The 57,221-nt window shown below is 43.8% G+C and carries 61 protein-coding genes, 2 pseudogenes and 1 other annotated feature (1 of these 64 cut by a window edge); of the genes and pseudogenes, 11 read left to right on the forward strand and 52 right to left on the reverse strand.

Features of this window, described 5'->3' with window-relative positions; translation table 11 throughout:
- Window positions 1-359: the 3' portion of a CBO0543 family protein gene (locus AC58U0_RS22870; protein WP_497381258.1), read on the forward strand. It extends 127 nt beyond the left edge of the window; 359 of the gene's 486 nt are visible here — the last part of the coding sequence; the start codon falls outside the window, past its left edge; its stop codon occupies window positions 357-359.
- Between the two features lie 89 nt (window positions 360-448).
- Here the strand turns inward: AC58U0_RS22870 and AC58U0_RS22875 are convergent, their stop codons facing one another.
- The 5 genes from AC58U0_RS22875 to AC58U0_RS22895 all read right to left on the reverse strand — a co-directional run bounded on the left by AC58U0_RS22875 (window position 449) and on the right by AC58U0_RS22895 (window position 5,160).
- The gene (locus AC58U0_RS22875; protein WP_497381259.1) at window positions 449-1,693 is read right to left on the reverse strand and encodes an MFS transporter; all 1,245 of its coding nucleotides are present in this window, start codon (window positions 1,691-1,693) and stop codon (window positions 449-451) included.
- A gap of 454 nt (window positions 1,694-2,147) precedes the next feature.
- Window positions 2,148-2,540 (reverse strand): DoxX family protein, encoded by a 393-nt coding sequence (locus AC58U0_RS22880; RefSeq protein WP_497381260.1) that lies wholly within the window; start codon window positions 2,538-2,540, stop codon window positions 2,148-2,150.
- Window positions 2,541-2,694: 154 nt separating this feature from the next.
- Entirely contained in the window at window positions 2,695-3,165 is a 471-nt protein-coding gene (locus tag AC58U0_RS22885; protein ID WP_497381261.1) for a DinB family protein, read from the reverse strand.
- 97 nt (window positions 3,166-3,262) lie between these two features.
- Complete coding sequence (locus AC58U0_RS22890) at window positions 3,263-4,057, reverse strand: SDR family NAD(P)-dependent oxidoreductase (RefSeq protein ID WP_497381262.1); 795 nt, start codon at window positions 4,055-4,057, stop codon at window positions 3,263-3,265.
- Window positions 4,058-4,155: 98 nt separating this feature from the next.
- Window positions 4,156-5,160 (reverse strand): AraC family transcriptional regulator ligand-binding domain-containing protein, encoded by a 1,005-nt coding sequence (locus AC58U0_RS22895; RefSeq protein WP_497381263.1) that lies wholly within the window; start codon window positions 5,158-5,160, stop codon window positions 4,156-4,158.
- 163 nt (window positions 5,161-5,323) lie between these two features.
- On the opposite strand from AC58U0_RS22895, the gene AC58U0_RS22900 reads away from it, so the two are divergent.
- Window positions 5,324-5,533 carry an alpha/beta-type small acid-soluble spore protein gene (locus tag AC58U0_RS22900; protein WP_057302207.1) on the forward strand — a complete coding sequence of 70 codons (210 nt, stop codon included), beginning with the start codon at window positions 5,324-5,326 and terminating at the stop codon, window positions 5,531-5,533.
- A 193-nt stretch (window positions 5,534-5,726) separates the two neighbouring features.
- Here the strand turns inward: AC58U0_RS22900 and tsaA are convergent, their stop codons facing one another.
- Window positions 5,727-6,185: a tRNA (N6-threonylcarbamoyladenosine(37)-N6)-methyltransferase TrmO gene (gene tsaA / locus AC58U0_RS22905; protein ID WP_497381264.1), complete on the reverse strand. Its 459-nt coding sequence runs from the start codon at window positions 6,183-6,185 to the stop codon at window positions 5,727-5,729.
- A 159-nt stretch (window positions 6,186-6,344) separates the two neighbouring features.
- Window positions 6,345-7,010 carry a stalk domain-containing protein gene (locus AC58U0_RS22910; protein ID WP_497381265.1) on the reverse strand — a complete coding sequence of 222 codons (666 nt, stop codon included), beginning with the start codon at window positions 7,008-7,010 and terminating at the stop codon, window positions 6,345-6,347.
- Between the two features lie 381 nt (window positions 7,011-7,391).
- Between AC58U0_RS22910 and AC58U0_RS22915 the strand changes: the two genes are divergently transcribed.
- Together AC58U0_RS22915 and AC58U0_RS22920 are read left to right on the forward strand one after the other, a co-directional pair.
- A complete protein-coding gene (locus tag AC58U0_RS22915; RefSeq protein ID WP_497381266.1) occupies window positions 7,392-10,982 on the forward strand; it encodes a family 10 glycosylhydrolase in 3,591 nt (1,196 codons plus the stop codon).
- A gap of 123 nt (window positions 10,983-11,105) precedes the next feature.
- Window positions 11,106-11,615, forward strand: coding sequence for a tetratricopeptide repeat protein (locus tag AC58U0_RS22920; RefSeq protein ID WP_497381267.1), 510 nt, complete (start codon window positions 11,106-11,108; stop codon window positions 11,613-11,615).
- A 117-nt stretch (window positions 11,616-11,732) separates the two neighbouring features.
- Here AC58U0_RS22920 and AC58U0_RS22925 read toward each other — a convergent pair whose 3' ends face one another.
- The 5 genes from AC58U0_RS22925 to AC58U0_RS22945 form a co-directional block, all read right to left on the reverse strand.
- Window positions 11,733-12,860, reverse strand: coding sequence for a phosphotransferase (locus AC58U0_RS22925; RefSeq protein WP_497381268.1), 1,128 nt, complete (start codon window positions 12,858-12,860; stop codon window positions 11,733-11,735).
- A gap of 158 nt (window positions 12,861-13,018) precedes the next feature.
- On the reverse strand, window positions 13,019-13,228 hold the full coding sequence (locus AC58U0_RS22930; protein ID WP_497381269.1) for a hypothetical protein: 210 nt from the start codon (window positions 13,226-13,228) through the stop codon (window positions 13,019-13,021).
- 1,359 nt (window positions 13,229-14,587) lie between these two features.
- Window positions 14,588-15,577 carry a quinone oxidoreductase family protein gene (locus AC58U0_RS22935; protein WP_497381270.1) on the reverse strand — a complete coding sequence of 330 codons (990 nt, stop codon included), beginning with the start codon at window positions 15,575-15,577 and terminating at the stop codon, window positions 14,588-14,590.
- A gap of 95 nt (window positions 15,578-15,672) precedes the next feature.
- The gene (locus AC58U0_RS22940) at window positions 15,673-16,506 is read right to left on the reverse strand and encodes a helix-turn-helix transcriptional regulator (protein ID WP_497381271.1); all 834 of its coding nucleotides are present in this window, start codon (window positions 16,504-16,506) and stop codon (window positions 15,673-15,675) included.
- A gap of 146 nt (window positions 16,507-16,652) precedes the next feature.
- Entirely contained in the window at window positions 16,653-17,051 is a 399-nt protein-coding gene (locus AC58U0_RS22945) for an RrF2 family transcriptional regulator (protein ID WP_497381272.1), read from the reverse strand.
- Window positions 17,052-17,392: 341 nt separating this feature from the next.
- Between AC58U0_RS22945 and AC58U0_RS22950 the strand changes: the two genes are divergently transcribed.
- Window positions 17,393-18,298, forward strand: coding sequence for an SDR family oxidoreductase (locus tag AC58U0_RS22950; protein ID WP_497381273.1), 906 nt, complete (start codon window positions 17,393-17,395; stop codon window positions 18,296-18,298).
- Window positions 18,299-18,407: 109 nt separating this feature from the next.
- On the opposite strand, the gene AC58U0_RS22955 is transcribed toward AC58U0_RS22950, so the two are convergent.
- The gene (locus AC58U0_RS22955; protein ID WP_497381274.1) at window positions 18,408-18,860 is read right to left on the reverse strand and encodes a GNAT family N-acetyltransferase; all 453 of its coding nucleotides are present in this window, start codon (window positions 18,858-18,860) and stop codon (window positions 18,408-18,410) included.
- Between the two features lie 332 nt (window positions 18,861-19,192).
- Between AC58U0_RS22955 and AC58U0_RS22960 the strand changes: the two genes are divergently transcribed.
- Window positions 19,193-19,999: a hypothetical protein gene (locus tag AC58U0_RS22960; protein WP_497381275.1), complete on the forward strand. Its 807-nt coding sequence runs from the start codon at window positions 19,193-19,195 to the stop codon at window positions 19,997-19,999.
- 231 nt (window positions 20,000-20,230) lie between these two features.
- On the opposite strand, the gene metH is transcribed toward AC58U0_RS22960, so the two are convergent.
- The 4 genes and pseudogenes from metH to AC58U0_RS22980 form a co-directional block, all read right to left on the reverse strand.
- Window positions 20,231-23,674 (reverse strand): methionine synthase, encoded by a 3,444-nt coding sequence (metH, locus tag AC58U0_RS22965; protein ID WP_497381276.1) that lies wholly within the window; start codon window positions 23,672-23,674, stop codon window positions 20,231-20,233.
- 104 nt (window positions 23,675-23,778) lie between these two features.
- The gene (locus AC58U0_RS22970) at window positions 23,779-24,723 is read right to left on the reverse strand and encodes a spermidine synthase (protein ID WP_497381277.1); all 945 of its coding nucleotides are present in this window, start codon (window positions 24,721-24,723) and stop codon (window positions 23,779-23,781) included.
- A 14-nt stretch (window positions 24,724-24,737) separates the two neighbouring features.
- The gene (locus tag AC58U0_RS22975) at window positions 24,738-26,027 is read right to left on the reverse strand and encodes an adenylosuccinate synthase (RefSeq protein ID WP_497381278.1); all 1,290 of its coding nucleotides are present in this window, start codon (window positions 26,025-26,027) and stop codon (window positions 24,738-24,740) included.
- A pseudogene (locus AC58U0_RS22980) lies at window positions 26,006-26,941 on the reverse strand (methylenetetrahydrofolate reductase); the annotation flags it as partial. The pseudogene AC58U0_RS22980 and the gene AC58U0_RS22975, both read right to left, overlap by 22 nt.
- Window positions 26,942-27,143: 202 nt before the next feature.
- Here AC58U0_RS22980 and AC58U0_RS22985 point away from each other — a divergent pair.
- Entirely contained in the window at window positions 27,144-28,097 is a 954-nt protein-coding gene (locus AC58U0_RS22985) for a carbohydrate kinase family protein (RefSeq protein WP_497381279.1), read from the forward strand.
- A 51-nt stretch (window positions 28,098-28,148) separates the two neighbouring features.
- Here AC58U0_RS22985 and AC58U0_RS22990 read toward each other — a convergent pair whose 3' ends face one another.
- The 5 genes from AC58U0_RS22990 to AC58U0_RS23010 form a co-directional block, all read right to left on the reverse strand.
- A complete protein-coding gene (locus tag AC58U0_RS22990; protein WP_497381280.1) occupies window positions 28,149-29,102 on the reverse strand; it encodes a fused MFS/spermidine synthase in 954 nt (317 codons plus the stop codon).
- Window positions 29,103-29,318: 216 nt separating this feature from the next.
- A complete protein-coding gene (locus AC58U0_RS22995; protein WP_497381281.1) occupies window positions 29,319-29,897 on the reverse strand; it encodes a TMEM175 family protein in 579 nt (192 codons plus the stop codon).
- A complete protein-coding gene (locus AC58U0_RS23000) occupies window positions 29,897-30,193 on the reverse strand; it encodes an antibiotic biosynthesis monooxygenase family protein (RefSeq protein ID WP_497381282.1) in 297 nt (98 codons plus the stop codon). Before AC58U0_RS23000 ends, AC58U0_RS22995 begins: the two co-directional genes overlap by 1 nt.
- A gap of 122 nt (window positions 30,194-30,315) precedes the next feature.
- A complete protein-coding gene (locus AC58U0_RS23005) occupies window positions 30,316-30,666 on the reverse strand; it encodes a winged helix-turn-helix transcriptional regulator (protein WP_497381283.1) in 351 nt (116 codons plus the stop codon).
- 141 nt (window positions 30,667-30,807) lie between these two features.
- Complete coding sequence (locus tag AC58U0_RS23010; RefSeq protein ID WP_497381284.1) at window positions 30,808-30,903, reverse strand: YjcZ family sporulation protein; 96 nt, start codon at window positions 30,901-30,903, stop codon at window positions 30,808-30,810.
- A 213-nt stretch (window positions 30,904-31,116) separates the two neighbouring features.
- Between AC58U0_RS23010 and AC58U0_RS23015 the strand changes: the two genes are divergently transcribed.
- Window positions 31,117-31,338 carry a hypothetical protein gene (locus tag AC58U0_RS23015; protein WP_497381285.1) on the forward strand — a complete coding sequence of 74 codons (222 nt, stop codon included), beginning with the start codon at window positions 31,117-31,119 and terminating at the stop codon, window positions 31,336-31,338.
- 138 nt (window positions 31,339-31,476) lie between these two features.
- Here AC58U0_RS23015 and AC58U0_RS23020 read toward each other — a convergent pair whose 3' ends face one another.
- From AC58U0_RS23020 to AC58U0_RS23050, 7 genes are all read right to left on the reverse strand, one after another.
- Window positions 31,477-31,584: a YjcZ family sporulation protein gene (locus AC58U0_RS23020; protein WP_497381286.1), complete on the reverse strand. Its 108-nt coding sequence runs from the start codon at window positions 31,582-31,584 to the stop codon at window positions 31,477-31,479.
- Between the two features lie 185 nt (window positions 31,585-31,769).
- Window positions 31,770-31,889 (reverse strand): YjcZ family sporulation protein, encoded by a 120-nt coding sequence (locus tag AC58U0_RS23025; protein WP_497381287.1) that lies wholly within the window; start codon window positions 31,887-31,889, stop codon window positions 31,770-31,772.
- A gap of 202 nt (window positions 31,890-32,091) precedes the next feature.
- Window positions 32,092-32,346 carry a DUF5662 family protein gene (locus AC58U0_RS23030; protein ID WP_497381288.1) on the reverse strand — a complete coding sequence of 85 codons (255 nt, stop codon included), beginning with the start codon at window positions 32,344-32,346 and terminating at the stop codon, window positions 32,092-32,094.
- A 397-nt stretch (window positions 32,347-32,743) separates the two neighbouring features.
- Window positions 32,744-33,163, reverse strand: coding sequence for a GTP pyrophosphokinase (locus AC58U0_RS23035; protein WP_497381289.1), 420 nt, complete (start codon window positions 33,161-33,163; stop codon window positions 32,744-32,746).
- Window positions 33,164-33,238: 75 nt separating this feature from the next.
- Window positions 33,239-33,778 carry a GNAT family N-acetyltransferase gene (locus AC58U0_RS23040; protein ID WP_497381290.1) on the reverse strand — a complete coding sequence of 180 codons (540 nt, stop codon included), beginning with the start codon at window positions 33,776-33,778 and terminating at the stop codon, window positions 33,239-33,241.
- 298 nt (window positions 33,779-34,076) lie between these two features.
- The gene (locus tag AC58U0_RS23045) at window positions 34,077-34,586 is read right to left on the reverse strand and encodes a GyrI-like domain-containing protein (protein WP_497381291.1); all 510 of its coding nucleotides are present in this window, start codon (window positions 34,584-34,586) and stop codon (window positions 34,077-34,079) included.
- Between the two features lie 227 nt (window positions 34,587-34,813).
- Window positions 34,814-35,560, reverse strand: coding sequence for an MBL fold metallo-hydrolase (locus AC58U0_RS23050; RefSeq protein WP_497381292.1), 747 nt, complete (start codon window positions 35,558-35,560; stop codon window positions 34,814-34,816).
- Between the two features lie 125 nt (window positions 35,561-35,685).
- Between AC58U0_RS23050 and AC58U0_RS23055 the strand changes: the two genes are divergently transcribed.
- Both AC58U0_RS23055 and AC58U0_RS23060 read left to right on the forward strand, forming a co-directional pair.
- Window positions 35,686-36,117 (forward strand): Lrp/AsnC family transcriptional regulator, encoded by a 432-nt coding sequence (locus tag AC58U0_RS23055; protein WP_497381293.1) that lies wholly within the window; start codon window positions 35,686-35,688, stop codon window positions 36,115-36,117.
- A 246-nt stretch (window positions 36,118-36,363) separates the two neighbouring features.
- Window positions 36,364-37,548 carry an MFS transporter gene (locus AC58U0_RS23060; protein WP_497381294.1) on the forward strand — a complete coding sequence of 395 codons (1,185 nt, stop codon included), beginning with the start codon at window positions 36,364-36,366 and terminating at the stop codon, window positions 37,546-37,548.
- Between the two features lie 128 nt (window positions 37,549-37,676).
- Here the strand turns inward: AC58U0_RS23060 and AC58U0_RS23065 are convergent, their stop codons facing one another.
- The 21 genes and pseudogenes from AC58U0_RS23065 to AC58U0_RS23165 all read right to left on the reverse strand — a co-directional run bounded on the left by AC58U0_RS23065 (window position 37,677) and on the right by AC58U0_RS23165 (window position 54,288).
- Window positions 37,677-38,564 (reverse strand): ROK family protein, encoded by an 888-nt coding sequence (locus AC58U0_RS23065; protein WP_497381295.1) that lies wholly within the window; start codon window positions 38,562-38,564, stop codon window positions 37,677-37,679.
- A 5-nt stretch (window positions 38,565-38,569) separates the two neighbouring features.
- A complete protein-coding gene (locus tag AC58U0_RS23070) occupies window positions 38,570-39,268 on the reverse strand; it encodes an N-acetylmannosamine-6-phosphate 2-epimerase (protein WP_497381296.1) in 699 nt (232 codons plus the stop codon).
- 95 nt (window positions 39,269-39,363) lie between these two features.
- Window positions 39,364-41,037: a response regulator transcription factor gene (locus AC58U0_RS23075; protein ID WP_497381297.1), complete on the reverse strand. Its 1,674-nt coding sequence runs from the start codon at window positions 41,035-41,037 to the stop codon at window positions 39,364-39,366.
- 36 nt (window positions 41,038-41,073) lie between these two features.
- The gene (locus AC58U0_RS23080) at window positions 41,074-42,807 is read right to left on the reverse strand and encodes a sensor histidine kinase (RefSeq protein WP_497381333.1); all 1,734 of its coding nucleotides are present in this window, start codon (window positions 42,805-42,807) and stop codon (window positions 41,074-41,076) included.
- A gap of 42 nt (window positions 42,808-42,849) precedes the next feature.
- On the reverse strand, window positions 42,850-43,734 hold the full coding sequence (locus AC58U0_RS23085) for a carbohydrate ABC transporter permease (protein WP_497381298.1): 885 nt from the start codon (window positions 43,732-43,734) through the stop codon (window positions 42,850-42,852).
- A gap of 30 nt (window positions 43,735-43,764) precedes the next feature.
- Complete coding sequence (locus tag AC58U0_RS23090) at window positions 43,765-44,670, reverse strand: ABC transporter permease (RefSeq protein WP_497381334.1); 906 nt, start codon at window positions 44,668-44,670, stop codon at window positions 43,765-43,767.
- A gap of 82 nt (window positions 44,671-44,752) precedes the next feature.
- The gene (locus tag AC58U0_RS23095; RefSeq protein ID WP_497381299.1) at window positions 44,753-46,423 is read right to left on the reverse strand and encodes an extracellular solute-binding protein; all 1,671 of its coding nucleotides are present in this window, start codon (window positions 46,421-46,423) and stop codon (window positions 44,753-44,755) included.
- Between the two features lie 237 nt (window positions 46,424-46,660).
- Window positions 46,661-47,005: a hypothetical protein gene (locus AC58U0_RS23100; RefSeq protein WP_497381300.1), complete on the reverse strand. Its 345-nt coding sequence runs from the start codon at window positions 47,003-47,005 to the stop codon at window positions 46,661-46,663.
- Window positions 47,006-47,235: 230 nt separating this feature from the next.
- Window positions 47,236-47,331, reverse strand: a complete 96-nt coding sequence (locus tag AC58U0_RS23105; RefSeq protein ID WP_497381301.1) for a YjcZ family sporulation protein — start codon at window positions 47,329-47,331, stop codon at window positions 47,236-47,238.
- A 230-nt stretch (window positions 47,332-47,561) separates the two neighbouring features.
- Entirely contained in the window at window positions 47,562-47,681 is a 120-nt protein-coding gene (locus AC58U0_RS23110) for a YjcZ family sporulation protein (RefSeq protein WP_497381302.1), read from the reverse strand.
- A 109-nt stretch (window positions 47,682-47,790) separates the two neighbouring features.
- Entirely contained in the window at window positions 47,791-48,477 is a 687-nt protein-coding gene (locus AC58U0_RS23115) for a DUF4386 domain-containing protein (protein ID WP_497381303.1), read from the reverse strand.
- Between the two features lie 96 nt (window positions 48,478-48,573).
- Window positions 48,574-48,975, reverse strand: a complete 402-nt coding sequence (locus AC58U0_RS23120; protein ID WP_497381304.1) for a hypothetical protein — start codon at window positions 48,973-48,975, stop codon at window positions 48,574-48,576.
- A 45-nt stretch (window positions 48,976-49,020) separates the two neighbouring features.
- Entirely contained in the window at window positions 49,021-49,710 is a 690-nt protein-coding gene (locus tag AC58U0_RS23125) for an ABC transporter ATP-binding protein (RefSeq protein WP_497381305.1), read from the reverse strand.
- Window position 49,711: 1 nt separating this feature from the next.
- Complete coding sequence (locus AC58U0_RS23130) at window positions 49,712-50,089, reverse strand: GntR family transcriptional regulator (RefSeq protein WP_060646394.1); 378 nt, start codon at window positions 50,087-50,089, stop codon at window positions 49,712-49,714.
- A gap of 2 nt (window positions 50,090-50,091) precedes the next feature.
- The gene (locus tag AC58U0_RS23135) at window positions 50,092-50,832 is read right to left on the reverse strand and encodes a hypothetical protein (RefSeq protein WP_497381306.1); all 741 of its coding nucleotides are present in this window, start codon (window positions 50,830-50,832) and stop codon (window positions 50,092-50,094) included.
- A gap of 218 nt (window positions 50,833-51,050) precedes the next feature.
- On the reverse strand, window positions 51,051-52,070 hold the full coding sequence (gene moaA / locus AC58U0_RS23140) for a GTP 3',8-cyclase MoaA (RefSeq protein WP_497381307.1): 1,020 nt from the start codon (window positions 52,068-52,070) through the stop codon (window positions 51,051-51,053).
- Between the two features lie 22 nt (window positions 52,071-52,092).
- On the reverse strand, window positions 52,093-52,887 hold the full coding sequence (fdhD, locus tag AC58U0_RS23145) for a formate dehydrogenase accessory sulfurtransferase FdhD (RefSeq protein ID WP_497381308.1): 795 nt from the start codon (window positions 52,885-52,887) through the stop codon (window positions 52,093-52,095).
- Window positions 52,888-52,921: 34 nt separating this feature from the next.
- Window positions 52,922-52,996 (reverse strand): annotated as a pseudogene (locus AC58U0_RS23150) (Na-translocating system protein MpsC family protein); the annotation flags it as partial.
- A 79-nt stretch (window positions 52,997-53,075) separates the two neighbouring features.
- Entirely contained in the window at window positions 53,076-53,252 is a 177-nt protein-coding gene (rpmF, locus tag AC58U0_RS23155; RefSeq protein ID WP_056837598.1) for a 50S ribosomal protein L32, read from the reverse strand.
- A 128-nt stretch (window positions 53,253-53,380) separates the two neighbouring features.
- On the reverse strand, window positions 53,381-53,827 hold the full coding sequence (locus AC58U0_RS23160) for a DUF2269 family protein (RefSeq protein WP_497381309.1): 447 nt from the start codon (window positions 53,825-53,827) through the stop codon (window positions 53,381-53,383).
- Between the two features lie 47 nt (window positions 53,828-53,874).
- Entirely contained in the window at window positions 53,875-54,288 is a 414-nt protein-coding gene (locus AC58U0_RS23165; protein WP_497381310.1) for a DUF4267 domain-containing protein, read from the reverse strand.
- A 116-nt stretch (window positions 54,289-54,404) separates the two neighbouring features.
- On the opposite strand from AC58U0_RS23165, the gene AC58U0_RS23170 reads away from it, so the two are divergent.
- Window positions 54,405-54,737 (forward strand): winged helix-turn-helix transcriptional regulator, encoded by a 333-nt coding sequence (locus AC58U0_RS23170; RefSeq protein WP_057302248.1) that lies wholly within the window; start codon window positions 54,405-54,407, stop codon window positions 54,735-54,737.
- Between the two features lie 669 nt (window positions 54,738-55,406).
- On the opposite strand, the gene AC58U0_RS23175 is transcribed toward AC58U0_RS23170, so the two are convergent.
- On the reverse strand, window positions 55,407-55,535 hold the full coding sequence (locus AC58U0_RS23175; protein ID WP_268795871.1) for a hypothetical protein: 129 nt from the start codon (window positions 55,533-55,535) through the stop codon (window positions 55,407-55,409).
- A 113-nt stretch (window positions 55,536-55,648) separates the two neighbouring features.
- Window positions 55,649-56,734 (reverse strand): aspartate-semialdehyde dehydrogenase, encoded by a 1,086-nt coding sequence (asd, locus tag AC58U0_RS23180; RefSeq protein ID WP_497381311.1) that lies wholly within the window; start codon window positions 56,732-56,734, stop codon window positions 55,649-55,651.
- Window positions 56,735-56,884: 150 nt separating this feature from the next.
- Window positions 56,885-57,151: a binding site (T-box leader), on the reverse strand.
- Between the last annotated feature and the right edge of the window lie 70 nt (window positions 57,152-57,221).

The following is a 57,221-nucleotide window of genomic DNA, read 5'->3' on the forward strand; positions in this document are numbered from 1 at the left end:
TTATTCCCGTAATTCTAATTGAACAGCATTATTATGAACATCCCGTCCGATTTCTCAGTCAATACTTCTCATCAGCAGTTTTGTTCGATTATCTTGCATTCCCAACGTTAAATGTTTTATTCAACCTAACAACGAAACATTCGAAGCTTGTCGGGGTATTGGCACAGGCTGTTTTGTATAGTGCTCTAATGACAACAGTGGAATTCATTTTAGAAAGGTATACCGAATTAATTAAATACTACACTTGGACCTGGATGCACTCTTTTGTAACCTTAATTGCATTTTTTTTGTTCGTGAGACTGTTAATCTCCCTTATCCGAACAGCAGACGAAAGAGAAAGGAGCAGAGGAGTGGGTTGAATCTGAGGTGTTGACACAGAAAAAGCAGCCAAATGAAATGACTGCCGTTCTTAGTATTATCTATTGAGCTATCGTTCTTTAAGATGAAGTCACCCATTATGAACTTCTAAATGATCAACCAATGTTTTGGCTTCCCTACGCATTAACATGATCATCAAAATGATGCTTACGATGGAAGATATGATGATCAAGATGAAAGGCAGCCTAGGATCGATGGTATACGTCCATCCCCCGATTACGCCAGATGGAGAAATGCATAGTAAGACAAGAACTTGCAGAATCGAAAACATTTTGGCGCGTTGTTCGTCATCGATGGAATTTGCTACAACCGCCTCCAGATAGGGACTCGAAATAATACTGCCTGCAGCGGCAAGCATTGTACTGATTATCACCAGAGTAATTTGCCCCGGGGCAACGGCAATTAATATAATTTTTGACACGATTGCAAGTGAAAATCCCCATATCATGTAACCTTGTGCCTTATTCTCCTTTAAGCGCGGGACAACGAAGAACATTAATGCGAGCATTGCTAAGGAGGATACCGCTGGAAATATTGAAATGAGTGCGTCGCTAATATTCAAAGCTTCAACAAGATAAATCGAGAGATATGTATTTTGTAAAGTCACTTGAAAATTAAAGGAAATGTACACACCAAAGACAATCATCAATGCCCGGTTTGACAGGATGGTCTTAACTGTATCGATATACGCTTGAAAGGTGTCTTTCAGATTATAAGATGCGCTCTCTTTTCTTTTTCGGATTCCAATCTCCGTCTCATGAGTGGCAAAGTTTCGGGCGAAGAACATCACCGTTAAGCTAACGCAGAAAATGGCGTACATCATGCGCATTGCAGGGATAAGTGTGAAGTGATTAACCAGCAGTCCACCCAGCGGAGCGAACAATCCCCCGATCACCCCGATGAGTTGTAGAATTCTAAATACATTAGACCGATCATTTTGAGCGGTATCTTCCACCAACAAACAGTACCATGCTGTATTGGGTACCCTAAGGAAACTGTTAAATACCGCGGCAATTAGAAAATACCAGAAATTTTGCGATGCAGCCCAGATCAGTGCGGCGGCACTCCAACTTATAAGATCGTAATAGAGAAGCGCCCGGCGCCTACCCATCCGGTCCGTAAGGTATCCGCTGATGAAAGAAGTAAAGATCTGCATAATCAGTCCCACCGAAGTAATTAAACCGATTTGTCTCTCACTGACTCCCAATTGAAACATATATACTGTCGCATACGTTGTAAGCATACTGTACGGTAAAATAAACATCGGTTCATATATTAAGCAGCCTCTAGCGTTCCCTTGAATTTTCTTAAACACATGAATCCTCCTAAACATTGCCTAAAATAGACGCTCTGTATAAACTACAAGCTCCCTGGTAAACCATGCAAACATATGTATACAATCTGTATTCTGTTTTAATGCATGAATTGTTTTAGGGTTTGGAAGTTTATATATTTCCGAATAATCAACTTCGTGGTATTCTTCCCTCACCGAAAAAGCAAAGTCACATGAACTCACTCAATTGTTAATTTCATTTTCCTCCCTCCGGTAATTTCGAAATTATTATTTTCATAAAACGATACAGCTCTATCGAACTCTGGAAGAGGTGGAGTAGCAACCTCCAATCGTTTCCAATATTCATAAACTTGGTGAGTTGTTGGTCCTTAAACAAATTTCTTAATTCACTTATTATTATACAAGCACTTTCACCTTTCCCACAAAAATAATAAACGTTCACCCCATAGAGTGAACGTCTACTAAAGTCTCTCAACTATTTTTGCAAAGAAAACAATTTGCGCACTTGCTCGTTCCTCAACCAAAGGCCTCCCCAAACCAACACTGCAAGATAAACGGGAAAAAGGATCGTAGAAAAAAGTGGGGCATCTAGTCGAACCTGTGTCGCAATCACGCCGCCAAAATAACCGGTCAACATCACTGCACCTAAGATCGTTGTACGAGATAATGCATAAAGAATAGTAGAAAGCAGTCCGAGTATGCCAATCAAAAAAATATGATGTTCCTGGTAACCAAGTGATACGGTAGAATCAACAACAAACGCAGGTTTAAATAATTTCATAATACTGTCAAGCAGCATAAACAAAATCGCTATTCCGCTCATCACTCTTGCCGTCCATAGTCGGCCTTTAGAAATTGTTCTTGTCATCGTCCATCTCTCCTTTTAACTGACTCACTATTGATTACAAAACTATAGAAACACAAAATTGTCCTTCTATGAATACAACGAGTGAAAAATGGTGAAATCGACAAAGGAAGAAAATATTTTTTTATATTGTTTTTTAGCTTGTAAGGCAGATAACCTAGTCCCACACCTTTGGACGTTCAATTCCGGCTGTTCTCATATAATCCAATAGTTGACCAGTGTGAACAGATTCGTGATAAGCAATTCTCATCAACATATCTCCTAAAGTTCGAACATACCCCACATCGCTTCGATTAATCTCTACATTGGATAGATCTTCTTCAGTAAACGATTTAACCGTATTAATAAATTGGTTTCTATATGTTTGAGCAAAAGCTAGCTCATCTTTAACTGTTGTAAATATCCGCTTTTCAAATGGCGAATCGTAAGAACTCAAGCTTCCTTTATTAAGCAATGCAAGGTGATAATAATGCTCACTGTCCAAAACATGACGGATCATATCTTTAATACTCAAAGCGTTGAGGTCTGGTTTCCATTCTAGACTTTTCTCAGGAATACTTTCCCACACTTTTATACTTCTACGGCGAACTTCTTCAAAATTCAATACTATTACTGCTATAGCGTTCATGAATATCGTTCCTTTCTGATTTCAGTGACTTTATCATTCTATCAGAACGTACGTTCTAAATATAGCCCCTTTTTTGGTACTAGCCCACTAAACACGTTTAAAAAATAGTAGGTACCATTCCCCCATCCATACGGATTGGAGAACCTTTAAATGCGGATGCATAAGGACTACATACAAATGCAGTTAGTCTACCTATTTCAATAGGCTTGATAAATCGCTGTATTTGAGATTGAGGTAAGTTTGTAGTCATAAATTCTTTCTCTTTCTCTGAAAAAGTCATATCTTCATTAGGGTACATACCCGCAATTATTTGATGCACATTTTCAGAAAGCGTTGGTCCTGGCATGATCGTATTGACTGTAACTTCTGTTCCTATTGTTAATTTAGATAAGCTTTTGGACAATGATAATAGCATTGATTTTGTCATACAATACTGAGGCATTAGTCCTGAAGGCATAATTGCTTCTTCACTCGCAATAAAGATAATGCGGCCATAATCATTTTTCAACATTTTAGGTAAATAAAATTTAGATAATCCATTTGCAGAAAGAACATTAGTACGGAAGTATTTTTCCCATACTTCATCGTCAACGTCCTCATATTGCATAATTTCATAAATACCCATATTGTTAACTAAAATATCGATATTGGGGTATTTATCAAATAAAGCTTCTCTTTGCCCAATATCCACAATATCGGCTGTAGCATTTTGAGGAGAGGTAGCCGGGAAATCTGACTTAATTTCATTTACAGTTCGTTCTACCTCTTCATAATTTCGTCCATTAATTAGTACATGAACACCTTCTTTGGCAAGTTCAATGGCAATTGCTTTACCTATCCCTTTCGTTGATCCTGTAACTAAGGCTGTTTTATTGTTTAATCCCATATCCATCATAAATTTCTCCTTTTAATTTACTTATAATGATGTCTTGTACACTGGATAGGGATTATATTACCTTGTCTGGGTTGTTCAGTAACTAGCATATTGCGTCAAAGTTCTTGTTTAACACGCCAATTTGAAGGAGTATCACCTTCCCAAAGACGGAAGGCGCGGTAGAACGAGTTCTGGTCTTCATATCCAATCATGAAAGCCACTTCTTTAATATCGAGCGAGGGGTCTGCCAAGTACTCTCGTGCTTGCTCATGTCTAGCTTGTGTCAACAGATACTTGAAGCTCGTATTTTCGTCAGTAAGCCGGCGCTGCAAGGTACGATCGCTCATACTGAGCTCCTTCGCGACAGCCTGAATGTCGGGGCGCCCTCCTGTGAGGCTGCGTTTCATGATCCACTTGACCATCTCGGGTAATGAGCGGCTGCGCTGCTGTTCATCGAGCGATCGGTCCAGAACGGGAGTCAGGATCTCCAGCAACTCTTCATTGTACGTGACAAAGGGGCGGTCCAAATCGCTTCGATGCAGCGTCAACCGGTTACAATTTGCACCAATCCGGACACGGCAGCCGAAGTAAGCTTCAAGGGCATGTACATCTCCCATTGCGTGCGAAAATTCGACGAACCGCGCCGTCAAAGGTTGACCTGTTCCCCGGCGGCCAAGCTCCAGAAGAAATGCCAGTGTGATACCAACAAGCAACGATGGAACGGGTTGCTCGGTATTCAGCCACTCCAGTTCGATTGTACAGTGCTCCCCCTCCTCGGTGATACGTAAGCTTTCGGGGGGACACAGTTGTTTGTACCGAGCCATTCGGTTTAGAGCGTCGCGGTAGTCACGAGCGTGGTAAGTCGCTAAGACGGTCGGTGGGTACTTCGCTGTTTCAAAGACGGTCGCAAGCTTGATGATTCCTTTGGCAGTATCACCAATGAGTTCGGAATAAGCCTGCCAGATCGCGAAATATTGAGCAGAGGTGACTACTGTTTCCGTAATAATGGTGAGCGGCAGTCGTGCTTTGCGAGCTACGTCGTGGGCGGCAATCCCTATTTGACGCAATCCTGCCCAAAATCCTGGCGGGATTTTAATACGGTCAGATGTATGAGACTTCATACATACAGGCCTCCTTTAGCTACTTACATATTCATGTATTCTCCATTAGCTCAACAAAATTCGTTTCTGTACATGTTTTCACAACCGCAGTAAATGTGAATGTATAATAGTTCCTTCCACTCCACATTATAAGAGTACACCAAAAAAAGGAGTGATTTTTTCCATGGCAAACAATAACACATTAGTTGTTCCTCAAGCAAGAGCGGCTTTAAATCAAATGAAATTTGAAGTAGCTCAACAATTAGGAATACCTCTACAACCAGATGGTTACAATGGAAATCTCGCTACACGCGACGCAGGCTCTATCGGTGGCGGTATTACGAAAAGATTGGTACAAATGGCTGAACAACAACTGCAAGGCTTTCAACGTTAATTCTTTGATGTAGGATTAAGTGCAAAAAGACTCCAATCACCTTTCCTCCTACTGGTGAATGTAGTCTTTTTTATGTTGATCTACGTAGTTATAGGATGAATGTCCTGAAGTACAAAATTCGTTCATCATAATGCACGGTAGGACGTTCAAATGGCATCCGTTTCATCATTGTCATCCTTATGCAATTCGTTGATTATTCCCAGTATTCTTTCATAAGGTCTGATACCCAGTATGGTTGCTTGATCTCTCCTTTCGGGGCAAATTCCTTCATTACAGGCTTCAAGTCCAACACGGGTGTCCCGTTTATTGCATCAAGACCTTTTATGTAAATCATTTTTCCCTCGCGCTTTAACACCTCTACTGTAGTTAACCCCAGTTTGTTCGGCCTATTTTTAGCCCGCTGTGCAAAAATCCCTACTTTAGGGTACTCTTTATTATTCCTAGGGTGTCTGGCATCGAATTGAATATTATCATCTTTCACTTGATTAAAATAGAAAATGACTTCTAGATGGGAAAAATCCTCGATCCCCTTTACGCTTTCTTCGCTAAATTCGCTTGTGAGTTCAATAATGGATACAATATTGCCCCAATAATCATCTTCAATTGCTTCTCTACTGTTTCTGATATATGCGATGGGTTTAACGCTGAACATTAGTTTCCTCCTAATATACTGGTTAATTTCATTTTGATTATTAAAGCTTAATAGTTTTATACCTGTAAAACAACTCCAATGTTAATCTTTCTTTTTACACTAAGAAATAGCTTTAGAAACAATAAACGCCTCGTTTTAAGAGGCGTTCTTATTCTTTCATTACTTATAATATGAGGTTGTTAGTGGTATAAAAACACCAGTTTCTGCTGTATCCTTATCGGTTGCATAGAGCACAGTAACTTCATCTAGTCCTGCGATATTAGCTTCTATTACTTTTAAACCATCATTAACCGTTACAGTATCTTGTTTTAATAATCTTGAGTTTCTATCTATAATTTTAATATCGACATCCGTTCCAATAGCAGCTACTTGCAAATAAAGGGTTTGGAACTTTTTCTTAGGTTTTAATGTGAAGTTAGAATCTGATGTGCCTATCTGTCTAATAACTTCGACATAATCCTTGCTTTTGTATAGTGTTAATTTAGGATCTTTGACAGCTTGATAAAAGACTTGATCGGCGTTAATAGGAGTGCCCTCAACTTTTTCACCAAATAAAACGCTGCTTGTTGCAGCATCATAATCGACAGCGACATTTAAAGAATTTGCAATGACTCTGGCTGGCAAGTATGTGTTTCCGTTAAAGGTAATAGGAGTAACTACATTTCCATCTGCATCTAACAATTGTACCTGTTTCCCATTTACTTTTACTTTTAGGTCATTGTTTAAATAAGCTTGGATTTCCTCCAAATTTGCACCTGCATAAACACCTGCGCTAGTACTGAGTAGAAGGGAAGCTCCAATAAGAGTTATGATCGATTTTTTCAAGTTGATTTCAATCCTCCTTAATTTTCAACATATTGAAGACACTTTTTGATAATACCACAATTTTCCATAAACATGAACGATAGCTTTAGCTTGCTCATAAAGATATTTCCTAACGCTCATAACTGCCCTCCCACACCCCGTTGATCTTGACGTTGCTTCTGAAGATGCCTTCTTTGTGGAAGCCGGATTAAATTCGCCGAAAAAAACTTTTGTTCAATAAAATAAAATTTCACATATATTATTGAATATTGAAATATTATTTTGTATGCTAAAAGCAGCCGAAATTTTATATAACATTTGCCAAGAGAAAGGAAGAAAGGAGGCCAACGTTTATTCGCCTTTCTTGTAAGCGAATACATTCCGAGAAGGAAGTGAATCCCATTGAAGAAATCTTTTCAAAGTCGCACAGTATTAATCCCTATTACCATGGCCTTATTATTGTTCTTGAGCACAATCATGTTTAGTGTACCTATTGCTAGCGCGGACACGGAAGCTGCTTTGAGCGCAGATGTGCAGGCGTTAGCCGGTGTTCAGGCTGCCGTCGGTGTGGAAGGATTTGAGCAAACGGCTAATCTCTTCTCTTCCTCGGCGAGAGCGACGGCAAGCATCGGTCTTATCAGCCGACCGGAAACGATTTATTACGGCTATCATGCTGTAAAATTGTCCTACGATTTTACAGGCACGACCGGAACGTCGGCAGCTTATGTCAACTTCAAGGATCTGGACGGCACTACGGGTAGAACGCTGCAGGGACTTCCGAAGAAACTCGGCCTCTGGGTGTACGGCGACGGCAACAACCATTGGCTGCGCGTTCAAGTCAAAGATTCGGCGGGAACTGTCTCCGCGCTTGACTTCACCACCAGCAATGGGCTGAACTGGACCGGCTGGAAGTACATCACAGTATCCGTTCCGAGCTCGCTGAGAGCTCCGATTAAGCTGAATCAAATCTATGTCGCGGAGACAAAAGATAACAACAAAAACAAAGGTGCGCTTTATTTGGACCAGTTGACCGCGTTTTACACAGATTCGACTGTTTATGGGCTTGATTTGGCGGATCTGCCTCTGCTTCAGGTTGGGGAATCGAAGAAGGCGCAAGTATTCGCGACTTATCAGAACGCAGCGGAGCCGGTCAATGTTACAAGTGGGCTATCCTTCCGCAGTAGCAATGAGCAGGTCGCAACAGTCGACACAAATGGCACTGTCCGAGCACTGCAGCCAGGCACAGCCACGATCTATGCCTCCTATGGGACGGCTCCTGAAGCATCATACGTGCTGAACGTCTCAACGAGCGCAGCCGTGCCTTCTAGATTAGAGCAATCTTCCTTGGAGAAGCTGGAATCGGGCTCTACGAACAAAATACGCCTGTACGCAGTGTACACGGACATGACCGAACCCGTTACCGTACTGAGCGGAGCAACGTTTGAAAGCAGCGCTCCTGATGTTGCAACCGTCGATGCCGATGGCGTGGTGAAAGCCGTAAAACCTGGAACGACAACGATTACAATGTCCTATAAAGGCGTCTCAGCGGCTTATACGCTGAATGTAAACGCCCCTGTACCGGTATTGCAGAGCATCAAGCTTACCGAGCTCCATACGATGACGGTTAGCGATACCTTACAGGCGAAGGTGTTTGGCACCTACACATGGCTTCCGGAGCAAGTCGAACTGATTAGCGGCGTTACGTATACGAGCAGCAACCCTACGGTCGCTGCGGTGAGTGCAAGCGGTGTTGTCACGGCGCTGAATTTCGGCACTTCCCGGATTACCGCAATTTATGGCGGGAAAACGAGCGATTTCTACTTAGCGGTGAACAAAGTGGCCGCCATTCCAAAGTCCGAGCTCAGAGCGGCATGGATCGCTACAGTCGATAATATAGACTGGCCAGACAAAGGTGTAACGGACCCGGAGCAGCAAAAGCGCGATTTCACAAAGCTGCTGGAGCCCCTGCAAACTACGGGGATCAACGCGGTCATCGTGCAGGTAAAGCCGACTGCGGATTCCTTTTACCCTTCCCAATTCGGGCCTTGGTCGGAATGGCTGACGGGCGTGCAAGGGAAAGATCCCGGCTATAACCCGCTTGCGTTCATGCTGGAGGAAGTGCATAAGCGAAATATGGAGTTCCACGCTTGGTTCAACCCGTACCGGATCAGCCTGCAGGATCGTCTAGACAATCTGGTGCCGGATCACCCTGCGCGCCAGCATCCGGACTGGGTCGTTTCGTATGGCGGGAAGTTATATTTTAACCCGGGAATTCCGGAAGCGAAGCAGTTCATCATGGACGGCATTATGGAAGTCGTGAAAAATTACGATATCGACGCGGTTCATTTTGACGATTATTTCTATCCGTACCCGGTCAGCGGTGTCGACTTCCCCGACCAGGATGCTTTCCAGAAATATGGCGCGGGCTTTACAAGCAAGGCGGACTGGAGACGCAACAACGTCAATTCGTTCGTACAGGAGATAGGTGCCAGAATCAAGCAGGAGAAAAGCTACGTCAAATTCGGTATCAGTCCGTTCGGCATCTGGAAAAACAAAGGGGAAGATCCGGCAGGTTCCGATACGAACGGTCTCAGCAGCTACGACGCCATCTATGCGGACTCCAAAAAATGGGTTGACCAGCAGTGGATCGATTACATCGCACCGCAAATCTATTGGTACATGGGCTATTCGCCGGCCGCTTACGACAAGCTGATCGAATGGTGGAACGGCACGGTTGCTGGTAAAAACGTTCACCTCTACAGCGGCCAGGCCGCCTACCGCATCGGCTCAAATGATCCGGGTTGGCTGAACCCGAACGAAATGCCGGACCAAGTAAGCTATAATCGCAATTTCGGCAACGTCAAAGGAAGTATCTTCTTCAGTGCCAAATGGCTGCCGGCGAATCCGCTGGGCTTTACCGACCGGTTAAAAACCGATCTCTACCGCTACCCGGCACTTGTACCTGCGATGCCTTGGCTCGATCATCAAGCGCCGAACCCCCCTGTTCTCGCTTCTGCCATCAGCAAACCATCCGGTGTTGAGCTGACTTGGGCGAATGGTTCAGCAGATTCAGCCTACTATGTCGTTTACCGTTTCGAGGGCGATACGGCCGGAAGCTTACAGGATGCGTCGAAGATCGTCGCTACCGTCCGCAAGCAGGAGGGCTCGAAGGGATCATTCGTCGACCGGACTGCTGTTGACGGCGCTCGGTATACTTATGTTATTACCGCTGTGGACCGAATCCACAACGAAAGTGCGGCGAGCAACGCGATTGCGATAACGAATGTACTTGATGTGACAGCACCTGTGACGACGGCAACCGTTGAAGGAACGATGCATAACGGCTGGTACGTTTCGGAGGCGTCGGTGAAGCTTACGGCGACGGACGACCTGACCGGCGTCAGTTCAACACAATTCAGCACCGACAACGGCGCAAGCTGGCAGCCGTACGGCGGGCCAGTTACCGTTGAGGCCGACGGCGTGACCACCCTACTTTACCGTTCTGAGGATGCCACCGGCAACGTGGAAATAGCGAAAAACATGGAAATTCGCATCGACCGTTCAGCCCCAGTGATTCAAATGGGCGGCGGGACCACTTTCTCCGTAGACCAAACCGTTCAAATAAAATGTACCGCATCCGATACGGTTTCGGGCCTAGTCTATAATCCGTGCACCGCACTCCTTGTCGATGCTCCAGCCTATGAGCTCGGTCTTGGCTCGCACGTCGTAACCATCGACGTTCAGGATGCCGCCGGCAACGCAGCATCTGCATCGTTTACATACACGGTGCAGACGACCGTTAGTTCCCTTGCGAACGTAACCCGTGTATTTGTGACAGGACCGGGAGCAGATGGTGTTACGAACTCGCTTGTGAAAAAGCTTGAGCACGGTAATTACGATGCTTTTATCAATGAAGTGCAGGCACAAACCGGCAAAAGGTTAACGTCGCACCAGGCTGACGTCTTGATCCGTTTGGCTGCGTCTCTGCAATAAATCGTAATATAGTTAAAAATCCCTTGTTCCGTCCGGAACAAGGGATTTAATATTCGAGGTTGTTTGTTTATGTTAAGATAGTCTCATCCTAAAAATTCTGCCAAACTTGGGAATGGTGAAAATATGACAAGAAACGAATTGAGCAAAATAATTGAACGGCGTGAAGAAGGGCGAGCCAAGCAAGATCAAGCGATCTTATGTGAGGTTCGCGAGCAGTTATTAGCATTGGTTTCCTATTACCCGGATGATGCGGAAATCAACTACCAAACCGGGATCGTGCATGACAATTCCGGCCTTGGACGTGAGGCTATTCCATACTATGAGCGGGCTCTTAAGTTAGGCCTATCTGGTCCTGACCTAGAAAGATGCCTAATGGGTCTGGGGAGTACATACCGCTACTGGGGGTACTACAAAGAAGCAGTTGAGACGTTGCGCAGAGGCGTGAGGGAATTTCCAGAAAATCGGGCAATTCAAGTATTTCTGGCCATGGCTTTGTACAATAGCCAAAACTACAAAGAAAGTGTTGAACTGCTGATCACCAATTTAATGGAAACTACCTCAGACGAAAAACTTCATTATTTTAAACGCGGGATTATGGCTTATAACGAAGACCTTGATGAAACTGCCAGATAAACATAACGTAATTGTATAGAGTTATAGACCAATGAATATTGCCATACAAATAAGCAGCTTCTTCAAAGAGGCTGCTTTTAATTTTAGAACCGGAGAAATCGCTTCACTTGGTCGCTCTCATGCACCGCTCAGGTGATCGGTGAGAACTTCATCGATTATACGCCTTGCGACGCCAGCGAACACTGGGTTGGTGTCCTTGTAGTAAGGGAGAGCAATCAATCCCATTGACAGCGCATAACCGCGACCACGAGCCCAGGTTGCGTCATCTGGCTGCAGCTCTCTACGGAATATTACCCGTGTTTCTTTGTTGAGGATGCTCCATGCGAACAGCATGTCCCATGCGGGATCACCTAAACCCATACATCCAAAGTCGATAACGGTACTTATCCGCCCTTGTTCGATCAACAAGTTTCCTGCATGGATGTCTCCGTGAATCCAGACTGCCGGCCCATGCCACTCTGGCGCTTTCAGGGCTGCTTCCCACGCTAAGGTTGCCGTACCTTGATCAATTAAGTCTTGCAGTTCTGCGATTGATTTGCGAACGCCGGTATCTCTCGTTTCCAGCGACATGCCTCGGGAAGATGCTGGGGGCGTAACGTCGGCGAGATCGATCCGCTGCATGGCGGCTACGAATTGAGCCATCACGGTCGCTGCTTGGCCTAGATCGTCGATGCGCCCGACGATCGCGTCCTCGCCTTTGAACCAACGATACACAGCCCATTGCCAAGGATAGCCCTCGGCGGGCACTCCTATCGCGAGAGGGGAAGGAATGGCAAGAGGTAGATGTGGGGCAAGCTTTGGCAGCCACAACTGTTCTCTCTTAGCCTGTCCAGTGGCCCCTTCGATGCGAGGCATTCGTACGGCCAAATCCTCACCTAGCCGAAAAATCGTGTTATCCGTCCCGCTTGAATTAACCCGTTTGAGCGGTAGCTCTGCCCATTGCGGAAATTGCGCAGCGAGTAACCGCTTAACGAGTAATGCGTCAATCTCCAACTCGTTGTCATGCATCCTGTTAGTATAGTTAGTATTTATCTGCGAAGTGGATATGTCTAAATCCGTTTCAGCATTTATTTCGTCCAATGTGATTCCTATTACCCGTGCGATTTGAACCATTTGCTCCGGCAACAAGTCATGTTCTCCTTTAAGAATTTTCCCCATCAATGAATTGGTCGCTCCAATCTCGTTAGCAAGCCATTGAATCGACTTTTTATTTTGCTCTAACCACGTCTTCACTTGATTCATCATTAGAATAGTACCTCCCATAATTATGTATATCATCATTGTATGTACAATCTCTTTAATGTTTTCATATCATTCACTCGTTCTCATATAGGATAAGTTAATTGTATGGGTTTGTTTTACTTTCGACAAGGCAAGTTTCGTTAAATTCCTATAGCTGATCGCTAAGCTTTCGAACGGATCTCGGCGGCTTTGATCCTGCTCCACGACAAGCCACTGAGTCCCAATTCCGCTACCTTCGAATTCTTCGTGAAATCAAGAATATCTTCGCCGATCTCCGCAAAAAATTGCTCCTCGCCCGCTTCCATGTCTTTAAAATGGAGCAGCGGACATCGATTTTCAAGCTTGCATAAGTAGTCAGCTGGATCTTCCACGCCGCGTTTGACCCAGTAGTATCAATCTCCATCTTAACGAGCTCAGGATCCGTTTCACGTAGCAGAATGTCCATAGTCGCTTCGCCTTCGATGCGTTTGAACTCGCAATCATGAATATGATAGAGGAACTGCTCTCTCCATCTACGACAAGCCTCACCGCTTCGATTCCTCTGTTGCGCTTGCCTTCAAATAATTAGGAAGCTGGGTTACCATATCGCAAAAATCAAGTAATGTAATAATGGTTGTATTGAACCTTTTTCCATGGACGGCGTGAATCGCAGCATCTTCGAAAACAACAAAGTGCCGTGCTATGGGCTCCTCCGGTTGTTCCCTCTCCTCTCTCAATGATTTATCTACCAACAGTCGGGAAACTATAAAAGTTTCGATAAATATAAAAAGCCGCGACAGCGCGGCTTGTATGAGGATATCCCCCTAAAATTTCATCGGAATAACCAGGTTTTTATCCAATGTGAAAACTAAGAGGTGCACTTCATTCAGTAGAAGGCTTTTTTTATAGAACGTCTTAGGTAAACACAGGAAACATGGCAACATCATCGAGGTTTAATATCGAACCTCTTGCTCCGCCAATTACCCGGAACTCTAAAACATAGGAACGATTTGTTGGCAATCCCGGACCACCAAAAAATTCACTACCAAAAAAAGCTGTGAATTCCAGGTAACGACTTGCGGGAATGATTCTGAGAGGGACTCTGAAAACCTGCTGGGGCCTTGGGTTACCTCTCAGTCTAACCTCGAGTAATCCAGTAGAACTTGGTGATTGCACAAAAAATGTGACATTCACGTTTGGACTACGCGGAGCAACCGTTTGAAATAAAGTTGCAGTTTGACCTGACGGAACAGTAAATCGTGCATGTGCTCGTCCACTACGAGGGAATCTAAACGAACGTACAACATTGCCTGTTTTGTTCCAAGGAAAGGTAGAAACGTTTTCAAAACCACCATTTCTTACCAATATAACGTTTTGCATATTTTGAGTGTATTTCCGAAGTCTAACTCTTTTACTAGTCGTTTCTCTATCAACCCTCTCAATTAGAGCTACTATAAAATATATGTATGACTCCTTTGAGAAGTGTTAATTAATGCATCCATTTTTGGCTTTTTCTCTCCATTGTTTACATAATAACTGCTTTTTTTGTATTTTATATATTTTTTTTGCAAAATAACATCCCCAATCAATTAGTTTGATTGAGGGTGAATTTTCGTCATTCATTTTTTTTATATCGGGGATCGAGCTCCTGACTTCATCGCTTCCGGCGATGCGCTCTCCCGGTTGAACTGATTAAATATTTAGACCAGTTTTCTCGACCAGCACGCCTCTCAATGAGACAGCGGTCAGGTTTATATTTGCAAAACCAGTTTTCCAACCGTGTTCTTTTCTTCCAAAAGAGCAAGTGCTTCTGCGGCATTTTCCAAAGGATACACGCCTTGAATCTCCGCATGTATTTCTTTTCTTGCCAGCATGCCTAACGCTTCTCGGGCCGCTTTTCCAGTCTCCACAGGATTACTGTCGCTGTATCCGCCTAATGTAAAACCAGCAAACTGTTTGTTGGAAAACCAAATTTGATTATAAGAATGTATAACATCCTCTTCTCCGCTTGCGTTTCCAACTACAACCAGTTGCCCTAACGGACGAAGCACCTCTAAGCTTTGTTTGCGCATATTCCCTCCGACAGGATCAAAGACGGCATGAACACCTTTTCGTCCGGTTGCTCGTAGGGTTTGCTCCACAAAATCGGAACGGACAAATAATTCGTCGTATCCGAGGGATTCGGCCAACTTTACTTTCTCGGCGCTTCCGACGGTTCCGAGTACCTTGCCTGCTCCCAGACGTTTCGCCATTTGCCCCAGAAAACTGCCTAGCCCGCCAACAGCTGCATGAACGAGGATGTTGTCACCCGTTTTCATTCGGTAAACATCTTTTATAGCCAAATAAGCGGTTGTCAGATTTACAATGGAGGCTGCGGCTGTCGCTAAGTCGAGGTCGGCTCCTAATTGATCTAACGGAACCGTCAGATCTGGCCGTACATTTGCCATTGATGCAAAGCCGTTAAGATCATGCAGTGTCATCGAGGCAACAGGTTGACCAATGTAGAAGCCCTCTACTCCGTCTCCGATGGCACGTACATATCCCGACACTTCCAAACCTGGAGTAAGCGGCATCGGAAAAGCGGAAATGAATTCGCCACGACTAAGCAACACTTCGAAATATCCTACTCCAGCATAAGCAACGTCAATGGTCAGCATACCGGGAGCCGGTTGCAGATCCGGCTTCTCTCGCAACTGCAAATTTGCAGGTCCTTCTGGTCGGTCAATTATGATAGCTTTCAATTTGTGAAACCTCCTTGATTGAGAATAAGTCTATTATATTCGACGACCAAGGAGGCAACCTGTTTGCAGTTATACAGGTATCCAGACTAACAGGCTTATTTGCGAATATGTACTAATTTTTTCTCAGTGTCGGTTCCTGCAATGGGTGTAAATACACAGCAGTGTAGGTTTTCGTTGCCGTTAATATTAGAAAAGGTGTTTAATTGAAAGTTTAATCTCCCTGCGACGAGATGATCAAACGTATAAAGTATAGCTTTCTTAATATGCACATCATGTAACCGCCATAACGTTAGAAACTCCTCGCTTTCCTCGCACATCCCCCGCACGAAATCTTCATACCAAAGATCGCCGGCCTTTTGGTCAAAATACATACGAAATACCCCTATCGTATACTCAGCAAATTCCTTCCAGTTTGCCAACTGCTTTCGCAGGTTTGGATCGGTAAATACCAACCGTGACATCACGCGATTCTCTGCGGGAATCGCATGGAAATCCGCAATGATTTCAGAAGCCATCTGATTGTAGGCCAACACCTCAGTTCGATTGTTTGCGATGATCGCAGGATAGCTCAGTTGGTCGATAATGCTCTGAAGCCCTTGATCTACTTCCTTAGCGTTCGGGTAAGGTTCCCCCTCACCGCTATAATTTGCCAAACGGAGCAAATGAAGATGTTCTTCTGAAGATAGTTGTAAAGCTTTGCCTACGCTCTCGAGCACTTCTCTTGAGGCGGTGACGGCCCTGCCTTGTTCCAGCCAGGTATACCAGGTGATGCTTACACCCGCAAGATGAGCAACCTCTTCTCTGCGTAATCCCGGCGTTCTTCTTGTTCCAAAGCGACCGACAGTGCTGACATGAGACGGCTTGATCCGTTCCCGGCGGGATTTCAAAAAGTCTCCGAGTATATTGATTTTTGGGTTTTCTGAAGACATTCCACAACCTCTTTCTTCGCAATCAATTCAATTTATTTCTATTATACAGATATAAATAAAAAACGACATCACTGCCGTTTCGATTGTTGATATGCCCTCACTTTCCGTATCAGCGATTTCGTACCAATTAAAAAAAAGACGGATCCTTACTCCGTCTTGATTAATTTCGACAAATCCGCTATTTTTTTATTTTCCAGATACTGTTCCATCTGACGTTCGGCGTCGATCACAACCTGCTGGATCAGACATTCACTTCCGTGATTCAGGCTGCATTCGAACAAGGAAGCGGTCCCTTCGATCGCATGGATGATATCGAGAAAGGAGATATCTTCCTGCTTCCGTCTGAGGCGGTATCCACCGTTTGCACCGGGCGTGGACTGAATCAATCCGGCCTTGACAAGCTTGGTCATCATCTTGGACAGATAAGTCTGCGAAACGCCCAATTTTTCAGCAAGCAATTGCACGCCAACAGGCTTATCAGGAGCAGACGTTACCAGATAAAGCATTGCATGAAGCGCATAGTCGGTCGCCTGAGAATATTTCATTTAGCACCTCCATTAACGACTTTACGAATCGATAATAACTCTAATATTTCTAAAAGGCAAGCTTTTATCCCATCAACCGCTCATCTGCGATAAATCATTCCGCATGGCAAATCCATCCCGCAAAAAGTCCAGCAGAATAAAATCGGAATATATTCGTAAAGCCGGATTCTGTCAATCTTTTTTGAAGTTCGCCATCGTCGCTGCTGATCGGCTGCCTTTTAGCTGAATATTGAGCAAACTTTTTCCGATAGCTGGTTGATTCTCTATTGACAATACTCAGAGCATAAATTAAGATATTAATAAATGAACGGTTCATTCATTAATCGAGAGGTGGAATATATATGATGAGAATGATTACGAATAGTAAGTGGACAGTACAAGGCAAATATGTAGTGATTACTGGGGCAACAAGCGGTATTGGGTTGGCCGCGGCCAAAGAGCTCGCAGCTCGGGGGGCAAACTTAGGAATCGTAGCTCGTAATCAAGTTAAAGCAAATGAAGTAGCGGCTCAAATCAAGGCATCAACCGGTGGGAGAACCACTGTGGACGTATTCTTGGCTGATATGGCTTCACAAAAGTCTATCCGTCGAGTAGCGGCTGATATTTTGGCCAAATGCCCGAGAGTGGACGTTCTGGTCAATAATGCCGGCGCCTTGTTCGAAACGAGGCAATTAACCGACGATGGTATGGAGATGACTTGGGCTGTAAACCATTTGGCGCCTTTCCTTCTGACTACGCTTCTCCTTGATCGTATGAAGGAAAGCGAGCATGCCCGTGTTATTACAACTGCATCCCATGGTCACAAGATGGCCAAGAAGGGCATCAACTTTGATGATCTCACTGCGGAACACCTTTATAGCTTTCCCCAAAATTTTATTGGTGGTCCTACATTTCGCTACGCAGAGACCAAGCTCGCCAATATCCAGTTCACCGCTGAATTGGCTAGGCGGCTAGAGGGGACCGGAGTCAGCGCCTACTGCTTTGATCCTGGTCTAGTTTCTACGAACTTCAATCAGAACAACGGTCTTTTAGCCCGTATGACTATGGCCGTGATGAAAATGTTCTCTCGCAGTCCGGAGAAAGGTGCCGAAACTTTGGTGTGGTTAGCCGACTCGGACGAAATGACTGGTCATAATGGTTATTACTACACCGACATGCAAACAACAATTCCGTCTGATCCCGCTCAGAACCTGGAAACCACAAAACGATTATGGATGGTAAGCGAAGAACAGATCGGAATTCGTTAGACTCTAACAGATGCCTTCCCCCATACATGAATGAATAAAAAAAGGAGCTGCCGCGATGTGAGCAAGCTCCTTCAGTGTTCTCCGTCTCTCGGTTGAAAAATTCTTTCATTTATAAATCTTGTGATAGACGTATCATATCCATAACTTGAATCCCATTTTCAAATATTTTTTCACTGTAATGTCTTATAAAGAAGTCTCTATCAACTCCAATTATTCTGAACCCACATTTCTGATACAGAGCAAGTTGTCCTACTCCTGAGTTTCCAGTGCCAATTTCAATCGTTTTAAAACCGAGCAATTTTGCATTTTGAATTGCATGGTTTACCAACTGTTTTCCTATCCCTTTGCCTTGATAGTTTTCATCAACGGCTACATTAACTAACTCAACTGTCTCAGGCCTTGTTCTTAGTAGAACATAGACACCTATTATGCTATCATCCACTTCAGCAACATAGCATTGACCTCTTTTGATATATTCTTCAACAAGTTTCTGAGAAGGGTCCGCTAATAAAAGTAATTCCAATGGAGGTTGTTCGTCTGTATTTAACTTTCGTATTTCCATTTATTCTATCTCCTTGATGAAACGATTTTTTAAATATTCCATGAATCTTACAGAGATTCTCCCTCCACTTTGTCATATAAAATACCCATATTCCCTTTTCCCATTTTTCAATTAGGTCAACCTGCCTTTCAAAATAATTCTCACTGCCGTTTCGATGTGTCAATTGCATATTTTAAGCACCCATGATCAGATCTGGCATCTTATCATATATAGTGGTCACTCTGTTTATTAATCATAAATTAATAGCAATGAAAAGGAAATAAAGGAAATTAGAGGGATTTATAGAATAGCTTATCCTAAACTTACATATCGCATCGACAAGGAGTGTACTTGTGACCTATTCAACATTATCGAAATTCTTACCTTCTAGATTTAATCGTTTTCATGTATTTCTTATTTTTATTATAACCGTATTGCTTGTCTCGTTAATTGGATATAATCAAAGGGATTTTGCGAAACCCCGTAATTATCTCTATGAAAAACATAAGGCTTCCAATGGTGTCGTATTGCATACAATTCGGACTACTCCGGATAATGTTCGACTGCAAGCGATTGATAGGAATGTAACGAAAACTCCTTATTACGGTATTAATGGGGGCTTTTTCTGGGAAGGAGCACTGCTTAGCATCGCTGTTATCAATGACCAACCTTTGAAAGGAATGCCTGGCGATTACGGATCTGGTTGGTACAACACTGGCATTGACACTAACTTAAAGCGTGGAACACTTGTTTGGGATGACGTCACTAAACACTTCTCGATTCAAGTAGTCACGCATGCCGGTGAGCTGACCGTAACAGATAAGCAGCGTTATTGGGCACAGGGTGGTGTCAGCATGAAGCTGAACGATAGCTTTGGCTGGGAGAGCGATATGATTTTAGAGCAAATGCCAGCCTATAACGAAGGTCATATGCGAACGGCAGTTGTTTATGATAGTCAAGAGAATATTTATATGATAGTAACACCTTCGTACTGTACGATTGAAGAGTTTCGAGCAGCCATACTCGATAGTTTTAGTGATCGAAAGCTGGTAGACGGCATCTATTTGGACGGAGATGGTTCCTCCCAATTGCAGTGCCGCAATGTCCGTCTGAAAGGAGATCAACGACAAGTCTATCAGATGCTAACCTTAATCCAATAAGATGACCCATTTTAAAGCTTTCACATTATTACAGCTATGCTCATCCCCACATCCTCATCGGTATGAAATGTCCTATTCACGATTATATCGTTCCCTTATAAAAATATAGCCCCAAGAACCTCTCAAGGAAAGAGGTTCTTGGGGTTATATGGTTTGACTAATTATCCGAATATGTCACGTTGTCGAATAACATGCTGCCCACGTTCGTAATCGATTGCAGAAGCGGGTTGGCTACACCTTCTCGACATTAAAGTAACGTGCTTCGGGATGCGCAAAGACAATTGCCGATACCGCGGCCTCCGGCTCCATCATGAACGACTCCGTCAGTTCTACACCGATATCCTCCGGCTTCAGCAGTACGAAGAGCGCCTCCTGATCCTCCAGATTCGGACAAGCAGGATAACCGAAGGAGAAACGCTGACCGATATATTTCGCTCCAAATCGCTCCTGCATCGTCATCTGAGGGTTATCAGCAATTCCCCAGACATCACGCATGATATGATGAATTCGCTCTGCGAAGCCTTCGGCAACCTCAAGTGCAGTAGCCTGCAGCGCATGCGACTTGAGGTAATCCCCTTTTTCCCGCCACGCCTTGGCAAGCTCGTTGATCCCATGTCCAGAAGTGACGAGCAGGAAGCCCACATAGTCCATTTGGCCGCTTTCCACTGATTTCAAGTAATCGGCCAAGCAATAGTAAGGCTCCGTTTCCTGCCTTGGAAAGGTAAATGTGTGCAGTTCTTTACTTGGGTCCTCCGGATCATAGACAATGACATCGTTGCCGTTAGATTGTGCAGGGAAAAAGCGATACATCCCATGAGCTTGAATAATCCCTTTTTTCTGGGCATCAATCAGAATTGAATCCACTGTGTCTTTCAACTCTAAGGCTTTGGCATCCTTCTCTTCCAAGAGCTTCTCTACTTTGCCTTTCAAGCCTAGATGATGGCCAAGCAGCATCTGCATGTTCACATAAGGCATAATATGGCCGATCGGATAATCACGCAAAATGTGCCGCATTACATCCGGTGGCACTTGAACCGGAACATCCTTCGAAATGGAAGATTCATGAACACGCGTCAACTTCGGCAGATGTTCTTCCTTCTTGCCGGCTTCCATGACATCCGATTCCTTGCTCTCTCTCAACTCTTGAATGAGCCGCTTCCGCTGCTCAGGATCGCTCAACCGGTTAGCAATGTCCAGACCGTCCATCGCATCCTTGGCATACAAGACCAACCCTTCATATTCCGGAGCAATGCGGGTCTTCGTGAATTTGCGGGTCAGCGCAGCGCCTCCTACCAGTAAAGGTACATCAATACCTGCGCCCCGCAAATCCTGAGCGGTAATGACCATTTGCTGCGCAGATTTCACGAGCAGGCCGGATAAACCGATGGCATCGGGCTGTTCTTGGCGATAAGCTTCAATGATCTGCTCCGGCGGAACCTTAATGCCAAGGTTCACAATTTGGTATCCATTGTTGGTGAGGATGATCTCCACGAGATTCTTACCGATATCGTGAACGTCGCCTTTCACCGTGGCAAGAATAATTTTACCCTTAACTGCAGACTCTTCCTTCTCCATGTAAGGTTCCAGGTAGGATACGGATGCCTTCATGACTTCCGCACTCTGCAGAACTTCAGCGACAATGAGCTCATTGTTGTTAAACAAGCGCCCCACTTCCGCCATTCCTTTCATCAACGGGCCGTTGATGACTTCAAGTGGTGTATATACCTTTAGCGCTTCTTCCAGGTCGGGAAGGAGTCCTTCCTTCGTCCCTTCGATTATATAGGAGCCGAGGCGTTCTTCCAGTGAGAGATTCGACATTTTTTCTTTCTTCTCTACCTTTTTCACCCGGAAATGTGCGACAAACTCAGCTAACGTCTCGTCGTTCGTATGATAGATTAGATTCTCAGCAAGTCGGCGCTCTTCCTCCGGAATCGAAGCATAACGCTCCAGTTTCTCGGTATTCACGATGGCGTAGTCGAGTCCAGCCTTGGTGCAATGGTATAAGTAAACAGAGTTCAACACCTCCCTGCCTGCATCAGGAAGACCGAAGGAAATATTGCTAAGACCAAGAATCGTTTTACAAGCTGGGTATTTAGCTTTAATCAGTTTAATTCCTTCGATCGTTTCAACAGCGGATCCGAGATACTGCGGATCACCAGAACCCACGGGGAACATGTTCGGGTCAAAAATAATATCACACGGTTTCAACCCATATTTATGCGTCAACAAGTCATAGGCCCGCTCCGCGACCTCGATCTTAGCATGTCTGGATATGGCTTGACCTCGTTCATCAATGAGGATCATGACGACGGCTGCCCCGTATTTATGAATCAAAGGCACGATAGCAGCGAACTTGGTTTCGCTATCCTCCAGATTAATCGAGTTGATGATCGCTTTTCCTTGCGAATATTTCAAACCAAGCTCAATGATGTGATCATAGGTGGAGTCGATCATAAGCGGTGCTTTTACTTTCTTTACCACTTCCTGTAAAAAATACTCCATTGCATAAGCCTCATCGATATCTGTATCCTGCAAATTGATATCAATGACGTGCGCACCATTCTTCACTTGTACCCTGGCGATTTCCGAGCCTTCCTCGAACTTTCCTTCTTTGATTAATCGTTTGAACTTTCGGGAACCGGAAATGTTCGTCCTCTCTCCGACCATGATCGGACGATTCTGTTCCTCTATATAAACAGTCTCGATCCCTGACACTGCAGCGGGATGAATGCCGTAATTCTGGCGCGGCGAGTATTGACTCAACGTATCCGCTAGGGCGCGAATATGAGCAGGCGTCGTTCCACAACAACCTCCGGCAATGTTAAGCCAGCCCATTTCGGCGAAGCCGGCCATCTTCTTAGCCAGTGACTCTGGCGATTCATGATAATGCCCGTTCTCATCGGGCAAACCGGCATTCGGGTAACAACTGATGGCCGAATCGGCGATTTGTGATAGCGTGCGAATATGGTCACGCATAAATTCCGGGCCGGTCGCACAGTTCAGACCAATGGAGATCGGTTTTAAATGCTCCAGCGAAATGTAGAACGATTCGATATTTTGACCTGCCAACGTGGTACCCATGGGTTCGATCGTTCCTGAGATCATTATAGGAAGCTGTACACCGAGCTGTTCGCAGGCTCTTCGTACGCCAATGCTGGCAGCTTTCACGTTGAGTGTATCCTGTGACGTCTCGATTAACAGCACATCCACGCCGCACTCGATCAAAGCTGCCGCCTGATCAAAATAGCTTTCTTCCAATTGTTGGAATGTCACTCCTCCTGTGACAGAGAGCGTCTTAGTCGTAGGCCCCATAGCTCCTGCCACGTAACGCGGCCAATCCGGTGTTGAATATTTCTCAGCAGCTTGAATAGCCAACTTCGCAGCAGCAACATTAATGTCACGCGATTTATCTTGCAAACCATATTCTGCTAGTACAACTGTTGTCGCACCGAAGGTGTTCGTTTCAATCATATCGGAACCAGCGGCCAAGTAGGCTTCATGAATGTTCAGTATAATATCCGGGCGCGTTAGGACGAGCAGCTCATTACAGCCATCTAGTTCTTCCCCGCCAAAATCATCGGCAGTCAGATTCGCCTGCTGAATCATAGTCCCCATAGCGCCATCTAGGATCAAAATCTTCTTTTGCATTTGTTCTTGAATCGATGGTTTTTGCATCGTTAATCTTCCTTTCATCTCAGATAAAGAACATCCCCGCTTTAATTTGCAAAAAAAGATAGCAAATTACAGCAGGGACTTGATTTCCGGGGATAGAACTGTTGTCAATGTCGTTCATGGATGCTAGCCAGCACTCGGTTGCTATCTGTCTGGATTTTTCTCTGTCCCCACTTTCGTAAATACTTGCGAGAGATGTGGAACATATTCTTCAATCTTGCTGAAGTCAAGTAACGAGTTGAAAGCGAAATCTTCAAGCCTGATATCGGTCTAGTTGCCGCTACGCAGAAGCCCCAATCCTCCCCATATCTCTTCATGACATCAAAATGATAGGGCAATACATAAAAACCGGCTGCTTTGAGCGTTGCCATTATACTCCAGACGAATTCTGGCATCTCTGACATCAAGGAGCACGCTATGGTAATGGCTCCCCCTGGTGCCAGGCGCTTTTTCAGGAGACTGTAAAACTCTTTGCTGTAGAGACGGCCGAGTGCAAGAGACTTATAGCTAGGTTCTGGAACGTCGATGATGATGACATCCCACTTCTTCTGGTTCTTCTCCACGAACGCCCTGCCGTCCTGAATGACGGTTCGTACCTTAGGATTCTTCAAAGACCCTCTATTGAACTTCACCAGCGGCTTCAAATTCTTGCCTAATTCCATCATGATGGAATCAATATCAACGACTGTAATCGCTTTTACGTCTCGATAACGAAGTACTTCACGCGTTGTAATGCCTCCGCCTCCACCGATCATCAGAATGTTCTGCTTCTGCTTGGCCACGGCCATTGGTATATGGACCATCGATTCAGCCCACATGTTGTCATCCTCTGTCGTGCCGAACATCACGTAGCCATCCCCATAGATCAGCACTTTGCCATTGGCTTGCTTGACCACCGCTATTCGCTGAAAGCGCGACTTCATTTTGCGCAAAACACGATACTTCCCGTCTGGCTCATCATCCTCTGAGATATAATCCCGAAGGGACGCAACTCTTACTTTTGACATATTGATTTTACTATTCGATATAATCTGCGCTTTTTTATAAATCACGATTATCCTCCCCTTTATGGTAGAAATACTTGGTTCATTACTATCGTTTGATCACGGTCTGGTCCAACAGAAAAAATAGAAACTGGAATCCCCGATAACACACTGATTCTCTCTATGAAATGGCGCGCGTTGGCAGGAAGATCTTCCATTGACTTGACGCCTGTAATGTCCTCTGACCAGCCGGGGAGCTCTTCATAAATCGGTTCGCACCCAGCTAAGATGTTAAGATTAGCCGGGAATGATTCCATGACTTCGTCTTTATACTGATATGCCGTACAAATTTTCAAACTAGTAATGCCAGTCAAAACATCGATCGAGTGAAGAGAAAGTCCTGTTACTCCACTCACACGGCGAGCATGGCGAACCACAACACTGTCAAACCATCCCACACGTCTTGGACGACCTGTGGTTGTACCATATTCATGACCAATCTCACGAATGTGGTCTCCAATTTCATTCCTTAATTCAGTGGGAAATGGACCGTCTCCTACTCTTGTCGTATAAGCCTTGGCTACTCCGATCACTTGCTGAATCTTAGTTGGTCCGACACCTGCGCCAATACAGACCCCTCCTGCTATCGGATTGGAAGAGGTGACGAATGGATAGGTTCCATGATCGATGTCTAACATGACTCCCTGGGCACCTTCAAACAAAACTCTTTTTCCAGCGTCTATCGCATCGTTAAGCAAAACTGACGTATCAGTCACATAGGGGCGAAGGATTTCTGCTATTGCCAAATATTCATCTAAAAGATCTTCTATAGCAAAACCTTCTGCCACGTAGACTTTGTCAAGCAACCGATTTTTTTCCTTCAGATTACGCCTCAACTTACGTTCAAATTCCCCTGGATCCAGTAGATCCGCTATTCGAATGCCCACACGAGCAAATTTATCCGTATACGCAGGTCCAATTCCTCTCCGCGTTGTACCAATTTTATTCGAACCTTTCGCATCTTCTTCTACAGAATCCAACTTAAGATGATACGGTAAAATGACATGTGCCCGATTGCTGATCCGTAAGTTATCCGTACTCACCTTGTGACTTTGAAGATACTCAATCTCTTGAACAAGCGCCCTTGGATCAATGACCACTCCGTTTCCAATCACACAAATTTTATCCTTATAAAAAATTCCGGAAGGAATCAAATGCAGTTTATATTTATTTCCCGCAAACACGATGGTATGACCGGCATTATTGCCGCCTTGATAACGAGCGACAACACTCGCTTTTTCCGCTAAATAATCGGTGATTTTCCCTTTACCTTCATCCCCCCACTGCGCTCCTACAACAACGACGGTTGACATCTAGCAATCCCCCCATCTTGGTCCTTACTCTTCACATACCTCGTCAATTCTGCCGTCATTTCATACCGCATAAACGGAGTAATCAGATAAATACCTTTAAAATAACGGGAAACGGTATCCACCAGTTCCATTGCAATTTCCATTCCTTGTTTTCTTGCATCTTCACCTTGGTAGCGAGCCATCCTCGCAAGTACATCATCTGAAAGTCGTATGCCCGGGACATGATGATGGAGAAATTCAGCATTCCGATAGCTGGTTAAAGGCATGATCCCAATAAAGATAGGAATAGATAGCTGCGCAGTAACTCGTGCGACCTGTGCGATTTGTTGATGACAGAAAAGAGGCTGACTCATGGCATAATCCGCACCTGCTGCAATCTTTTTCTCCAATCTCTCAACTGCTTTGTCTAAATGCCGTGTATTGGGATTGAAGGCTGTCCCAACGGTGAATCCCGCACATGTTTTAAGGGGACGACCTGAGAATGAGATCCCCTCGTTTAGCTTTTTAATCAGGCGAATCATTTCTATTGAAGTCGTATCGTATACCGAAGTAGCATTCGGAAGATCGCCATAGCGCGGAGGGTCACCTGTTACCGTTAGCACATGGTCAATGCCCAAGGCGTAGAGTCCCATCATATGAGACTGTTGAGCAATCAAATTCCTGTCTCGGCAAGTCACGTGGAGGAGAGGCCGAATTCCAACCTGTTCTTTCACGAGTGTCCCCATCGCCACATTGCTGATACGAGTCATCGCGAGCGAGTTATCTGCCATAGTTACCGCGTCTGCTCCAGCCTCTTTTAACGCTATGGCGCCCTCTAAAAAAGGAGAGTAATCCAGATCTCTCGGAGGATCTAATTCCACAATAATGGTCGTTTGCTCTTGAACCATCTCCGGTAAAGTCCTTAGCTTAGGAGGATCTGAACCTTTCTTCATTCTCTCACCCCTTTTCTATTAAAAGTTACTATATTCTATGTAATAGAAACCAAAATGTATGGATGAGTAGCTATAATCATGCCTAAATATATAACTGTTGGTAGAATGCACATTACGCATTTAGAAGATTGCGAATATACATATAGTAGTAACACACACCATAATGGTATAAGGGGTTGAAAATATGAATCTGCCTCCTTCTGTTCTAGTAATAGGAACGATTTTCATAGACTGCAAAGGATTTGCCTGGAAAAATTATCATCCATTCACTAGAAATCTGGGTAACATTCAGTTTGTACACGGCGGTGTAGGAAGAAATGTAGCTGAAAATCTAGCAAATCTCGATGTAGCGACATATTTTGCTTCCTCCATTGATACCACTGCCATTGGGAGAGAAGTCGTAGAGAGACTTCACAAGTCAAACGTCAATACCGATGGTCTTTTCGAGTCAAAGCAACTGGGAATGGGCATGTGGCTGGCGATCTTGGACGAAAAAGGCGATCTAGCCGGCTCCATTTCTCAAATGCCGGATCTTACTCTCCTACAAGAGTTGATTTCAAACAAAGGGAAAGAAATGATTCGGCAATCCACGCACGTTGCGCTTGAATTGGATCTTAATTTCCAAATTGCGCATAGCGTCATTCAGCTAGCTGCAGAAGAAAAGAAACCGATCTACGGGGTTCCCGGCAACTTAGACGTGATTTTAAATCATAGAGAGCTATTAGATCATTTAGATTGTTTTATATGCAACAATTATGAAGCAGATCTATTTTTCGAGCTGAATTTTACGAATTTAACTACCGCTCAAAAACTAGAGTCTCTTATTCAATTTGTTGATCGGACAGGAATGGGCTCTATGATCGTTACTTTAGGAGAAAAAGGGGCTGTCTATTATAATCCTCAAACCAAAGAAGTTGGGTACCAACCTGTCTTTCCCGTCAAACTTGTTGATTCAAGCGGAGCTGGAGATGCTTTCTTTTCAGGTACAGTCATGGGATTGGTAAGGGGGCTTTCTTTAAAAGAAGCAGTGATTTGTGGAACAAAGGTGGCAGGATGGACCATTGAATCTACTGAAAACACATGCCTGGATCTGCCCATAAAAATAAAAGAGGATGAATTCTTTATAAAATTGAAGTAAGAATGTGCTCAAGTTGAAAAGAAAAAAGAGGGCTATCTATAGCCCTCTTTCTTATCCCATTACAGCCTCTCGTTGATCAGAATGGTAATATTTGAATAACCTCAAATTTTTCAAGCTATTTTGTAAGGCATATTTTTTTTCTTCAAGAACTTCTTTTGGCAATTTGAACAACGTTGAAAGGTTTTTGGGGAGTGTTTGGTTAGGGACCGATACTTTTTTTCTGCCTGGTATAAAATTTTTAAACGAAGCAATTTGGAAGCCCCAGTCTCCAAAAGAAGGGACATAAACATAGTAGCTTTTCGTATTCAATCCTACACTTTTCAACGTATGATGAATGCTCCAATATACACGTGGCATATCTTCTGTCGAATTGGATTGGATGACGATCATACCGCCAGGAGCAAGCGATTTTACTATGCTTTGGAAAAATTCTTTTGTGTACAGCTTACTAATTACTTTGTCTGATGGATCGGGAAAATCGACGATAATCACATTATAGGACTTTGAAGTAGGGAAAAATAGTCTTGCATCCTTTTGATGAACCTTCACGCGTTTATTAAATAATGAACGTTGATTTAAAGTAGATAGCGGCTTACTTTTGGCTAGTTTGATTATTTTGGGATCCAGCTCAACCAGATCAACCTTTTTTACATCCTTATACTTAAGAACTTCTCGTACTGCGAATCCATCGCCCCCACCTAATATTAATACATGACGTCGACTGGGGGACATCGTCATTGCCGGATGAACAAGTGCTTCGTGATAAAAGCGTTCATCCAGTGAACTGAATTGCAGTTGCTTATCCAAATACATCCGTACATCTTTCGCTTCTACTAGGACAATATTTTGAAACCGACTTTTACCTTTAAATATGATTTTAGGTTTCCTTTGCAGTAAATGCCTTAGTGTTGGTATATCCCATATATCACCCCGAGATTGAATTGAGTTAGGTTTTTTACTTATCGGTTTTTTGGCCTTACCTTGGGTCATTGTCCTCTTTTGCAATTATTTCACCTCTTATTATAATTACAGTTTCGCAACAAGATCTCCTACAAATTAAAATCATGATATGCCACGGTTTTTGAGAAAGTGTGGGCTTTGGGCTTCTCTAGGTGACAGTATAAATCTGCGTATCCTTATCGAAAAAACAAAAAAGGTCTGTCTGCATGAGCAAACTGACCTTTTTTTATACAACTATGGCTCAACGTTAGTTTAGAGGCATTATCCATTTTTCTTAAAAATAAAATAGATGGGAACTGCCGCATATACGGCAATCGAAATATACGGGGAGATAAAGGCGATACCTATTGCGACAATATACACGAGTAAATGCAGCCAAGTATTCTTGAATGAGAGCGCTTCCTGATTAGACGTGAACGGATGATCGGTACTCTTTCTCAGTATATGGTGATACAGACAATAATAACTCGCTCCGCAGAACAAGCCGATTACACCATACAAAATAGAAGGAAAATGGAGGCCAGGGTATTCACCCATTAGCGCTGTTGGGAAAGGAATGAAAGCAATAAACATCAGAAATATGCCGTTCAGTAAGATCGTTTTGCGATCAATGTGTTTAACTTCATGAAATAATTGATGATGAGACATCCACCAAACAATTAAAACCAAAAAACTGATAATATAACTGAGAACAACCGGAAGATTATGAATAAAATCCTTAACGAGCGCCCAATCTCCTTCGGCTGATTCGATCTTGGGGACTTTAAATTCAAGAATTAAAATGGTCATCACGATTGCTATGACGCCGTCACTAAGAGCCTCAAGCCTGGTCTTGGTCATCAGGAGTTAGCAATAACGCTATAATGCTTCATCTCTAAGATTGCATTGAAAAAGGGTTTAACCAATGAAAAGAAATGTTGAAAATCTGAGCTTGTCCGAAATCCTTGCAGATGTCCCTCCATCGAGTCCCATTCGATTCTGACAATGAAATGGTTAGCTTCTTCAATGCCCTTTATGACCTCATATGACAAACAATGCGTAGAGCGGTCTAAATACGTCCCAGCCTCTGTATATGCCGTTATGAATTGCTGAGCTGATTCTGGCGCTATGTCATACCGAATGATTTCCACTACCATGTGATATCCCGCCTTCATAATTTTTTTTCATGGATGCAATCCACATCCAGAATTATACAGGGTGGAACCTCAGCAAACAATACGGCACATTTTTGTTCGTAGAACGTTGCCATGGTTGTGTTTTATTCGCCTGACGTCCCCAAAGCCATCACTTGCAGGTCGAACTCGCGCATACGTTGTTTGCCCCATTCGCACATAAGCTCAAGAATCGGCCCAACACTCTTGCCATACTCGGTGAGGGAATATTCAACTCTTTTAATCCGCTCGTCAAATACAATCCTCTGGATCAAGCCATCCTCCTCCAGTTCCTTCAATTGAAGGGTCAGTATTCGCTGAGTGATATTCGGCATTCGCTGATGAAGCTGGTTGTAGCGTAAAGTCTGCTTGGATAAATACCGCAGGATGACCGTCTTCCACTTTCCACCCAGAACATCTAATGTCACTTCTACTGGACAGCCATATATTTTAGTCATGGTAAATCAACTCCTCTTCCATTTTTTATGAAATTAATTTACCTTATTTTAACATATAAGAACAACTAGAAAAACGGCCCTTCTTCGCTATTTTGCGATAGGACCGTTTTTGTATGCTTGATATTTTTTGTGTTTGTTGGCTTAAATTGCAAAAGCTGATGTGATGATTACCAAAAGAATAAAAAGAACTAAGATAAATGCTACGTTTTGGCCATAACCGTAACCTACTCCACTCATTCTTATTCTCTCCCCTCTGGTGATATTTCACTACATAATAAATATACGCTCAGTACATATAGCTTGATTGGACGTATGCCATGGGGAGGCAATCGCGGAGGAAAAGCTCAAACGCTAGTGCCCGTGTATTAGCCCATTTTGATTAGGCAAGCATCCCCAGTCCTCTCTCACACATACGTTGTTATTATTACTGAGATTGGGAGGAGATTATTAATGGCATATGTAAATCCTTATCATCATCAACACCACATGCATCCACACCATCATGGGACCCACCACCCAATGCATCATCACATGTACCACCATGGATATCACGATGGGTATCATCACGGGTATATGCAAGGATACTATCATGCACATGGCCACCATTATGGACACATGCCTGGGCATCGGGAACCGGCGAACGCAGCAAATATTCCAACGGAATTAAACTAACATCATTTGGACATATCGTATAAATGAAATAAGAGGAACCTTCATTTACCATAAAAACAACGTGAAAAAACGGCCCGTGTTCGCTATTACGCGATAGGGCCGTTTGTCTTGATTATCATTGTGCTGGATTTAGGAATATTAAATTACAAAAGCGGATGTGATGATAACCAAAAGAATAAAAAGAACCAAAATAAATGCTACGTTGCGACCCATACCATAACCTTCACCATAACCTACTGCTCCCATGTTTACTCATTCCCCTCAAATGATTTTCACTACGGTATAAATATATGTTCGGTATAGAGTGCTTGCTTGGACGTATGATATTGGGAGGTAACCGCGGAGGAAATAAAAAAACGGCCCCTGTTCGCATCTATTTCGCGATAGAGCCGTTTTTGTTATTCTCGATTTTTCTGTTGGATGAAGGAAAATTAAATTACAAAAGCTGATGTGATGATGACTAAAAGAATAAAAAGAACCAAAATAAATGCTACGTTACGGCCCATCCCATAACCTTCACCACAACCTGCACCATAACCAACTGCTCCCATGTCTACTCATTCCCTTCAGTGGTTTTTCACTACGGTATAAATATATGTTCGGTACAGAGTGCTTGATTGGACATATGCCATTGTTAGGCAAATGCCGGAGAATCCCTAATAGCGTTGTAATCTATAAACGCAATGCTAATGCCATACAGCGGGAGATAATCAAAAATGAGAACCCATGCAGCAGCGGGCAGCAGTAGAACATCTAACAGCCTATATTTCCATAACCTCCTATAGGCTTCAGCAGTGGCTTTTCTTTTATTTCGGTGATCTTGGCGGTCACCATCTCCATCTCTTTATCCTCCTTTTTCTTAGCATAAGGAAAGAACTCTTTAGGTGTAAACTTCGATAAATCATGCGTTATCCCTTGAACATATAAGCCTTCTTTCCAACATTCAATAAACACATTCAGTTTATGATCAAGAATGTAGAGGAAGTTTTTCCAACAAGCTTTTAACATAATATCCGCTCCTTATCCAAATAATAATTAGATTCGTATTCTATTTGGCCAATTCAAATTCCCGCTAATTAAGAGACAAAACGGCAACCGATCCGTTAGGTCGGCAGCCGTTTCCTGTTATTTATTGAGCTTTTGTTCCCGCTAGTTTCATTCAGTTATTGTCTTTAAATCACTTACTTTTAATAGTGCTTCTCTATTCGTATCATGATATACAACCCTAACATCTAGTTCATACTCATTGCTCAACTCGAAAGAAAGGATCGTGCATTTCCTACCACGATTCTTCGTCTTTCTTGGATTGTCTGGAGCAAAAACATAGGAGCCTCCAATAGTAAGATTAACTGTATCACTCATAACATCTGCAATCCTCTCATGCTGTATTTACGTTATTACTATGCTAGAATTTCAATTCTGCAATTGCCTTCTTGTACTTATCAATCCTTGCATAGTCTTTATCTGTTGGGTTAGGAATTCGACCAATATCACTGTTATCCTCTAGATCTAGAAGCTTCACTTTCCTCGCTAGGGGGTTTAGTTTGATTCTTTTGATAAAGCCTTCATATGATTCATCTGCTCTTTTTGTAAGGCAATCTAGAGCTTCTAAAATATCTGCACTAAATCCTGCATTCTTTAAATCAAATAGCGTAGTATCTGAATCTTCCACAACATCATGTAAAATTGCAACAATGGATTCTTCTTCGCTGCTGGCTTTAGTTGCTAATCTTGCAGGATGTAAAATGTATGGATTTCCACCTTTATCTGTTTGACCATCATGAGCTTTCGCGGCTATTAGTATTGCTTTCGTTAAAGTACTCATTTTTCACAACTCCTCATTCTGCCAAAAATAATAGCTAAAATCAATTTATCGCAACCTTCCTAGTTCTTCATAAGATCAATAAAGATAGCCTAATAAATCTAGATCTCCCTCGCTCCAATTGATCTTAGCTACTTCCTTAATCATTAATTCATCCATTACCTCAAACCCTATGCCATTTGTAATCTGAGTTTCATTATCAATTTTTAACCATTTACATTTGTTCTTTACTAATTTATAACCATTTCTCAAATACAAGGACATGTTATCTGCAAATAAAAGTATAAAATCAATATTTCTTCCCACAGAAAACTTATCAATTTCTACAAGTAGTCTTGAAGCTACTCCCTGAGAGCGAGAGTTTTGTGAAACACATAAATCAATTACACCCAGTATTCTCATAGGTTTCCCATTTAGATTCATCACCCTGTAATCTAATCCAACATGCCCTATGAGTTGATTTTCTTGGTTAAAAGCTAGAAATCTAAAATGCGGTAATTGCTTAAAATAAATTCTATTTTTAGGATAAACTTCTGGAAAACTGGCGATTAATAGTTCTTGTATATTTGCTGCTAATTCATTATTTATATCATATTCAAATACTTTATCTATCTTCAAATTACCTCTCCAATACCCATATATTTGTTTTAACCCTTTTCAACATCAAGATGCTATATCCCTTCTTTAACACCATTAGCGTACTCAGAAATATCATTGAAGAGGTTAGCACCATCATTCAGCATTAGAAAATCTTTGTAACTTTCAGGTATATAAAAATCTGTTTCCTCAACGAATTTTATAATATTTTCTTCTAAAGTTGGTTTGTAAAAAGAAAAAGAGCAGGGCTTTAACTGCCCTGACCCTCGCTGAAAATACATGGTTGGAGTATTTTAGGAACTTAGATGCCTGTCAAAATTTATTTCGTGCGAATAGGGAAATACAAGTCTATCTCAGCGTTTGGATCATCCGACTGCGTATAACGTTGATCATAAAACTCAAATTCATATTTACCAGTTCGGGTACCACCGTCGTATTCGTAAGGACTGTTCGGAAGCCAATGTCCCCAAAAATGCCCAAAAGCATCACCGATACCGTCAAGAGGACCCCGATGCGTCAACACGATATAGCGCGCAGCTGGTACTTCGATGCGCGTCATGCCCGCGGGAATATCGACGTCCTGAGAGATTTGTACAGAAGCCGTATAATTGAACGGATCGCCGGGTTTGTTGTCTGGATTTTGCAGCATGAGTCCGTAGCTTCTCCAGCCGAGCTGACTAGGAACTTCTGGAATGCGCTTACTGAATTCACCCCACAGCTTTGCAATTGCGTTCTCGGACGGTGGCACAGACATATCAAAATGAATCATATCGGTAATTCCTACAACGCTGAAGGCAGGTTTTTCGATGATTTTAGTTTCGATAATCATAAATAGTCATTCTCCTTTTTGGTGTGGGGTTGATACGCACTTTATTGCAATTTCATGGAATTTTTATCCATATAAAAAACTATAACGTACGTACGTTCCCTTGTAAACGTTTTTTTTTATTGAAAATAATACTTCAACGAAAATGAAAATAGGAGCCGCTACACAGCAGCTCCTGTACTATCGTTCCGTACTGTTTCAAGACCCTTAGTTGTGGGAGATCGATGATGTCATATCCAATCACCATCCCCTGGGATCGCGACTTGATCAAGCAGTCCTTCGACCGCCATCCGACTGTATAAATCCGCTCTTGTGACAAGACAATGGTTTATCGAATCCATATGCACAGCGACTACCTTCGTATACGGCGCGTATTGGCATAAACTTACCACATCGTCCGCATCCATCGTAATCGGGCCACCTACCGCGAACTGCGCGCCGCCAGCATTAACGACAGTCATATCAGGCCGATGAGCGTCTAGCGCCTGCTTTACATCGTCGCACCATATCGTGTCCCCCGCGATGTACAGCGTCGGCTGGCCTTCCGCATTGAGAACATAGCCAGATACACGCCCCATTTTCTTTCCGATATCACCTGTACCATGCTGCCCGCATGTTCGGATGATCGTCACACCTTTGAACATTAAGGTTTCTTTGATCGTTGTCACCGAAGTGAAACCAGAGGAAGCGATCGTTGTATCATCATCCGGCTGGCATAGAATAGGTGTTGATTTCAAAAGCGCAGCTGCCGCCGCATCATCCCAATGATCTCGGTGTAAATGCGTCACTAGAACTACGTCCGGTTGAAGTCTATCAAGAATTGCAAAAGGCAATGGAACGAGAGGATTACGTCTATCGTTCGTCGAATTGACGATCGGTGGGTTCACCTTTGCATCACTAAACATCGGATCAATTAAGAAAGACACTCCTGCATATTGCAGCCATAGCGTCGCATGGCGGATCAATTGAAGCTTCATTTTCATACACCTCTTATATTTTTATTTTGTGGTTTTGTTATAATTATAGAATAAGCTGGAAGACGTATATACATCATGGTGAAACGAAAAATCGGCTTTCATTTTCACATTGAAAGGATTCCCCAATGTTGAGCAACCAAACAATCGACGAAGTCGATCTTCACATCTTAAATTATTTGATTAAGGATGCTACCCTGTCCCACAAGGCAATTGGCCAGCTTGTTCATTTGACTGGGCAAGCGGTTGGCGCTCGTGTACGAAAGCTGCAGGATCTCGGTATCATTGAAGGGTATACACTGCGCTGGAATCCGGCCAAAATGGGTCAAGTGGTGCACGCCTTTGTTACAGTTTTCATGAAATCGAACTCCGCACATCATTCTTTTCAATCGTTTGTTCAACAAAACGACATGATCTCTGAAACACACCGTGTAAGCGGTGAAGGCTGCTACTGGATGCGAGTACGCGTCAGCACCCCGATAGAACTGAATACTTTTCTTGATGAACTCTTGAAGTATGGCAACTACAAAGTAAGCCTATCGATTGGCCAAGTCAAATAGAAAACATGAAAAGCCATGATTCTCTACAATTTGTAGAAAAATCATGGCCTTTTTCATTGCTGTTCCAAATTAAAGGGATTACTTATTGTAAATTAACGACAGATTCAATGTCTGAAGCAGCGTTTTGAACTTGGACTTACTGATGCTTCTTTTTTTATGAATAAATGAGTTTGTGACAGAATTTGTCACTATTATGCTTTAACATAGAAATTGTAAGCAATACTAAACCATTAGGAGTGATCGACTATGCGCAGATATACCGCCCTGTTCTTTTTAATCATGTTTATGATCGGAACCGATACGTTCCTCATCTCACCCTTGCTCCCGACACTTCAGAAGCAATTCGGCGTATCGACTGGAATCGCCGGGTGGATGCTTGGCGCCTATACGCTAGGCTCGGCCTTATTCGCCTTAATCGCCGGGCCGCTGTCCGACGGCTGGAACCGTAGAACCGTACTGCTGAGCGGCCTGCTCGGATTCTCCGTCTCAACGATCTTGTGTGGCTTCGCGGACAGCTTCTGGACAATGTGCCTATTCCGCTTCCTTGCCGGCGTCAGTGCAGCGTTCACGGCACCGCAGGTATGGGCATCCATTCCCGTCATCATGCCAGCGTCCAGAGTGTCGAAAACAATGGGAATCGCCTTCGCAGGTTTAGCTGCTTCACAGGCTCTTGGCGTGCCAATCGGAAGCTGGCTCGCAGTCGCTCATTGGTCTGTTCCTTTCTGGACGATTGGAATCACTTCGCTGCTGCTCATCGCCGTCGCCTTCTACTCGTTGCCCGACATGAAGCCTAGTACGTACGAGCGGACGTCAATCCTTCGCCGATATGTCCCTCTGATCATGAGCGGCAAAGCACGGAGCGGCTTCATTGCCTACCTGCTACTTCACTTAGGCAGCGGTACCGCATTTGCTTTCATTGGCAAGTGGATGGCCGATCGTTTCGAGCTTCCAATTGGACAAATCGGTACCGTGATGATGTTCCTCGGGTTTGGTACTTTGCTGGGAAGTATAATTAGCTCTAATGTGACTCGAAGGCTAGGCAACACGAACGCGATCGTAGTAGGAATGTTGATGCTCATGGTCCTATACACGGTTATGCCTCATCTTACGAACCTCCGTTTTGTGACAATCATTTATCTGATCATTTTTGCGACCCTTGGGATTATCTTCCCGATGGTCATGGGGGCGCTCACTTCACTGAACGCCTCCATCCGAGGAACGATTTCCAGTCTGGCCAACTCGACGATGAACAGCGCTAACACACTTGGCGCGTGGATAGCAGGCCTACTCTATGTCCAGTTCGGCGGTTATTCATCGATCGGCATTTTCTCGGCGGTATGCCTGGCGCTCTCACTTGGGATGTTCCTGTTCGGAGACGTCCTTGGGAGGAAAGCGGAGCACTCAGGCCATGAATCGGCATCCGCTTCCTAAGCCAAGGAAGACATTTCGGTCAATTTATGGAGTCCCATTAATCTTTCGCAAACGTAAATCTTCGCAATATTTGCGATTTCTTGTGTTTTCTTATGCAAATGTCCCGTCCATATAGGGTGCAACACGTTCTAACCGCCAAACACCCGTTTGGCGGCACCTATCGCACCCGCCAGATTACCAAGTTCCGCCGATTTCACCTCGATGCCGAGCTGTAACTGCTTGACCTTGGTCGTGAGCAATCCCCACCAGTATTCCCGGGAATCAACAAGTCCGCCACCGATTATTATCGCTTGCGGATTTAGGCTAAGATGAATGTTATAGATAACAATCACCAAATCGTCCAAAAAACGATCGACTATGCCTTTGAGTTGCGGTTGCCCTTTTATAAAATCTTGCAGTACCTCAAAGCCAGTCTTATATGGAAATTGGGTGACCTCTCGCGCAGCTGCTACAAAAGAAGTACCGGACACATACTGTTCCATACATCCATATTGTCCGCAATTGCAAAGACGCCCTCGCGGTACCAGAACTACATGGCCCCATTCGCCGCCATTCCATAGCGACCCACGGAAGATTTCTCCGTTCACCATATTGGCGCCTCCAACCCCGGTGCCTAGCGTTAACATTGTCAAATCGCGATATGGTTTGCCAGCACCAAGCCATGCTTCACCTATCAATGCCGTATTCGCATCGTTATCAATGACGACAGAGTGGCCATATTCAGACTCAAACAACAGTTTCATATTCGTCTCCTGCCAGCCCGGCAAATTATTTGTCGCGTATACGATGTCTCCGGTATCCGTATTGACTCTCCCTGCCGTGCCAATGCCGATGCCGGCCACATCTTTTTGCGAAGCAAGAAGATCCGAAATCACTATTCTTATGTTGCTTAGAATATGCTCTCTTCCCAGCTCAGCGCTAGTCGCAATCTTGACTTGCTTCCATATTTGACCTTGGTCGTTGATGACGATTCCTTTAATCGTAGTTCCGCCGATATCGATACCAATCGCATTCATCTGCTTTACAACCTTTCGTTGTCCGATTTTATTTGACTGGAAATCGCTTGAACAAATCTCTCGGTAATTTGCTGGGGGCGCGTTATCGCGCTTCCGATAACTACAAATTGTGCACCTGCTTCCAAAGCGCGATTGACTTCCTGCGTTGTAAAATATTTTCCTTCTGCAACAACAGGAACACGAACCTGGCTTACCAATCGAGCGACCAATTCGATATCGGGGTTGCTGGACTGCGAACTGTATGACGTATAACCCGAAAGGGTTGTCGAAATATAATCCACCCCTAATTCAGCGGCGAATAGACCTTCTTCTTCATTCGAAATATCGGCCATAATCGGGATTTTGATCCGTTTTAGCTCCTGAACCGTTTGTGCTAACGTTCTTCCGTCAGGGCGCATCCGATTCGTTCCGTCAATGGCAACGATATCAGCCCCAACGGCATATACAGCCAAGGCGTCCTCAAGTGTCGGCGTAATATACACATCGCTGCCTTCCATTTTCCTTTTATTCAGCCCGATAATCGGCACTTGAATCGATTGTTTCATGACAAATATATCGGCAGCTCCATTCGCGCGAATTCCAATCGCTCCGCCTAATTCAGCCCCTTTGGCCATTTCGGCCATATAATGCGGACCATACAAGGGCTCACCCAAATAGGCTTGACAAGAAACAACGATCCCTCTTTCAATAATTAATTTTCGCATCCTATTACTCTCCTTACTGACAAAATTTGAGATAACAAAGAAGACTGATGAGCGGTGCTTCAACAGCCTTCATATGTGACTTCAACCGAATGTTCCTATAATTTCAACCGCAGCATTCTGAATTCTTGAGGTGTCGTTTCGTTCTGTTTCTTGAAGAAACGGATGAAGGCTAGAGCAGAGTTGTAGCCGAGTGCGGCGGCGATTTCGTTCACTTTCATAGTGCTGTCAATGAGCAGCTCCTTCGCTTTCAAATTCCGGTAATCGATGATGTAGTCAGATAACCCGATACCGGTCATTTGCTTATACAGTCTAGAGAAATACGACGGATTCAGTCCAACATAATCCGCGATCGCATTAAGGGAAATATCCGTGGAAATGTGGGTTTCGATGTATCTATGCGCCTTTTGCACAACTTCTGCCGGAAGCTTCGCACCTTGGGCTGCGTTCCAGTCAAACAGACAATCAGCCGTTTGCATAAAATATTGCCTTAAGGAAAGCCAGGAGTCTTCTTCGCCGTACTGGAATAGCGGAGCTAAATCATGAACCGCGTTCAAATATGCACGCATCTCTGAGCTTTTATTGATGTATGCGAGAAATACGGCGGCCATGGAGTGATAGAGCTCCTTTTGCCTTTCGTACGGGCAGTTTTCCTCACCCCAGATCCCCGTCAATTCCAGATAAAGTTTGTAAAATTCTTCACGGTGGCAGTTCTCCAATGACTTAGTAAGAAGCTGTACGCGGGAATAATGGAAAAAATCGTTCTGCTTATCCCCTACCCTGCCGTCCTCCGCCCGCCTGATGTCGGAATCGCTCAAAATAACCTCGTTGGACAATCCCATTCCGTATACGAATCCATATTTCAAGCTATGAAACTTTTCGAAAACACCACTCCAAGTCGTATGCTCGCTGCTTAGTATAAAAGACACTGGCAGCTGCAGCAGCTTCTTGCACGTCCGTTGAATCTTCTCGAGCATGCCGCTTACATACGTGGATGTTTGTTTCCACAGCAAATCGGATGAAACCTGTGGCGTAGATGCATCGTTCACGCCTAACGGTTGGATGAACCATACGATTTTGGATTGGTCGTACACATAGGAATAACTGCGAACGTATGGCGATAAAAACTCCTCGGTAACATTTTGCACGGCGTAAATAAGCAGCGCTTTATCCGGAGCCGTTATCATGTCTTTCCAGCCATCAACCCGTCCAAGCAGCAAAAAAATCGGCAAGTCTGCCCGTAATGGCATATCGATATCTTTAAAATGGTTCTCCAATTGGCTGCTCGTTACAGATTTGCCCTGAAGAAGTCCAGAAATGTAATCTTTCTGCAACGATGGCAGCGCCAGCCGCATCCGGTTATTCGCTCTTTCAAACATTTGCAGTTGATCGTATTCCTCTTCGAACTTCTCGATCGCCCGTTCAACAGAACGGATGATTTTCTCATCGCTTTCAATCTTCAATATATATTCGAAGCTGCCGTATTTGACGGCGTTCTGCACATAATGAAAATCGTTATACCCAGTTAGAAAAATAACTTTACAAGCCGGCCACTGGGCTTTAATTTCCTGCAGCAGCTCGATCCCTTCAAGACCGGGCATTTTAATGTCGGAAATGACGATATCGACCCGGTTGTTTTGAAGTACCTCCAACGCCTCCTCACCGGAATAAGCTTTCAGGATGTCGAGGTCCAGACCACCCGTTTGTTCAAAAAGCTCAATCAGACCGTCAACGATGATTGGAAGATCGTCGACGATAAGCAATCGGTACATACATTCCCCTCCTCAAGTTTCTGGAAGTTAAGCGGCTTAACTGCTGCCGAAATGAATCCTCACTTTCAAGCCGCCTAGCGCGGAACGCGCCATCGTGATGCCATATTCGGCACCGTAACGAAGCTGGATTCTGCGATGAACGTTGACGAGTCCCGTCGTCTCTTCGAGACGGCCTTCAGACAGCTGCAAACGGGTGTTCAGCCTATCGATCTCTTCATCCGTTACGGCGCTTCCGTTATCCTCGACATAGAAAGAGAGGCTGTCTTCGTTCTTTTCGCTGTGTACCCAAAGTTCACCATCGGTTCGCATGTTGCCCAGCGCATGCTTGTAAGCGTTCTCGATTATTGGCTGCAGCACTAGGCGAGGAACGAAGAGCTCAGGTACATCACTGTCAAACCTCACTTGGATGCGATCCCCGTAGCATACTGTCTGCATGTCTACATACGTGCGGGAATGCTTTACTTCTAGTGTTAGCGGGATTTCGTCCTCGCCATCCCTCGTTATGAAATGAAAATATTCGCCGATGTACAAGCAAAACTGGTACGCTTTTTCCTTCTGGCGCTCAGATTTAATCAACCGACAAAGGACAAAGAAGCAGTTGTATAAGAAGTGCGGGTTGATTTGCGATTGCAGCCGCTTCAGCTCCGACCGTTGATTGCGGATCTGCTGCTCGTAGTTTTCTTCGATCAATGTTCGGAGCGACCGAATCGTGTCATTAAAGGCCTGGTACAAATACCCGAACTCGTCATGTCCACGGTCGATGGTGATTGGCATCAGCCGGTTTTGCTGGACGTGGCGGAACGAATGAACAAGCCGCATGAGCGGTTTATAAATGAGCCTGAACAGAAAGTATGAGAAAAATAAGCCGACAACAACGGCGAGCGCACAAGCCCACCAAAACCATACGCGGTAGGTTTGAATCGGTCCCAGCACATTCGCTTCGGGAATCAAGCTTATCGAATAAGAGTTCCAGAGCGGAGAGTACTTAAACACCGACAAATAGCTCTTTCCCCCGTATCGGACCGTTTCATAGCCTTCCTTCTTACCTTCTGCCTTTTTATTCTTGATAAAAGCCTTGACCGTCTCCAGCAGCGCCGGATCGTCGTCGCTCTGGATATGCCAGCCTCGGTCCACGCTCAGCAGGATGCTTCTGCCATGAAGTGAGCTTCCGATTTGAGCCAGCGATTCTTTGATTTTAGTAGCGGACAACTCGACTCCGACAACGAAAAGCGGCTCTCGACGCGTATTTGCCGGGTACTGCATGGAGATGAACAGCCGATCGTTCCAATAAATGAACGGTTCTTCGTAGGATCTGTTTTTCGGCTGCATCGCCGCATATTCCTGCCTGTCGATCGACGTGTCGTATGTGATGCTCAACAGCGTTCGATCGATGGAAGGAACGTACGCTTTCGCTTCCTGAATAAACGGGCTGGAGTCCTTCATCAACACAAGCCGCTTCTGAATATCCAATATTTTCTTCGCCCGTTCGTAGTGAGTCAATTCATTGCCGGTAGCGGCTAATTCGATCAAGTCGTCGTCCGTCACGTATTTGGGCAAATATCTCACGATCCGGTCCGCCTCCTTTTCAAGCGAGTCCAGGTAATACCCCGTCGTATTAAGAGTCGACTGAGATATTTCCTTACGGATGCTTTCCGCGCCTTTCTCATTGATCAGCCATGTAATGGCCATAAGCGGTAGAAGCACCACCATAAAGGCGGCCAACATTTTTTTAAATATGGAAGAATCCCTCAGTCGGAAAAAGCGCTTCATCATTCGTTCACCTGCTAAGTTTTGGTAGAGAATCCTGAATGTTTATTCTTTGACACTCCCCATCACAATTCCTTTAATGAAAAAACGCTGCAGGAATGGGTAAACGATCAATATGGGAAAAGCTGCAACGAATATTTGCGCTGCCTTGCTGGTCCGGTCGGACAATTTGCTGATCAGCTCCGCATCCTCCGACTTGATGAAGCGGAAATCGAGTTTAATAATAATCGTTTGCAGGAACGTTTGCAGCGGATATTTATCGGGATGGTTCATCAGAATCATGCCGTCGAACCAACTGTTCCAGTGATTAACCATCGTAAATAAGCCGGTCGTCGCGAGTGCTGGAAGAGCTAAAGGCACATAGATTTTCCAAAGCGTCGCAAAATGTCCTGCACCGTCGATCCGTGCCGATTCTTCCAGTTCTTTGGGCAGGTTTCGGTAAAAGTTAAGCAGTAATATAACGTTGAAAACCTGCAGCGCACCTGGCAGCACAAGCGCCCATATTGTATCGATCAAGCCTAGCGACTTCACCGTCAAATACCATGGAATGAGACCGCCGCTGAATAAAATCGTGAACACGAATAACCATACGTAAAATGTCCTCAACCGAAACTGCCTCGTTTCCTTCGATAACGGATAGGCGGTCAGGATCGTCAGAAACATGCTGATGGACGTTCCGAGAATAAGACGTTGGAAGGAAACCCGGAAAGCGCGTAAATATTCTGGCTTACCGAATACGTTATCGTACGCTGCTGTTGTAAAGTCGACAGGCCACAGCATGACCTTACCGGCTGATGCCGCTGTCCCGGAGCTGAACGATAAGGCCAATATATGAATAATGGGCATCAGGCAAGCAAATGAGATAGCCGCCAAAAAAATGACGTTAGTGCTCAAGAAAAGCTGACGACCGAGTGACATTTTGTAACCCATGTTGTTCCCCTTTCTTCCTCATAACTCTACTCAAAAAATGCGATAATTCGCGAAACGGTATGCGAGGAAATAGGAAACCGAGATGAAAATAAACGAAACGATCGATTTCAGCAGGCCCACCGCCGTGGCGAATCCGAACTGGGATTGCTCGACGCCCATTCGATACACGAACGTATCGATAATATCGGCGCTTTCGTAAACTTGCGGGCTGTATAAGTTGAATATTTGATCGAAGCCGGCATTGAGAACGTTGCCGATGTTTAGCGTAAACATCAGCACAATAATCGGCATCATGCCTGGAATCGTAATGTTCAGCGTCTGCTTCCAGCGTCCTGCGCCATCAATCTCCGCAGCTTCATAAAGGGACGGGTTAATGCTGGTTAATGCTGCCAAATATACGATCGTACCGTACCCGAACTCCTTCCAAACGTCAGAAACGACCATGACATAAGGGAACCAACGATTATTACCCAGAAAGTAGATCGGGTCGATCCCAAGCAAACTAAGAACTTGATTGATAACCCCGGTTGTCGGGGAAAGTACATCGATTAATATACCGCTCAGCAGCACCCAAGACATGAAGTGCGGCAAGTAAACGAGCGTTTGGAACGTTCGTTTGATCCACTGCCTGCTCAGTTCATTTAGCAGTATTGCAATCGTAATCGGTACGAATAAGCCTGCCGTGATTTTCATGAGTGCAATATAGATCGTATTGAAAAAAACGCGTCCGATGTCGGGATAGACGAACATATATTGAAAGTTTTTCAGCCCGACGAACGGAGAACCGAACAGACCTTTGGTCGGAATATATTTTTGAAATGCCATCATAATGCCCGCCATCGGGATGTAGCTGAATACGATGACAAATATCAGTCCCGGAATCAGCATCAAATGAAGCGGCCATTCACGTTTCCATATGCGAGAGATCGAGTTCATCATGCACCACCACCTGCTTATATTACCTCGTCAAGGTTGAATAGAAAGAGGGATCGTACCTGATCCCTCCCCCAGAGAAGAACTATTTGTTCTTCGCATACCACTCATTCACTTCTTTGGTGATTTGGTCTCCGCCAAGCTTCTTCCAATCGGCGACAAATTTATCGAACTCGTCAACGGGTACCTGGTTCATAATGATTTTGAAAAACACTTCGTCTCGCTTCTTTTCGAGGATGGCATTCTTCTCAACCATCGTAGGCGTCGGAGCTCCGAAAAACTTCGTTTGTTCGAACTGGTTGTTCTTTTTCATATCCGGAATTAAAGAGTAGGAACCTTTGGGACCGGAAATCCAATATTCCCACCACATGCTGGTATCGCCATTCACGTACTTCATGGCCCGCTCGAATCGATTTTTCTGATCCTTTGTTTTCGGCAGACTCGCGTCCTTACCCGCAATCGCCTTCGGCAGCACTTCGCCGTTATCGTTGGTTTGGCTTCCAACCCTCAGGGGATTAAGCAACCAGTAGTTATTTTTCTTTTCGACGCGGTCCTTGCCATACTCGTAAACTTTGTTTTCTTCCGTCTGGTTGTTATCAACTGCGATCCATTGATTCAGCAGCTTGATGACGGCTTCCGGATTTTTCGCTTTCTTGGATACAACGTAATATTTATCGGCGCCGATACCGATTTGTGCCTTGGCCGGTTGGTTGTCCGCAGAAGGAATCGGATAAACGCCCCATTCCTGTACTTGTTTGCCGTCTTTGATCGCACCGGTCGCGAGGTGCGCAGGCACCCATTCGGCGCCATATAGAAGGCCAATGCTGTTGCCGAAAATGAGCTCCGATTCCTTTTGCACGTCCTTCACGGCAAATTCTGGGTCGATCAGCCCTTTTTTGAACATATCCTGCAGCGCTTTAAGCGCATCTTTCATTTGCGGCTGCACGTAGCCCATAACGAGTTTGCCTGTACCGTCATCGATCCATTGCTCCGAATAAGCATGGTAGCCGTTCAAGAAACCGATAATACCGGTTGCTCCGTCTTCTTTCAGATCTTTGTTCATCGCGAGACCGTAGGATCTTCCGCTGCCGCCTGGATCCTTCGTCTTAAACGCCTCTGCGATGGTCATGAGATCCTGCATCGTCTTCGGCTCCGGCAAACTCAGCTTTTTGAGCCAATCGGTGCGCACATATAGAAACTGCGCATAGAACGGATTCGACGTTCTCGGAATGGCCATCAGCTTACTACCAAACGTAGCCGATTTCATTTGGATACCGCCATCCATTTTCATGAACTTTTTGGTTTCAGGCGTAGCTGCCTTATCGTAAACGGCGGTGAGATCCATAATCATATCCGCTTCGATCAACTGCTGAAGCTGAGTAGCATCGACCAGCATGAGGTCGGGAATATCGTTGGATGCGATGGCTATTTTTAGCTTTTCCTTGTACTGGTTGGCATCGGCGGCAACCCATTGATTCGTGATTTTGACTCCGATGTCTTTCTCGTAGGCTTCGTATACGGAATTGTTATCGAAGCTTTCACCTGCATCGAATTTCAAATACGGATCGCCTTCTCTGATCGTGGATACTTCAAGCACTTTTTTCGATTCCGGTGTTTGTGCTGCGGTTGCAGATGCTGTCGACGATGCAGACGGTTGCGGGCTATTCTCCGTTTTGCTGCTGCACGCCGTTGCGGCGATAAGGCTTGTAATCAAAGCAGTTGTGAGAACGTCTTTCCCTCTCAGTTTCCTTTTCATATGACCCCTCCCATTTGACTCAACCTGTTACTCAGGATGTTGTACGCGTTTCAACTTCCTTTGATAGTTTAAGTATAAGAAAAGAATCACGATCCTTCTATATACCAGTGTTTACTTTGATATACACCTCTTGACGGCGAAAAATCCCGATTTCTCCAAGTATGAATGAGAAATCGGGATAAGATTCCATCTTGTTATATTCGCGATATTATTGAACCCCCGTTAGTTTTTTTCTGATTATGGAGATCTGTCGAGAACGTACCACCAGAAGCCTTTCCGGAAATGAGAATAGACATTCAAAGTAACATTGTCCTTTTCGTAGATGATCTGTACGCCAAGTGTTTCCTTGTGCCTCCAACCCCGCTGAGCCAGATATGCAGTAAGTTGTTGTTCGGATGGTCCTCGCCTCCCAATCAATTTACTGGCATCTGATGTAAGGGGTACTAAACGAGCATGGCCAGTTTCAATGGCAAGTATTGCTCTTGGTATAGAGTAAGGGTACTCCTTTGCTAATGAAAGTATCGTCAAGAAAAATGCAAAAATGATTAAAGCAGACCAGATGACTATCTTTCTATAAAGCATGTAAGGTCCTCCTTCTTCATGCTTTCCAAATCAATTTCAGTTTTTACGTTCTCAAATTTAAAAAGTTGCATGAAACCGTCAATTATTGCTAATGAAGGCTGGACAAGTCATTCGCCTTGAAGAATATAATTAGGTCCTTATTGTGGAGTACAATACAACAACGAGAAAAAACGGCCCGTGATCGCTTTTATGCGATAGGGCCGTCTTTGTTTTCTAGATGTGCTGTTGAATTAAATTGCAAAAGCTGCTGTGATGATTACCAAAAGAATAAAAAGAACCAAGATAAATGCTACGTTTTGACCATAACCATACCCTACTCCGCTCATGTTTTATTCATTCCCCTCAGGTGATTTTTAACTACGTTATATATATACGCTCGGTACATATTGCTTGATTGGACGTATGCCATGGGGAGGCAAACGCGGAGGAAAGTGCCAACGAATCATAATAACTTGGGCAGAAATTTGAGAGTCAAAATAAAAAGAAAAAACGGCCCCTGTTCACTATTTTGCGATAGGGCCGTTTTTCTGGTTATTCTTTGTGTTGGATTAAGGAATTACCATACAAAAGCTGATGTGATGATGACTAAAAGAATAAAAAGAACCAAAATAAATGCTACGTTACGACCCATACCATAACCTTCACCACAACCTGCACCATAACCTACTGCTCCCATGTTTACTCATCCCCTTCAGTGATTTATCACTACGGTATAAGTATATGTTCGGTACAAGGTTCTTGCTTGGACGTATGCCACAGGAAGAGAAAATCTGAATTTTTACAGACTAGGAAGAAGGTGCAGATAAATTGAATCCTTTAACTATGAGCCATACAGCTAGAATCATTTCATTTGCAGCTACTGGCAGCGCCAACATAGCACCCCAAAAAGAAATTTGTTGAATGACACCGAACATGACTAACAAGGCACAACTAAAAACAAGTGTTGCCCCTGTCATACCCAAAATAGGTATAAACCTGGGTACAAGTTTGGATTTATAAAATATATAACTGTACATCATTGTGTTGATGCCCAGCATGAAAAGAGGCCCAAGCAGAAAGGTCCAGTCATGTATGGCTTTTAATACGATACCTGAAGCTTGAAAAGAGGCGATATCCGGAGCCGATGATGCTGCGAGTTCCCGGCTTAAGGTCAACAGGGACAGGACGCTGATTATACCAACAGTTATAATAATGGCTTCAAGAAACCTGAAGCAAACATGCCAAAGAGCAATAGTTTCGTTATATTTTCTTAAAATTGGAAACATTGTAGTTGCAGTACCAATCGCTGAAACGACAAGCATTAACTCCATAAGCGCTCCCAGTACCACCTGGTTGCCATGTTCGGAACCTTTTATCAGGTAATCCGGACCATTTAGGATAGGATCGTATAAAATAAGACCTATTACCGCCGTAACCGCTGCAAGTATAAACAGTACTCCCACAATTAATGCGCTCTTTTTATTAGTATTCATTTGTTTATCTCCTTTTTTGAAATTATTGCCTTATAGTTATGACCACGTTTCTTCGGCTGATTAGATTCGGCCGTGGGCTGCGCTGTCTATCTTCCCTCAGTGCCACCGATCTCCGCGCTTCTTCACGTAGTGTGTAAACACAAAGCGCCAAGGGATGACGAAAGGAAATATCACGACAATCAAGCAGGATGAGGCCGTCGACCAGGTTGACTCATCCATTTGACCGGAGTACCACAGTGGGAGCGCAACGATAATCAGCCAGATCGACTTCCACGTCAATTCCCACAGAAGTAAAGGCAGCATCTGCAGCGGATAGAGCAACCCCAGAACTGACAGAGCCGAGAAGGCGGCAAGCATACACTGGACCACTCCTTCCATAAGTTCCCAAGGCTTCTCGTGGTGGATGACTCCAGGCCATACCACGATACCGAGCCCCACGATAATAAGAAGGTACAACGCCCTCAGCAAATAAAGTCGAATCAACGAGATCTCGTTCATTCAGTTAGCTCCTTTCTTTCTTTCGAATGTGATGTATTCCCGAAATTAGACATAATTCTTCTTCATCCAGTCTGTGATACCAAGACCCTCTGATTCATGTAATTCAGCCACATCAGCCATTCTAAGTAATGATCCGTTTTTGATCGCAATGAAGCAGTCCAGTAATGATTCAATTTCCGCAATCTCATGGCTTGTCATGATTAATGTCTGAGATTCCAAGTCAACATAAGAAATCATTCCTTTAACGATAGATTCCCGCACCATGGGGTCAAGTCCAGACATTGGTTCATCCATTAGAATGTAGGGAACTTCTCTGGCCAAAGTCAGCATGATTTTTAATCGACCGCGATTTCCTTTCGAGAGATTTTTAATTTTCATATGAGGCTCCAGCTGCAAAAACTTCATGATTTCTTCCGCTTTAGCCATGTTAAAGTCTGTATATTGTGAAGCCTGAAAATCCATCGCTTCACGTACTGTGAATATCGTATAAAAAGAACCAAGTTCCGATAAATAAGAAACCGTTTTGCTGATTCTTCGATTGGCAGTCTCTCCATTTACGGTTACCCTCCCACTCGAAGGTAGCGACAGTCCGGAAATAAGTCTCAATACGGTTGACTTCCCACTGCCATTCTCACCCACAATGCCAATGATTTTACCTATGGGCAAAGTGAATGAAATGTTATGGAGTACGGGCTGTTTAACATATTTTTTTGAAACATTAGTTAATTGAATCAACTTACTCATCTCCTTTATCAAATTTGCTTAAATGATCCTGTAGCCCTGATATGATTTCATAAGAGCTGAATCCCATTTCCTGCATGACCTGGACAAATGTTAGGATCTGTTCATTTTTTAAATTTTCACGTTGTTGAACCAAGCGTTCCTCCTGTTCCGTCACAAACGTACCTTGACCTCTTTTCGTTTCCAGAATACCCTCTCGCTCCAACTCACTGTAAGTCCGCTGAATTGTATTTGGATTAACATTGTATTTGATCCCCATTTCTCGGATTGAAGGAAGCTTTTCACCTGCTTTCAATTCTTTGCTTACAATTTGTCGATTAATTCGATCCGCTAATTGCAGATATATGGGTTTTGAAGCATTAAATTCATCCATTCCTACACCTCAACTTTGTTGTCAACGATCCACGCGCTAAGAAAGAATAATCCAATGATAATAATGAAGTTATACAAATACTCTCCTGCATATGTTTGTATAGGCTGCATGGAAAAAGAAGGAAAATCATAGGTTATACTCCCCCATTTTATTAGGAAACTATACAGCTTAGTGGATTCGAATAGGGTAGTCATCCAAATAGGTATGATGACTGCTCCAATAATGACTAACCAGCTCCAACGCCCGATTGCAAATTTAAGGAAGTGGTATAGCGACCAAACAAAAAACACCCAAACGCCAATACTGATAGAGATCATTATAATATGAAAAAATATTAATATTCCCGATACCCATGTATCCGTCCAATACGCTTCAATTAAATTGAATTTGGGTACGATTAGCAATCCAGTCATCACATATAACATCAATAGTGAAATAACGATCATCACTAGGCCGTTCACTAACTTACTAATTAACAATGTAGAAACCGGCCCAGGATTATGCAGCCAGAGGTGCAGCTGATTTGCCTCTGTTTTCAAACTGATAAATATAATAATCGGAACATATAAAACATGAAAAACTACAGCAACTACTATAGGTAAGAAACTAAGTAATGTATGATCTGCTTTCATACCCGTATATAACGTCAACATGACAATCAATAAATTAATTACAAGTCCTACGAAAAATACGGTTCTTGTTAATTTAAAATCTTTTTTAAATAAAGCTACCCACGCTCTCATCCTGATCTCTCCTTCTTATTGTACATAACCAATTGAACCAGTGCATTAATTCAATAGTACACTAATACATTGTAACATGTAAATAGAAAATAAAAAAAGAAGTTAGAAGGACAACCCAATCCGAATTTCATATTAAACAAAAAGCGCCTCCTGCCATCTTTCGGCTTGAGACGCGTTGCTTTAATTATGCATTGATTAATGATGTGACGAGAATTTTCTTATCCCCCGATATGCGACATTTCCACTTTAGGAGTTGATGACTTATGATTGGTATGACTTAATCGTTCGTCTGAGTAACGATCGGAACGATTATGCCATATGGCACGAATCATTTCGGTAACCGCCTGATCCGATTGCCCGCTGCGGAGCAGATCTTTAAGATCATAACCTCCAGAAGCAAACAAGCAAGTATACAGCTTTCCTTCTGCCGAAATGCGGGCTCTTGTACAGGTAGAACAGAAGGAATCTGTCACCGACGAAATAATTCCTACTTCCTGATCACTATCTGCGTAACGATAGCGGGTCGCCACTTCTCCGTGATAATTCGCAAGGATGGGCTCAATTGGCATAGCCTCGTTAATAATCTTTAAAATCTCTTGTTTGGACACGACTTCATCCAATTTCCAATCGTTGGAGTTTCCAACATCCATATATTCAATAAACCGAAGGGTATACTTCTTCTCTTTGAAGTATTGTGCCATCGGGATGATATCCTGGTCATTTTTTCCTTTTTGGACAACCATGTTTACTTTCACTTTCATTCCCGCTTCAGACGCTGCTTGCATGCCTTCAAGAACAGTTTGCACCTTGCTTCTATTACCGTTCATATAAGCAAAACGCTCTTCATCTAGCGAATCCAAACTCACTGTCACACGGGATAAACCGGAATTGAATAGATCAACTGCAAATTTCTTTAGTAATGAACCGTTAGTGGTTAAAGCAATGTCCTCTACGCCATCAATTTGGTTCAGCCGCTTGATAAGTGTGGGGAGATCTTTGCGCAGCAAGGGCTCTCCTCCAGTAATACGCAACTTTTTTACACCTAAAGACACGAAAATCCGTGCTAATCTTTCAATTTCATCAAACGATAAAATTTTATCGTCAGGTAAAAAAGAGTAATCAGGACCAAATATTTCCTCCGGCATACAGTACCGACAGCGAAAATTGCAGCGATCCGTAACCGATATTCGCAAATCCCTTAAAGGGCGCTGCATATTATCCAGCACAACATTTTCCATGTGAATGGCCCTCGCTTCTATGTCAAATATTAATAATTCTTTTCGGGCACGTATACACGTTTAGCGACTGGTTACGGATAAAACCAATCGTGGTGATTCCCAGTTGTTCGGCTAGCTGTAAGGCCAATTCTGTCGGAGCAGACTTGGACAATATTACTTCGCAACCTATTTTGGCAACTTTCAATAAGATTTCGGAGGATATACGGCCACTAAAAACGATAATTTTATCGCCGATGGGAATATCATTTTTCAAACAATATCCATAAATTTTGTCCAGTGCATTATGTCTTCCAATGTCCATCCGGCTTAAAACAATTCCGTTAGCGTCACACAAGGCCGCATTGTGGACCCCTCCCGTATGATGAAATGTATCAGCTGATTGCTGCATATCATTCATTAATCGGAAACAATCATCGATGGAAATTTTCACACGAATATCCTCCATCTTCTTGGCGGTCAATGCATCGTTTACAAAAACAAATCCTTGCCTACTCATCCCGCAGCAGGAGGTAATATACCGTTTACTTTGAAAATCACGGGAATATGGATTGATTTTTGTTGTTGTCACATGGACAAATCCTTCTCTCTCCTGTATCCATATTTTTTCAATATCATCGTAGTTCCTGATAATACCTTCAGAAGCCAAGAATCCTATGACCATATCTTCTATATATTCTGGTGAACACACCATCGTAACAAATTCCTGACCGTTAATTTTCACTGTAACCGGATATTCCGTTACAATGCTATCCTCAATCTCCTCAGCAAGACCATTTACAAAACGAAGGATTTCCCTTTTCACCTCAATTGGTTTCATGATCAGTGGCCCCTATCTTGGTTCCAACGAATTCTTCCAAACCATTGCCAAATAAATCTTTACGAAGCTTTCGAATAATATCATTGAACTCATGCATCATTTTTGACATGTCCACATTTCCCCTCGTTAGACAGTAAAAATGACACTCTAATTGTATAGAAGTGTCATTTAAGATGCCATTCATATGATTATTGAGCTTTTACGATCTCTCTACCCTTATATGAACCGCAGTTTTTGCAAACATGATGTGCCATTTTTAATTCTGCACATTGTTCACACTTCACCATTCCTGGCACAACCAGTTTAAAGTGAGTACGGCGCTTATCGCGACGTGTTTTGGACGTTCTTCTTTGAGGAACAGCCATATTCAAAACACCTCCTGTTCATTTCATAAATCATCAAGAGATATCATATCTTTCTAGATTTGCTTTGTCAATGTTCGGCAGAATTCTATGTCAACGAGTTTAAAGGACATCAGTTGGATAGCGCTCCGTTAGAACGGTTTGAACACCATCAGCAGAATCGAGATGAAAGCTGCAAAATTCGCGATCCCTTCCAGCCAGGCGGAGCGTCTGCGGCTCAGACGGTACGCGTCAGGCAGATCATCGCCCTGCGTCTGCTGCAGCATCGTAAGCTGCTTTTTGATGCCGGCGGGATGAAGGCCAGCCAAAATGACCAGAATGACGAAGAAGATGACAATCGAGACCACATACCACAGCTCTCGGAACAAAGAGGTTTCGAGGAAGCCAAGCGTAAGTCCCGTAAGAAGCAGCAATATACCGCCGAATTTTGGCAGGATCGCCGTCTTCTCCAACAGCTTAAGCGCGAACTTGGCCTGACCGACCGTCCGGGCGCTGCTCATGATCAAGGGATAGCAGATAATTGCGCCAATAGCCGTCACGGCAGCGATAATATGAATGAACAATAGATAAATATACATGTTATGTCCCCCTAATTTGTAAATACTCTGCTAAAGATGATACTGTTCTATTTATTTGCTGTTTTGGCTCGCTGTTCTTCTCGATACAACAACCAACCTACAACAAGTACATAAACCGCAGTAACAATATGAATCCAAGAAGGTGTTTTAACTGCTGCATTCGTTAGTACCAATGCTGCATCTATTATAGGCATTAAAATAGAAGTAAACATAACAACAAGTAATGCTTTTCTCATACGGAGTACCATCAAGGCAAGTAGAAAAATACCCATAAATAGATCACGATCTGCTTTTATATGAACAAGATATCTATCAGCACTGTCATGCAATGGTATTCCAAAATCTCGAATCGCAGCTTCTGGCTGGATAAAACCTCTTACTCCTATAAACAACATCAACAGCGTAACAACACCCACTAACCAAAATGTTACTGACTTTGGTCCCCAATAAGTTTCACTCATTTGTCTGTCTCCTTTTTCCATTTATTTGATTGACTTTATTGTATATCGGTAATAATATTTTGTTAAGAACGCACTTTAAAGTACGGCACTTACCAAAAGTTAGGGGTGATTTACCAATGATTCATCAGCGCGAATGTCCAATCGAGACAGTCATTCATGTTTTAGGCGGCAAATGGAAGCCGATGATTTTATGGCATTTGATGGAATCAAGCAAGCGTTACAACGATCTGGAAAAGCTAATCCCTAATGTCTCCCAGAAAATGCTTACGCAACATCTTCGAGACTTAGAACAAGAAGGCGTGATCGAAAGAACGGTATACCCCACCGTCCCTCCAAAAGTAGAGTATTCACTTAGTGAATACGGCAAAACCTTGATCCCTGTTGCAGAGGTGATGTGTGCTTGGGGAGAACATCATAATGAGCGAAAACAAGAAGAACCAGCGTCCTAAGCTGGTTTTTTTTCTACATAATAGAAAGTATTTGTTTCTAGGTAAAACTTGAGGGCACCCCCCTTTCTAATAAGGGCTATATCCGCGCTGCGTGTGGCTTGTAACGATGTTTTACATCGTTGCAGATGTCTCTGCCGTGGCTGTCGCGCGCTAGAACGATGATTTTCATCGCTGCAGATGAAAACAGTGCTGGCATCCGCGCTGCGTGTGGCTTGTAACGATGTTTTACATCGTTGCAGATGTCTCTGCCGTGTCTGTCGCACGTTGCAACGATGATTTTCATCATTGCAGATGAAAACAGTGCTGCTCCCGCGTTTCGTGGAAGGAAGCACAATGTAGAACAGAATAGGGGTGGGTGTGAGGGTGGAAAGGCGCTTTGCGGTTGGCCGCCTTTGAAGTCGTGTTTATACCGCATAATAAATTAAAAAAACACGACTTCAACAGCGGTTGGAACCCCACATCCATCCCTCCACATGCTCAAAACGTATGGGTTTAAACGAAAAAGGATCGTCAGGATGATCTTCCCTGACGTTTTTTCTTAGCCTTTCTTACGTGACTTTGATCGAAAGTCAGAGGTAATAAACAAAAAAAAGCGCCACCGGATCACTCCGGTGACACTTCGCTTTAATCCGTACATGGTAGAAGGAGGCGGTTCCCCGCCTCCTTTCCTTAGGTCAATCTGTTTTTTATCCGCTCAAGAATGCTGCTGTTTCTTGCTCTATAAACGCCATAAATAACCGATCCCATGACTGCTGCCGCGGTTGATGCAACGATCATTGTTTTGTTTACCTGACGCATTACGAACACCTCCACATTTTTTTGAGCGAACAATGCTTAGTCTGCCTTAAAGGATGAATAATAATTCAAGATCTGGCTAATAAATCAATCAATTCCAATTATTATGAATACTTCTATTTTGCCTGAATGTACCCTTCCGCTTTAAGCAGTTCGGCGATCAGAACAGCTCCGCCCGCTGCTCCGCGTAATGTATTATGTGATAATCCAACAAATTTAAAATCGTATATGGAATCCTCGCGCAATCTCCCCGCCGAAACACCCATACCGCGCTCAATTTCACGATCAAGTTTAGTCTGTGGCCTGTTCTCTTCTTCAAAATAAGTAATGAACTGTTTTGGCGCGCTTGGCAGACCAAGCTCCTGCGGTCGTCCTTTGAATTGCAACCAGCGATGAAGAATCTCTTCCTTCGAAGGTTTTTTCTCGAACGATACAAATACGGTAGCCAAATGCCCATCCGTTACTGGAACGCGAATACACTGCGTTGTAATTAACGGTGCACTTGCTTTAATAATTTCATCATTTACAATGCTGCCCCATATGCGAAGTGGCTCCTGCTCGCTTTTTTCTTCCTCGCCGCCAATATAAGGAATGACATTATCCAACATATCGGGCCAATCGGTAAAGTTTTTACCTGCTCCGGAAATCGCCTGATACGTCGATGCAACCACTTTTGTCGGTTTGTAATCTAACAATGCATGAAGGGCCGGCACATAGCTCTGGATTGAACAGTTGGGCTTAACGGCAATAAAGCCGGAGGAAGTTCTAAGCCGTTTTCTCTGTGCTGCAATCACTTCAATATGCCCTGGATTAACTTCCGGTATGACCATCGGGATGTCAGGCGTCCAGCGGTGAGCCGAATTATTGGAAATAACGGGTGTGCCCGTTTTTGCGTATGCCTCTTCCAGCGCTTGAACTTCATTCTTTTTCATATCCACTGCACAAAAAATAAAATCAACCTGAGAGGCAACCTCCTCCACTTTTGATGCATCCAGAATGACGATATTTTTCACATCTTCTGGAATTGGGCCAGACAACTTCCATCTGCCTTGCACAGATTCTTCATATGTTTTACCTGCCGAACTGCTACTAGCGGCAATGGCCGTTACTTTAAACCAAGGATGCTGATCCAGCAACTGAACAAACCGCTGACCAACCATTCCTGTTCCTCCGACAATACCAACCTTCAGTTTTTCTGACATAAGATATTCAAATCCTTTCAAAATGGTTTGATTAAGGGGAACCCCTAAATATATATTCAAACAGTCTGATTTGGTGTACCGCATGTTGCACGTAAGCTGATCTCCTTATGCACCAATAAAAAAAATCCCACCCCCAAGACTATAGTCAGTCTTAGGGACGAGATTGTATATACTCGTGGTACCACCCCAAATTCGCTAATATGTCGCCATATCAGCCTCTTCAAGTACGGCATTACCATGTAATGCGAATACTTTAGCTCTGTAACAGGAGCTCCTGACACACCATCACCCTTTCCAGGAGGATCCGATGTGCTGCTCTGAGGCTTTTTTCAATAAAGTACTCTTTACTCCTTTTCAGCAAACAGGAGCTCTCTGTGAAAGAATTCATTTATTTACTCTACTCTTCATCGCATTTGATTATTGCGATTATATTACCAAATAAACATTGTAAGGTAAACATAATTTTTGAAAATTCGAAAACATTACA

It is taken from the genome of Paenibacillus sp. J31P190, from assembly GCF_059692075.1.

Bases quoted from the DNA above. Each gene is read 5' to 3' on its own strand.
- AC58U0_RS22880 (WP_497381260.1), bottom strand. From the start codon at position 2,540: ATGACAAGAACAATTTCTAAAGGCCGACTATGGACGGCAAGAGTGATG.
- AC58U0_RS22885 (WP_497381261.1), bottom strand. From the start codon at position 3,165: ATGAACGCTATAGCAGTAATAGTATTGAATTTTGAAGAAGTTCGCCGT.
- AC58U0_RS22890 (WP_497381262.1), bottom strand. From the start codon at position 4,057: ATGGATATGGGATTAAACAATAAAACAGCCTTAGTTACAGGATCAACG.
- AC58U0_RS22895 (WP_497381263.1), bottom strand. From the start codon at position 5,160: ATGAAGTCTCATACATCTGACCGTATTAAAATCCCGCCAGGATTTTGG.
- AC58U0_RS22900 (WP_057302207.1), top strand. From the start codon at position 5,324: ATGGCAAACAATAACACATTAGTTGTTCCTCAAGCAAGAGCGGCTTTA.
- tsaA (WP_497381264.1), bottom strand. From the start codon at position 6,185: ATGTTCAGCGTTAAACCCATCGCATATATCAGAAACAGTAGAGAAGCA.
- AC58U0_RS22920 (WP_497381267.1), top strand. From the start codon at position 11,106: ATGACAAGAAACGAATTGAGCAAAATAATTGAACGGCGTGAAGAAGGG.
- AC58U0_RS22925 (WP_497381268.1), bottom strand. From the start codon at position 12,860: ATGATGAATCAAGTGAAGACGTGGTTAGAGCAAAATAAAAAGTCGATT.
- AC58U0_RS22940 (WP_497381271.1), bottom strand. From the start codon at position 16,506: ATGTCTTCAGAAAACCCAAAAATCAATATACTCGGAGACTTTTTGAAA.
- AC58U0_RS22945 (WP_497381272.1), bottom strand. From the start codon at position 17,051: ATGAAATATTCTCAGGCGACCGACTATGCGCTTCATGCAATGCTTTAT.
- AC58U0_RS22950 (WP_497381273.1), top strand. From the start codon at position 17,393: ATGATGAGAATGATTACGAATAGTAAGTGGACAGTACAAGGCAAATAT.
- AC58U0_RS22955 (WP_497381274.1), bottom strand. From the start codon at position 18,860: ATGGAAATACGAAAGTTAAATACAGACGAACAACCTCCATTGGAATTA.
- metH (WP_497381276.1), bottom strand. From the start codon at position 23,674: ATGCAAAAACCATCGATTCAAGAACAAATGCAAAAGAAGATTTTGATC.
- AC58U0_RS22975 (WP_497381278.1), bottom strand. From the start codon at position 26,027: ATGTCAACCGTCGTTGTTGTAGGAGCGCAGTGGGGGGATGAAGGTAAA.
- AC58U0_RS22985 (WP_497381279.1), top strand. From the start codon at position 27,144: ATGAATCTGCCTCCTTCTGTTCTAGTAATAGGAACGATTTTCATAGAC.
- AC58U0_RS22995 (WP_497381281.1), bottom strand. From the start codon at position 29,897: ATGACCAAGACCAGGCTTGAGGCTCTTAGTGACGGCGTCATAGCAATC.
- AC58U0_RS23000 (WP_497381282.1), bottom strand. From the start codon at position 30,193: ATGGTAGTGGAAATCATTCGGTATGACATAGCGCCAGAATCAGCTCAG.
- AC58U0_RS23005 (WP_497381283.1), bottom strand. From the start codon at position 30,666: ATGACTAAAATATATGGCTGTCCAGTAGAAGTGACATTAGATGTTCTG.
- AC58U0_RS23010 (WP_497381284.1), bottom strand. From the start codon at position 30,903: ATGAGTGGAGTAGGTTACGGTTATGGCCAAAACGTAGCATTTATCTTA.
- AC58U0_RS23015 (WP_497381285.1), top strand. From the start codon at position 31,117: ATGGCATATGTAAATCCTTATCATCATCAACACCACATGCATCCACAC.
- AC58U0_RS23020 (WP_497381286.1), bottom strand. From the start codon at position 31,584: ATGGGAGCAGTAGGTTATGGTGAAGGTTATGGTATGGGTCGCAACGTA.
- AC58U0_RS23025 (WP_497381287.1), bottom strand. From the start codon at position 31,889: ATGGGAGCAGTTGGTTATGGTGCAGGTTGTGGTGAAGGTTATGGGATG.
- AC58U0_RS23030 (WP_497381288.1), bottom strand. From the start codon at position 32,346: ATGTTAAAAGCTTGTTGGAAAAACTTCCTCTACATTCTTGATCATAAA.
- AC58U0_RS23035 (WP_497381289.1), bottom strand. From the start codon at position 33,163: ATGAGTACTTTAACGAAAGCAATACTAATAGCCGCGAAAGCTCATGAT.
- AC58U0_RS23045 (WP_497381291.1), bottom strand. From the start codon at position 34,586: ATGATTATCGAAACTAAAATCATCGAAAAACCTGCCTTCAGCGTTGTA.
- AC58U0_RS23050 (WP_497381292.1), bottom strand. From the start codon at position 35,560: ATGAAGCTTCAATTGATCCGCCATGCGACGCTATGGCTGCAATATGCA.
- AC58U0_RS23055 (WP_497381293.1), top strand. From the start codon at position 35,686: ATGTTGAGCAACCAAACAATCGACGAAGTCGATCTTCACATCTTAAAT.
- AC58U0_RS23060 (WP_497381294.1), top strand. From the start codon at position 36,364: ATGCGCAGATATACCGCCCTGTTCTTTTTAATCATGTTTATGATCGGA.
- AC58U0_RS23065 (WP_497381295.1), bottom strand. From the start codon at position 38,564: ATGAATGCGATTGGTATCGATATCGGCGGAACTACGATTAAAGGAATC.
- AC58U0_RS23070 (WP_497381296.1), bottom strand. From the start codon at position 39,268: ATGCGAAAATTAATTATTGAAAGAGGGATCGTTGTTTCTTGTCAAGCC.
- AC58U0_RS23075 (WP_497381297.1), bottom strand. From the start codon at position 41,037: ATGTACCGATTGCTTATCGTCGACGATCTTCCAATCATCGTTGACGGT.
- AC58U0_RS23080 (WP_497381333.1), bottom strand. From the start codon at position 42,807: ATGAAGCGCTTTTTCCGACTGAGGGATTCTTCCATATTTAAAAAAATG.
- AC58U0_RS23085 (WP_497381298.1), bottom strand. From the start codon at position 43,734: ATGGGTTACAAAATGTCACTCGGTCGTCAGCTTTTCTTGAGCACTAAC.
- AC58U0_RS23090 (WP_497381334.1), bottom strand. From the start codon at position 44,670: ATGAACTCGATCTCTCGCATATGGAAACGTGAATGGCCGCTTCATTTG.
- AC58U0_RS23095 (WP_497381299.1), bottom strand. From the start codon at position 46,423: ATGAAAAGGAAACTGAGAGGGAAAGACGTTCTCACAACTGCTTTGATT.
- AC58U0_RS23100 (WP_497381300.1), bottom strand. From the start codon at position 47,005: ATGCTTTATAGAAAGATAGTCATCTGGTCTGCTTTAATCATTTTTGCA.
- AC58U0_RS23105 (WP_497381301.1), bottom strand. From the start codon at position 47,331: ATGAGCGGAGTAGGGTATGGTTATGGTCAAAACGTAGCATTTATCTTG.
- AC58U0_RS23110 (WP_497381302.1), bottom strand. From the start codon at position 47,681: ATGGGAGCAGTAGGTTATGGTGCAGGTTGTGGTGAAGGTTATGGTATG.
- AC58U0_RS23115 (WP_497381303.1), bottom strand. From the start codon at position 48,477: ATGAATACTAATAAAAAGAGCGCATTAATTGTGGGAGTACTGTTTATA.
- AC58U0_RS23120 (WP_497381304.1), bottom strand. From the start codon at position 48,975: ATGAACGAGATCTCGTTGATTCGACTTTATTTGCTGAGGGCGTTGTAC.
- AC58U0_RS23130 (WP_060646394.1), bottom strand. From the start codon at position 50,089: ATGGATGAATTTAATGCTTCAAAACCCATATATCTGCAATTAGCGGAT.
- AC58U0_RS23135 (WP_497381306.1), bottom strand. From the start codon at position 50,832: ATGAGAGCGTGGGTAGCTTTATTTAAAAAAGATTTTAAATTAACAAGA.
- moaA (WP_497381307.1), bottom strand. From the start codon at position 52,070: ATGGAAAATGTTGTGCTGGATAATATGCAGCGCCCTTTAAGGGATTTG.
- fdhD (WP_497381308.1), bottom strand. From the start codon at position 52,887: ATGAAACCAATTGAGGTGAAAAGGGAAATCCTTCGTTTTGTAAATGGT.
- rpmF (WP_056837598.1), bottom strand. From the start codon at position 53,252: ATGGCTGTTCCTCAAAGAAGAACGTCCAAAACACGTCGCGATAAGCGC.
- AC58U0_RS23160 (WP_497381309.1), bottom strand. From the start codon at position 53,827: ATGTATATTTATCTATTGTTCATTCATATTATCGCTGCCGTGACGGCT.
- AC58U0_RS23165 (WP_497381310.1), bottom strand. From the start codon at position 54,288: ATGAGTGAAACTTATTGGGGACCAAAGTCAGTAACATTTTGGTTAGTG.
- AC58U0_RS23170 (WP_057302248.1), top strand. From the start codon at position 54,405: ATGATTCATCAGCGCGAATGTCCAATCGAGACAGTCATTCATGTTTTA.
- AC58U0_RS23175 (WP_268795871.1), bottom strand. From the start codon at position 55,535: ATGCGTCAGGTAAACAAAACAATGATCGTTGCATCAACCGCGGCAGCA.
- asd (WP_497381311.1), bottom strand. From the start codon at position 56,734: ATGTCAGAAAAACTGAAGGTTGGTATTGTCGGAGGAACAGGAATGGTT.